53 protein-coding genes and 1 tRNA gene (1 of these 54 running past the window's edge) are annotated in these 56,777 nt (G+C 63.4%); 32 read left to right on the top strand and 22 right to left on the bottom strand.

Annotated elements, in window-relative coordinates; genetic code table 11:
* Positions 1–616, bottom strand: the 5' portion of a protein-coding gene (locus JQ616_RS34075) for a TetR/AcrR family transcriptional regulator (protein WP_349630081.1). Its footprint begins 305 nt before the window's first position; 616 of the gene's 921 nt are visible here — the first part of the coding sequence; the start codon lies at positions 614–616; the stop codon falls past the left edge of the window.
* Between JQ616_RS34075 and JQ616_RS34070 the strand changes: the two genes are divergently transcribed.
* From JQ616_RS34070 to JQ616_RS34040, 7 genes are all read left to right on the top strand, one after another.
* Positions 607–1,791 (top strand): lipid-transfer protein, encoded by a 1,185-nt coding sequence (locus JQ616_RS34070; protein WP_212022527.1) that lies wholly within the window; start codon positions 607–609, stop codon positions 1,789–1,791. The genes JQ616_RS34075 and JQ616_RS34070 overlap by 10 nt on opposite strands.
* A gap of 7 nt (positions 1,792–1,798) precedes the next feature.
* Entirely contained in the window at positions 1,799–2,230 is a 432-nt protein-coding gene (locus JQ616_RS34065) for a MaoC family dehydratase N-terminal domain-containing protein (RefSeq protein ID WP_212022525.1), read from the top strand.
* Positions 2,227–2,634 carry a MaoC family dehydratase gene (locus tag JQ616_RS34060; RefSeq protein ID WP_212022523.1) on the top strand — a complete coding sequence of 136 codons (408 nt, stop codon included), beginning with the start codon at positions 2,227–2,229 and terminating at the stop codon, positions 2,632–2,634. Before JQ616_RS34065 ends, JQ616_RS34060 begins: the two co-directional genes overlap by 4 nt.
* A 9-nt stretch (positions 2,635–2,643) precedes the next feature.
* Complete coding sequence (locus JQ616_RS34055) at positions 2,644–3,471, top strand: SDR family NAD(P)-dependent oxidoreductase (RefSeq protein WP_212022521.1); 828 nt, start codon at positions 2,644–2,646, stop codon at positions 3,469–3,471.
* Between the two features lie 12 nt (positions 3,472–3,483).
* A complete protein-coding gene (locus JQ616_RS34050; RefSeq protein ID WP_212022519.1) occupies positions 3,484–4,629 on the top strand; it encodes an acyl-CoA dehydrogenase family protein in 1,146 nt (381 codons plus the stop codon).
* Positions 4,630–4,857: 228 nt separating this feature from the next.
* On the top strand, positions 4,858–6,522 hold the full coding sequence (locus JQ616_RS34045; protein ID WP_212022517.1) for a thiamine pyrophosphate-binding protein: 1,665 nt from the start codon (positions 4,858–4,860) through the stop codon (positions 6,520–6,522).
* The gene (locus JQ616_RS34040) at positions 6,522–7,790 is read left to right on the top strand and encodes an NAD(P)/FAD-dependent oxidoreductase (RefSeq protein ID WP_212022515.1); all 1,269 of its coding nucleotides are present in this window, start codon (positions 6,522–6,524) and stop codon (positions 7,788–7,790) included. The genes JQ616_RS34045 and JQ616_RS34040 overlap by 1 nt, the downstream gene beginning before the upstream one ends.
* Before the next feature lie 11 nt (positions 7,791–7,801).
* On the opposite strand, the gene JQ616_RS39520 is transcribed toward JQ616_RS34040, so the two are convergent.
* From JQ616_RS39520 to JQ616_RS34025, 3 genes are all read right to left on the bottom strand, one after another.
* Complete coding sequence (locus tag JQ616_RS39520) at positions 7,802–8,167, bottom strand: hypothetical protein (RefSeq protein ID WP_249137627.1); 366 nt, start codon at positions 8,165–8,167, stop codon at positions 7,802–7,804.
* Between the two features lie 202 nt (positions 8,168–8,369).
* Positions 8,370–8,855 (bottom strand): GNAT family N-acetyltransferase, encoded by a 486-nt coding sequence (locus tag JQ616_RS34030; protein ID WP_249137680.1) that lies wholly within the window; start codon positions 8,853–8,855, stop codon positions 8,370–8,372.
* 733 nt (positions 8,856–9,588) lie between these two features.
* Positions 9,589–10,470: a haloalkane dehalogenase gene (locus JQ616_RS34025; RefSeq protein ID WP_212022512.1), complete on the bottom strand. Its 882-nt coding sequence runs from the start codon at positions 10,468–10,470 to the stop codon at positions 9,589–9,591.
* A 105-nt stretch (positions 10,471–10,575) separates the two neighbouring features.
* Between JQ616_RS34025 and JQ616_RS34020 the strand changes: the two genes are divergently transcribed.
* The gene (locus tag JQ616_RS34020; RefSeq protein ID WP_212022510.1) at positions 10,576–11,277 is read left to right on the top strand and encodes an enoyl-CoA hydratase/isomerase family protein; all 702 of its coding nucleotides are present in this window, start codon (positions 10,576–10,578) and stop codon (positions 11,275–11,277) included.
* A 27-nt stretch (positions 11,278–11,304) separates the two neighbouring features.
* On the opposite strand, the gene JQ616_RS34015 is transcribed toward JQ616_RS34020, so the two are convergent.
* Positions 11,305–12,282, bottom strand: coding sequence for an NADPH:quinone oxidoreductase family protein (locus JQ616_RS34015; RefSeq protein ID WP_212022508.1), 978 nt, complete (start codon positions 12,280–12,282; stop codon positions 11,305–11,307).
* Between the two features lie 375 nt (positions 12,283–12,657).
* Between JQ616_RS34015 and JQ616_RS34010 the strand changes: the two genes are divergently transcribed.
* The 8 genes from JQ616_RS34010 to JQ616_RS33975 all read left to right on the top strand — a co-directional run bounded on the left by JQ616_RS34010 (position 12,658) and on the right by JQ616_RS33975 (position 22,279).
* Positions 12,658–13,431: a motility protein A gene (locus JQ616_RS34010; protein WP_024582241.1), complete on the top strand. Its 774-nt coding sequence runs from the start codon at positions 12,658–12,660 to the stop codon at positions 13,429–13,431.
* 42 nt (positions 13,432–13,473) lie between these two features.
* On the top strand, positions 13,474–14,304 hold the full coding sequence (locus JQ616_RS34005) for an OmpA/MotB family protein (RefSeq protein WP_212022506.1): 831 nt from the start codon (positions 13,474–13,476) through the stop codon (positions 14,302–14,304).
* Positions 14,305–14,418: 114 nt separating this feature from the next.
* Positions 14,419–16,341, top strand: coding sequence for a potassium transporter Kup (locus JQ616_RS34000; RefSeq protein WP_249137626.1), 1,923 nt, complete (start codon positions 14,419–14,421; stop codon positions 16,339–16,341).
* Between the two features lie 154 nt (positions 16,342–16,495).
* Positions 16,496–18,421, top strand: coding sequence for a potassium transporter Kup (locus JQ616_RS33995; protein ID WP_212022504.1), 1,926 nt, complete (start codon positions 16,496–16,498; stop codon positions 18,419–18,421).
* Positions 18,422–18,556: 135 nt separating this feature from the next.
* A complete protein-coding gene (locus JQ616_RS33990; protein ID WP_212022502.1) occupies positions 18,557–18,886 on the top strand; it encodes a rhodanese-like domain-containing protein in 330 nt (109 codons plus the stop codon).
* An 8-nt stretch (positions 18,887–18,894) separates the two neighbouring features.
* A complete protein-coding gene (locus tag JQ616_RS33985) occupies positions 18,895–20,064 on the top strand; it encodes an aminotransferase (RefSeq protein WP_212022500.1) in 1,170 nt (389 codons plus the stop codon).
* A 6-nt stretch (positions 20,065–20,070) separates the two neighbouring features.
* Positions 20,071–21,180: a polyamine ABC transporter substrate-binding protein gene (locus JQ616_RS33980; RefSeq protein WP_212022498.1), complete on the top strand. Its 1,110-nt coding sequence runs from the start codon at positions 20,071–20,073 to the stop codon at positions 21,178–21,180.
* 106 nt (positions 21,181–21,286) lie between these two features.
* A complete protein-coding gene (locus tag JQ616_RS33975; protein ID WP_212022496.1) occupies positions 21,287–22,279 on the top strand; it encodes a pyridoxal-phosphate dependent enzyme in 993 nt (330 codons plus the stop codon).
* Between the two features lie 25 nt (positions 22,280–22,304).
* Here the strand turns inward: JQ616_RS33975 and JQ616_RS33970 are convergent, their stop codons facing one another.
* The 7 genes from JQ616_RS33970 to JQ616_RS33940 all read right to left on the bottom strand — a co-directional run bounded on the left by JQ616_RS33970 (position 22,305) and on the right by JQ616_RS33940 (position 28,077).
* Positions 22,305–23,240: a lipid A biosynthesis lauroyl acyltransferase gene (locus tag JQ616_RS33970; protein WP_212022494.1), complete on the bottom strand. Its 936-nt coding sequence runs from the start codon at positions 23,238–23,240 to the stop codon at positions 22,305–22,307.
* 21 nt (positions 23,241–23,261) lie between these two features.
* Entirely contained in the window at positions 23,262–24,539 is a 1,278-nt protein-coding gene (locus JQ616_RS33965) for a beta-ketoacyl-ACP synthase (protein ID WP_212022492.1), read from the bottom strand.
* Between the two features lie 91 nt (positions 24,540–24,630).
* Positions 24,631–25,815 carry a beta-ketoacyl-ACP synthase gene (locus JQ616_RS33960; protein ID WP_212022490.1) on the bottom strand — a complete coding sequence of 395 codons (1,185 nt, stop codon included), beginning with the start codon at positions 25,813–25,815 and terminating at the stop codon, positions 24,631–24,633.
* Positions 25,808–26,284, bottom strand: a complete 477-nt coding sequence (locus JQ616_RS33955) for a 3-hydroxyacyl-ACP dehydratase FabZ family protein (RefSeq protein WP_212022488.1) — start codon at positions 26,282–26,284, stop codon at positions 25,808–25,810. The genes JQ616_RS33960 and JQ616_RS33955 overlap by 8 nt, the downstream gene beginning before the upstream one ends.
* Before the next feature lie 9 nt (positions 26,285–26,293).
* Positions 26,294–26,593 carry an acyl carrier protein gene (locus JQ616_RS33950; RefSeq protein WP_076860781.1) on the bottom strand — a complete coding sequence of 100 codons (300 nt, stop codon included), beginning with the start codon at positions 26,591–26,593 and terminating at the stop codon, positions 26,294–26,296.
* Positions 26,594–26,774: 181 nt separating this feature from the next.
* The gene (locus JQ616_RS33945; RefSeq protein WP_212022748.1) at positions 26,775–27,107 is read right to left on the bottom strand and encodes a hypothetical protein; all 333 of its coding nucleotides are present in this window, start codon (positions 27,105–27,107) and stop codon (positions 26,775–26,777) included.
* A gap of 88 nt (positions 27,108–27,195) precedes the next feature.
* Entirely contained in the window at positions 27,196–28,077 is an 882-nt protein-coding gene (locus tag JQ616_RS33940; RefSeq protein ID WP_212022486.1) for an ion channel, read from the bottom strand.
* An 86-nt stretch (positions 28,078–28,163) separates the two neighbouring features.
* Between JQ616_RS33940 and JQ616_RS33935 the strand changes: the two genes are divergently transcribed.
* Positions 28,164–28,790 (top strand): ParB-like protein, encoded by a 627-nt coding sequence (locus JQ616_RS33935; protein WP_212022484.1) that lies wholly within the window; start codon positions 28,164–28,166, stop codon positions 28,788–28,790.
* Here JQ616_RS33935 and JQ616_RS33930 read toward each other — a convergent pair.
* The 3 genes from JQ616_RS33930 to JQ616_RS33920 form a co-directional block, all read right to left on the bottom strand.
* Entirely contained in the window at positions 28,751–29,263 is a 513-nt protein-coding gene (locus JQ616_RS33930) for an MgtC/SapB family protein (RefSeq protein WP_212022482.1), read from the bottom strand. The two genes, JQ616_RS33935 and JQ616_RS33930, sit on opposite strands and share 40 nt — an antisense overlap.
* Positions 29,264–29,271: 8 nt before the next feature.
* Positions 29,272–29,850: a peroxidase-related enzyme gene (locus tag JQ616_RS33925; protein ID WP_212022479.1), complete on the bottom strand. Its 579-nt coding sequence runs from the start codon at positions 29,848–29,850 to the stop codon at positions 29,272–29,274.
* 113 nt (positions 29,851–29,963) lie between these two features.
* Complete coding sequence (locus JQ616_RS33920; RefSeq protein WP_212022477.1) at positions 29,964–31,712, bottom strand: ATP-binding protein; 1,749 nt, start codon at positions 31,710–31,712, stop codon at positions 29,964–29,966.
* Between the two features lie 387 nt (positions 31,713–32,099).
* Between JQ616_RS33920 and JQ616_RS33915 the strand changes: the two genes are divergently transcribed.
* From JQ616_RS33915 to ggt, 9 genes are all read left to right on the top strand, one after another.
* Complete coding sequence (locus JQ616_RS33915; protein WP_433996029.1) at positions 32,100–33,992, top strand: putative bifunctional diguanylate cyclase/phosphodiesterase; 1,893 nt, start codon at positions 32,100–32,102, stop codon at positions 33,990–33,992.
* A 95-nt stretch (positions 33,993–34,087) separates the two neighbouring features.
* Positions 34,088–34,273, top strand: a complete 186-nt coding sequence (locus JQ616_RS33910; protein ID WP_212022473.1) for a hypothetical protein — start codon at positions 34,088–34,090, stop codon at positions 34,271–34,273.
* Between the two features lie 149 nt (positions 34,274–34,422).
* Positions 34,423–35,379, top strand: a complete 957-nt coding sequence (locus JQ616_RS33905; protein ID WP_212022471.1) for a catechol 2,3-dioxygenase — start codon at positions 34,423–34,425, stop codon at positions 35,377–35,379.
* A 148-nt stretch (positions 35,380–35,527) separates the two neighbouring features.
* Positions 35,528–36,007 (top strand): DUF1801 domain-containing protein, encoded by a 480-nt coding sequence (locus JQ616_RS33900; protein WP_212022747.1) that lies wholly within the window; start codon positions 35,528–35,530, stop codon positions 36,005–36,007.
* 222 nt (positions 36,008–36,229) lie between these two features.
* The gene (soxC, locus tag JQ616_RS33895; protein WP_212022469.1) at positions 36,230–37,507 is read left to right on the top strand and encodes a sulfite dehydrogenase; all 1,278 of its coding nucleotides are present in this window, start codon (positions 36,230–36,232) and stop codon (positions 37,505–37,507) included.
* 34 nt (positions 37,508–37,541) lie between these two features.
* On the top strand, positions 37,542–38,039 hold the full coding sequence (locus tag JQ616_RS33890) for a c-type cytochrome (RefSeq protein WP_249137674.1): 498 nt from the start codon (positions 37,542–37,544) through the stop codon (positions 38,037–38,039).
* A gap of 131 nt (positions 38,040–38,170) precedes the next feature.
* Positions 38,171–38,473, top strand: coding sequence for a BA14K family protein (locus JQ616_RS39515; protein ID WP_249137623.1), 303 nt, complete (start codon positions 38,171–38,173; stop codon positions 38,471–38,473).
* Positions 38,474–38,648: 175 nt separating this feature from the next.
* Entirely contained in the window at positions 38,649–40,145 is a 1,497-nt protein-coding gene (locus JQ616_RS33880; protein WP_212022746.1) for an amino acid permease, read from the top strand.
* Between the two features lie 85 nt (positions 40,146–40,230).
* Positions 40,231–41,967 carry a gamma-glutamyltransferase gene (ggt, locus tag JQ616_RS33875; RefSeq protein ID WP_212022465.1) on the top strand — a complete coding sequence of 579 codons (1,737 nt, stop codon included), beginning with the start codon at positions 40,231–40,233 and terminating at the stop codon, positions 41,965–41,967.
* Positions 41,968–42,075: 108 nt separating this feature from the next.
* On the opposite strand, the gene JQ616_RS33870 is transcribed toward ggt, so the two are convergent.
* Positions 42,076–42,504 carry a hypothetical protein gene (locus JQ616_RS33870; RefSeq protein ID WP_249137621.1) on the bottom strand — a complete coding sequence of 143 codons (429 nt, stop codon included), beginning with the start codon at positions 42,502–42,504 and terminating at the stop codon, positions 42,076–42,078.
* 474 nt (positions 42,505–42,978) lie between these two features.
* On the opposite strand from JQ616_RS33870, the gene JQ616_RS33865 reads away from it, so the two are divergent.
* The 4 genes from JQ616_RS33865 to JQ616_RS33850 all read left to right on the top strand — a co-directional run bounded on the left by JQ616_RS33865 (position 42,979) and on the right by JQ616_RS33850 (position 46,452).
* A complete protein-coding gene (locus tag JQ616_RS33865) occupies positions 42,979–45,456 on the top strand; it encodes a penicillin-binding protein 1A (protein WP_212022463.1) in 2,478 nt (825 codons plus the stop codon).
* Positions 45,457–45,644: 188 nt separating this feature from the next.
* Positions 45,645–45,836, top strand: coding sequence for a hypothetical protein (locus tag JQ616_RS33860; protein ID WP_212022461.1), 192 nt, complete (start codon positions 45,645–45,647; stop codon positions 45,834–45,836).
* Between the two features lie 217 nt (positions 45,837–46,053).
* Positions 46,054–46,127 (top strand) — tRNA-Gln (locus JQ616_RS33855).
* 46 nt (positions 46,128–46,173) lie between these two features.
* Entirely contained in the window at positions 46,174–46,452 is a 279-nt protein-coding gene (locus JQ616_RS33850) for a hypothetical protein (protein ID WP_212022459.1), read from the top strand.
* A gap of 275 nt (positions 46,453–46,727) precedes the next feature.
* Here the strand turns inward: JQ616_RS33850 and JQ616_RS33845 are convergent, their stop codons facing one another.
* The 6 genes from JQ616_RS33845 to JQ616_RS33820 all read right to left on the bottom strand — a co-directional run bounded on the left by JQ616_RS33845 (position 46,728) and on the right by JQ616_RS33820 (position 54,984).
* Complete coding sequence (locus JQ616_RS33845; RefSeq protein ID WP_212022457.1) at positions 46,728–47,648, bottom strand: toll/interleukin-1 receptor domain-containing protein; 921 nt, start codon at positions 47,646–47,648, stop codon at positions 46,728–46,730.
* Positions 47,649–47,774: 126 nt separating this feature from the next.
* The gene (locus tag JQ616_RS33840) at positions 47,775–49,718 is read right to left on the bottom strand and encodes a hypothetical protein (protein WP_212022456.1); all 1,944 of its coding nucleotides are present in this window, start codon (positions 49,716–49,718) and stop codon (positions 47,775–47,777) included.
* A gap of 1,103 nt (positions 49,719–50,821) precedes the next feature.
* Positions 50,822–51,721, bottom strand: coding sequence for a phage tail protein (locus tag JQ616_RS33835; protein WP_212022454.1), 900 nt, complete (start codon positions 51,719–51,721; stop codon positions 50,822–50,824).
* 106 nt (positions 51,722–51,827) lie between these two features.
* Positions 51,828–54,221 (bottom strand): hypothetical protein, encoded by a 2,394-nt coding sequence (locus tag JQ616_RS33830; RefSeq protein ID WP_212022452.1) that lies wholly within the window; start codon positions 54,219–54,221, stop codon positions 51,828–51,830.
* A gap of 13 nt (positions 54,222–54,234) precedes the next feature.
* A complete protein-coding gene (locus tag JQ616_RS33825; protein ID WP_212022450.1) occupies positions 54,235–54,798 on the bottom strand; it encodes a hypothetical protein in 564 nt (187 codons plus the stop codon).
* Positions 54,799–54,810: 12 nt separating this feature from the next.
* Entirely contained in the window at positions 54,811–54,984 is a 174-nt protein-coding gene (locus JQ616_RS33820; RefSeq protein WP_212022448.1) for a hypothetical protein, read from the bottom strand.
* A gap of 192 nt (positions 54,985–55,176) precedes the next feature.
* Between JQ616_RS33820 and JQ616_RS39970 the strand changes: the two genes are divergently transcribed.
* Entirely contained in the window at positions 55,177–55,857 is a 681-nt protein-coding gene (locus JQ616_RS39970) for a transposase (RefSeq protein WP_433996028.1), read from the top strand.
* Between the two features lie 6 nt (positions 55,858–55,863).
* A complete protein-coding gene (locus JQ616_RS33810) occupies positions 55,864–56,757 on the top strand; it encodes a hypothetical protein (protein WP_212022444.1) in 894 nt (297 codons plus the stop codon).
* The last annotated feature ends 20 nt before the right edge of the window (positions 56,758–56,777 follow it).

The raw sequence follows: 56,777 nt of genomic DNA, 5'->3' as shown, positions 1-56,777 counted from the left end.
CCGCGAGCTTCGGGTCGCAGGGTTTCACCGAACCGTCTTCGACGCCAGCGGCGATATAGTCGCGGAAGGCGCGGTCGATCCGCCGCTTCGCGGTCTGCACGATCTTGCGGTTGTCCTCGCTGAGATCGCGGATGTCGAAGCGGACCAGGCTCTTGCCGTAGTCCGCGGTCATCAGCTCGGCATACTGGACGATCAGCTTGCGCAGCTTGTCGAGCCCCGAGCCGCCGCCGGCCGAGGTCTCGGCGATGCAGTCGTCGACCAGCTCGTTGCCGATCGACCAGCATTCGTACAGGATCTCGTCCTTGCCGCGGAAGTAATTATAGAGCGCTGGCTTGGTGATGTTGAGCCGCCTGGCGACCTCGTTCAGCGTGGCGCCGTGATAGCCCTGTTCCAGGAACAGCGCGACGGCCGTGCGCAGCACCGCCTCGCGCTTCTCGTCGCGGGCGCGGCGCCGGCTCTCGAACGGCAGCCAGGGGGACTCGTTGCTGGAGGAGGGTGAGCTGGCGTCCATCGCGTCGGTTGCTGTCGCATTGACTCCGGAAGATCGCCCGTATATTACCCATGGGTAACAAATAGTCCAGTGGGTAATTTCCGGGAGGACACGCGATGACGTCACGCACCTATGTTGCCGGGGTCGGCATGATCCCGTTCGTCAAGCCCGGCGCCAATGCGCCGTATCATGTGATGGGCGCGGAAGCCGCCAAGCTCGCGCTTGCGGACGCAGGTCTCGATTACGGCAAGGTCCAGCAGGCCTATGTCGGCTATGTCTATGGCGACTCCACCTGTGGGCAGCGCGCGCTCTATCCGGTCGGCATGACCGGGATCCCGATCGTCAACGTCAACAACAACTGCTCGACCGGCTCGACCGCGCTGTTCCTGGCGCGGCAGGCGATCGAGTCGGGTGCGGCCGATTGCGTGATGGCGCTCGGCTTCGAGCAGATGAAGCCTGGCGCGCTGGGGGCGGTGTTCACCGACCGTCCCAGCGCGTTCGACGATTTCGACGCTGCCGCCGACAAGCTGGTCGACGCGCCCGGGGTGCCGCTCGCGCTGCGCTATTTCGGCGGCGCCGGCCTCAGCCACATGAAGAAATACGGCACGCCGCTCTCCGCCTTTGCAAAGGTGCGCGCCAAGGCGAGCCGCCACGCCAAGAACAACCCGCTGGCGCTGTTCCGCAAGGAGGTCACCGCCGACGACGTGATGAACGACCAGGTGATCTGGCCCGGCGTGATGACGCGGCTGATGGCGTGCCCGCCGACTTGCGGCGGCGCCGCCGCGATCCTGGTCTCGGAGAAGTTCGCCGAGCAACACGGCCTCAACAAGCAGGTCCGCATCGCGGCGCAGGCGATGACAACGGATACGCCCTCGACCTTCGGGGCTGATGACATGATGCAGGTGGTCGGCTACGACATGGCGCGCGATGCCGCGCGCAAGGTCTATGAAGCCGCCGGTATCGGCCCCAAGGATCTTGACGTCGTCGAGCTGCACGACTGCTTCGCCCACAACGAGCTGATCACCTATGAGGGGCTCGGCCTGTGTGGCCAGGGCGAGGCCGCGAAATTCATCGACGACGGTGATAACACCTATGGCGGCCGGATCGTCACCAATCCCTCCGGCGGGCTGTTGTCGAAGGGCCATCCGCTCGGCGCCACCGGCCTTGCGCAGTGCTACGAGCTGACGCGGCAGCTGCGCGGCACCGCCGCGGCAACCCAGGTCGAGGGTGCGCGGCTCGGGCTGCAGCACAATCTCGGCCTCGGCGGCGCTTGCGTCGTGACGCTCTACGAACGCGCCTGAGGCCGCCATGGTCGATCAATCCGCTGTCGGGCGTGAATTCACGCCGGTGACCGCGCGTGTCGAGCCGGGGCGCCTGCGCTTCTTCCTCGACACGCTCGGCGAGACCAACCCGGTCTATCGCGACGGCGAGGCGGCACCGGTGCCGCCGACCTATCTGTTCTGCCTCGAGATGATGGACGCAACGGTGCCGTTCGAATTCCTGACCGCGCTCGGCATCGATCTCGCCCGCGTGCTGCATGGCGAGCAGCGCTTCGACTATCACGCGCCCGTGGTGGTCGGCGACACCCTGACCTTCCGCCCGCGCGTTACTGGCGTGACCGACAAGAAGGGCGGGGCGATGACGCTGATCGTGGTCGACACGCCGGTCACCAACCAGAACGGCGTCCACGTCGCCGATGTCTCGCGCACCATCGTGGTGCGCAATGCGAGGCCGTCATGAGTGCTGGCGTTCCGTCGGTCGGCGACCGCATCGTCCACAAGGAATTTCCGCCGATCACCCGGCATCGCCTCGCGCTGTATTGCGGTGCCTCCGGCGATCACAATCCGATCCATGTCGACATCGACTTCGCGAAAGCTGCCGGTTTCCCCGACGTGTTCGCGCACGGCATGCTGGTCATGGGCTATCTCGGCCAGGCGCTCACGGATGCGGTGGCACCATCGAAGATCCGCTCGTTCTCGACCCGCTTTGCTGCGATTACCCAGCTTGGCGCCCAGCTGACCTGTGAGGGCACGGTGACCGAGCTGATCGAGCAGGGTGGTGAGAAGCGCGCCAAACTCGCGCTGACAACGAAGGATCAGAACGGCGAGATCAAGCTCGCCGGCGAAGCGATCATCGCGCTCTAGGGAGAGATCATGTCGAAACTGCAAGGCAAAGTCGCGCTCGTCTCAGGCTCGGGCCGCGGCATCGGGCGCGCGATTGCGTTGAAGCTCGCGAGCGAAGGCGCGCGCGTCGTGGTCAACGACCTCGATGCCGAGCCGGGCAATGCCGTCGTCGCCGAGATCAAGGCCATGGGTGGCGAGGCGATCGCGGTCAATGGCAGCGTGACGGAAGCAGGCTTTGCCGATCGATTCGTCGGCGCCGCCATTGAGCAGTTCGGTGGCCTCGACATCATCGTCAACAATGCCGGTTACACCTGGGACTCGACGATCCAGAAGATGTCGGACGAGCAGTTCCAAGCTATGCTCGACGTGCATCTGGTCGCCCCGTTCCGGATCATGCGCGCGGCGTCGGAGCCGATCCGGGTGATGGCGAAGAAGGAGGCCGAGGCAGGGCGCGAGGTGTTCCGCAAGGTGGTCAACATCTCATCGATCGCGGGGCTCTACGGCAATGCCGGTCAGGCCAGCTATTCCTCAGCCAAGGCCTCGCTGATCGGGCTGACGCGCACGATGTGCAAGGAGTGGGGGCGCTACAAGGTCAACGTCAACTGCGTCGCTTTCGGCCTGATCAACACCCGCCTGACCCAACCGATCGAGAGCCAGCAGAAGACCATCGACGTTGCGGGCCGCGACATCAAGGTCGGGGTCCAGCCGCAGATGCTGGAGGCGATGGGCCGGATGATCCCGCTCGGCCGCGGCGGTACGCCGGAGGAGGCCGCGGACGCGGTCTATCTGTTCTGCGCTCCGGAATCGAACTACATCAGTGGCCAGGTGATCGTCGCCGGCGGCGGTCTTTTGATCTAACGCGAGGATACGATGCACTACCGATCGTCCTGGATGACCGAGGAGCTCGACACCTTCCGTGATCAGTTCCGCAAATTCCTGGCCAAGGATCTGGCGCCGCACGCCGAAAAGTGGCGCGAGCAGAAGCTGGTCGACCGCTCGGCCTGGCGCGCGCTCGGCGAGATGGGCGCCCTGCTGCCGAGCGTGCCCGAGGCCTATGGCGGCCTCGGCGCCAGCTTCGCCTACGATGCCGCCGTGCTCGATGACATCGAGAGCACGGTGCCGGAGCTGACCACCGGCGTCTCCGTGCACAGCGCGATCGTCGCGCATTACATCGTCAACTACGGCTCGGAGGAGCAGAAAAAGCGCTGGCTGCCGAAGATGGCGTCGGGCGAGATGGTCGGCGCCATCGCGATGACCGAGCCCGGCACCGGCTCTGATCTGCAGGCCGTCAAGACCACCGCGAAGAAGCAGGGCAATTCCTACGTCATCAACGGCCAGAAGACCTTCATCACCAACGGCCAGGCGGCCGACCTCGTCATCGTGGTGGCGCGCACCGGAGCTGCGGGCGCCAAGGGCATTTCGTTGATCGTCGTCGAAACAGCGGGCGCCGAGGGCTACCGGCGCGGGCGCAACCTCGACAAGATCGGTCTCCATGCATCGGACACGTCGGAACTGTTCTTCGACAATGTCACGGTGCCGCCGGAAAATCTGCTCGGCAATGAGGAGGGCAATGGCTTCGTGCAGCTGATGCAGCAACTGCCGCAGGAGCGGCTGTCGCTCGCGATCGGCGCCGTCGCCTCGATGGAGCGCGCGGTGAAGATCACCGCAGACTACACCAAGCAGCGCACCGCGTTCGGCAAGCCGCTCATCGAGTTCCAGAACACCGCCTTCAAGCTGGCCGAGCGCAAGACCGAGGCGATGATCGCCCGCGTGTTCGTCGACTGGTGCGTCGAGCGCCTGGTCGCCGGCGACCTCGACACTGTGACGGCGTCAATGGCGAAATGGTGGTGCTCGCAGAAGCAGGTCGAGACCGCCGACGAGTGCCTGCAGCTGCACGGCGGCTACGGCTACATGCAGGAATACCCGATCTCGCGGATGTTCATCGATTCCCGGATCCAGAAGATCTACGGCGGCACCAACGAGATCATGAAGGTCTTGATCGCGCGCTCGCTGTAGGGCAAAGCGCGCAACCCCTGCACCGTCATGCCACGTGGCGGCGCCGGGGGCGGCCCTGCGCAAATCGACGGCAATCGCGCGCTGCCCTTTCCCTGCCGCATGGCTCAATGCGGCGTCCGCATCCCGCGGCGACTTCGGCCTTGCGCCATATTTCCGACTATCATACCCCCGTGGGACCACGATCCGCGCGAAGCCAAGACGCGCGCCAAATGCCCGCAGGGAGCCCTCATGACCAAAAGCAATGCCCGCACCGGAGGCCAGATCCTGATCGACCAGCTGGTCGCGCAGGGGGTGGAGCGCGTCACCTGCGTGCCGGGCGAGAGCTATCTGGCGGCGCTTGATGCCCTGCATGACAGCCCGATCGACGTCGTGATCTGCCGCGCCGAGGGCGGTGCGGCGATGATGGCGGAGGCCTATGGCAAGCTCACCGGGCGTCCCGGCGTCTGCTTCGTCACCCGTGGCCCGGGTTCGACCAACGCCGCCCATGGCGTGCACATCGCGATGCAGGATTCGACCCCGATGATCCTGTTCGTCGGCCAGGTCGACACCGGTATGCGCGAGCGCGAGGCGTTCCAGGAGCTCGACTACAAGGCGGTGTTCGGCACCATGGCGAAATGGGCGGTCGAGATCGATCGCCCGGATCGCATTCCGGAACTGGTCGCGCGCGCGTTCCGCGTCGCGCTGCAAGGCCGGCCTGGTCCGGTGGTGATCTCGCTGCCGGAAAACATGCTGACGGAAACCGCCGCGGTCGCCGACGCGCCGAAGGTCGAGCCGGCGGTGAGCTGGCCGGCGCCGGCCGATCTCGATCGCCTCGGCGCGATGCTCGCCGGCGCCAAGGCGCCGCTGGTGGTGCTCGGCGGCTCGGCCTGGACCGCCGAGGCGGCCAAGGGCATCGCGCGCTTTGCCGAGCGGTTCGACCTGCCGGTCGCCACTTCATTCCGCCGCGCCTCGCTGTTCGACGCCGACCACTCGCACTATGCCGGCGATCTCGGCATCGGCCCGAGCGCGAAGCTGAAAGATCGCTTCACCGGCGCCGATGTGATCCTCCTGATCGGCGGCCGCATGTCGGAGATGCCGTCGTCGTCCTACACGCTGCTCGACATCCCCACGCCGAGCCAGCAGCTGATCCACGTCCATCCCGGCTCGGAGGAGCTCGGCCGCGTCTACCAGCCGGCGCTGGCGATCCAGGCGACGCCTGCCGCCTTCGCCGCTGCGGTCGAGGCCATGAAGCCCGCGGCCGCGCCCGCCTGGAAGGGCGAGGCGGCCAAGGCGCACGCCGATTATCTTGCATGGACCGACAAGCCGCGTGAGCTGCCCGGCAGCTTCCAATATGGCGAGGTGGTGACTTGGCTGCGCGACCGGCTGCCCAAGGATGCGATCGTCTGCAACGGCGCCGGCAACTACGCCGGCTGGATCCATCGCCATCATCGCTTCCACTCGTTCGCTGCGCAGCTGGCGCCGACCTCGGGCTCGATGGGCTATGGCGTGCCGGCGGCCGTGATGGCCAAGCGGCATCATCCTGACCGTGTCGTCGTCGCCTTCGCCGGCGACGGCTGCTTCCTGATGAACGGGCAGGAGTTCGCCACGGCCGTGCAGTATGACGCGCCGCTGATCGTCGTCGTCATCGACAACGCGCAATATGGCACCATCCGCATGCATCAGGAGCGCGATTATCCCGGCCGCGTGGTCGGCACCCAGCTCAAGAACCCGGACTTCGCGCTTTACGCCAAGGCGTTTGGCGGCCATGGCGAGCGGGTCGAGCGCACCGAGGACTTCGCGCCCGCCTTCGAGCGCGCGCTGGCCTCCGGCAAGCCCGCGATCCTGCACTGTCTGGTCGATCAGCGCGCGTTGTCGGTCGGCAAGGACTTTGTGCCCGAGACAGCGAAGCGCTGATGAACGGAACGAGCCGTCACGTCGCGATCATCGGCGCCGGCGCGGTCGGCGTGATCAGCGCCATCGAGGCCCTGCGCGAGGGGCATCGCGTCACGTTGATCGATCCGGGCGAGCCCGGCGGCACCCAGGCCGCAAGCTATGGCAACGCCGGCTGGCTGTCGTCGCATTCGGTGATTCCACCGGCGGAGCCGGGCACCTGGAAGAAGGTACCGGGCTATCTGATGGATCCGCTCGGGCCGCTCGCGATCCGCTGGTCGTATCTGCCGAAGGCCTTGCCGTGGCTGATCAAGTATCTGCTGTCGAGCTGGACCGAGCCGCAGGTCGAGGCCACCGCGCGGGCGATGCGCGATCTGCTGAAGGACGCGCCGCTGCTGCACAGGCAGCTCGCCGAGGAAGCCGGGGTGCCTGAGCTGATCGAGCGGCGCGGGGTGATGCATGTGTTTCCCTCGCGCGCGCCGTTCGACCGCGATCTCGGCTGGCGCATCCGCAAGCGCGTCGGGATCGAATGGCTCGAGCTCGATGAGGACGAGATGCGCCAGCGCGAGCCCGATCTGCATCCGCGCTACAAATTCGGCGTCGTGGTGGAGGAGGCCGGCCGCTGCCGCGATCCCGGCGCGTATGTCGCAGCGCTGGCCGCGCACGCCATCGCGAGCGGCGCCGAGCGCATCACAGCCAAGGCCACAGGCCTCAAGCTTGCGGGTGACAGGCTCGTCGCCGTGGTCACCGAGACCGGCGAGATCGCCTGCGACGCCGCGGTTGTCGCCGCCGGCGCACGCTCCAAGCAGCTGACCGCGTCGATCGGCGATTCCCTGCCGCTCGAAACCGAGCGCGGCTATCACGTCATGATCGAGAACCCGGAATCCGGCCCGCGCGATTCGATGATGGCCTCGGATGCCAAGATGGTGGTCAACTGGACCGACAAGGGCCTGCGCGCCGCCGGCACCGTGGAGATCGCAGGCCTCGACGCCGAGCCGAACTGGAAGCGCGCCGAGATCCTGCGCGAGCACCTGTTCAGCATGTTCCCGAAACTGCCCAGGGATATTCCACCGTCGCGGATCAAGACCTGGTTCGGCCATCGCCCGAGCATGCCCGACGGGCGGCCCTGCATCGGCCACAGCCGCGCCTCGCGCGACGTGGTCTATGCCTTCGGCCACGGCCATGTCGGCCTGGTCGGCTCGGCCCGCACCGGCCGGCTGGTCGCGCAGCTGCTGAGCGGCAAGGCACCGGAGATTCCGCTGCAGCCGTTTTCGCCGGCGCGCTTCCTCTAGGAAAACGAGCCTCAGCTGTCGCCGGCCCAGGTCGTGATCGCGGCCGGCGCGATCACGCGTCTCGGCATATGCGGATTGATCGTGCCGGCGCTGACGTCCTCCGTCTGGTCGAGCAGGGTGCGCGCGAAAGCCTTGGCATCCTGCTCGGTCGTGAAGGTACGGGTCTGGCGCGCGAAGCGGTGGTGTCCGGCGTCAGGGTTTCGCACGGCGAACGAGACGTACCAGATGGCCTTGTCCGTCTTCATCGCACGGCTCTTGCGGCGGCGGTCCGCCTGCGCGATCGGGACGTCGCGCCCGATGTTCGATATGCAAAAAGTGCCAAGATGAAGAATCCTGAAATACAGCAGACGACGGCTAATTGGCTCCTCGATGGACAAGGAATGCTACAGGATCGGCGCGCATACCGATACTAGCGGTATAATACCTCTCAACCGATGGGTGAATGACAATGCGCCGCTGCGACGATGGTTCCTACGACCCGATGCCGCGGTTTCCCAGTGACTTGCGTCATGTCTCGGGCGGCGCAGGCGGGCCGCAACGGCCTTGTCCCGCCTTCGGACGATCTCTCGCATGGCGGTGTCATGCGCATTGAGATATCCACGCATCTCGTGCCAGTCGATAAAGAGCTTGCCGACGCAATGGGTTATCTTCCGGGATGCGGGGATGGTCAAAATCCTCTGCGCTGTCGTGGCGCATCCCAAGCTTGGCCATCAGGCGTCTGGATCGAGCGTTTCGAATGCTCGCATGCGCCACGACCTCTGCAAGCCGAACCTCTTCGAAGCCAAACTGAAGAGCCGCTCGCGCAGCTTCCACAGCAAACCCCTGTCCCCAGAACTGCCTGGCCAGCCGCCAGCCGACTTCGACAGCTGGCGTGAAGCGGGCGGCAAAGCCGACGTGCAAAAGTCCGACAGCCCCGATGAATTTGCCGGATGCTCTCGAATCAACGGCCCACATGCAGAACCCATGGGAGGATTGATGGATGATCTGGTAGTCGATCCAGGCGTCGGATGCATCCCGCGTTGCGAGCGGGCGGAGATATTCCATCACGTCGGCATCTTCAGACATTTCCGCAAAGGGCAATCTGTCTGAATCCATCCATGGTCGGAGGAGGAGCCTTGGTGTCAACAGCTGCATCCGGCTCCGCCTCGGCTCAGGGATTACGGGTCAATGAAGCCTTCGATCATACGTCGCACAGTCCCGACTGCGCGATACTACGAATAATTCCAGGTGGGTAGGGTGGGTAGAGCGAAACGAAACCCATCATTGGTGCTGCGAGCAGAAATCGATGGGTTTCGCTGCGCTCTACCCATCCTACGATTCAATCATTCCGTTCGGCTTTTCAGAATTTAACTTGACGCCAGACCCAACTCAGATGTTTAATGCGTCGGTCTCACCCGATACGAGGGGCGGATCGCGATCGTCACGAACGCGGTGTGGGATGCGGTGGACGCCGATTGCGCAGTCGACGAATGCGCATGACGCGGACGGTGAAGTCGTGTGGTCCTGACGCCCTAGTGGTAGGTGTCTTTTCGCATTGCGCGATGCGCGTTGTGAAGACGGTGACAACAAAGCCCAGTCTCGCCGGGGAGAGCACGAAGTAAGCTGTAAGCCATCGCGCAGGGAAAGCCGGATTGCTCCGGTTACACCTGTGGTTCGACCCCCGAGCTTTCTACCCATTGCTCGGGACCCATGGGTGCGATCGGCACCCGGCTTTCCCTGCGCCCTCTGTACGAGGAGGGCGGAACGACAAGCAAAGCTCGGGCAAATCATGTTGCGAGAACGCGAATGCATTTGCGCGTCAACGCGCCGGACCGAACGTCTTCATCGCCTCGACGACGATGATCTTGCCGGCTTCCTGCACGAAATGCCCGGCGTCCGGCAGTTCGAGCGGCAGCCGACAGTTTCGGATCACCTGTCGCAGCAGGTTCATCACCGGCGGTCCGAGCACCGGGTCCTTCATGCCAACCGCCATGAAGCTTTGTCCGGTCCATTGCTGCGACCAGAAATCCCGCGCGCGCCGCGAAAGCGCCGCGCCGCCGGCGTCCGGCCGGTCCGGCACCAGATTGGGAAAGCGGCGTACGCCGGCCTTGTGCCGCGCGTCCGGATAGGGTGCGGCGTAGGCGGCGGCTTCCCTGTCTGCGAGACCGGGGACCGCGCGCTGCATCAACGCCGCGATGTCCATGTCCGGGCTGCGATTGGAGAAAGCCCGCCACGCAAGAAAGCCGTCGCCGAGCGGCGCGTCTCCGGTGCCGAGCATCGTATTCATCACCAGCAGTCGATCGAAGCGATCTGCCATGTCCATGGGTATCGTCAGTCCGATCAGTCCTCCCCAATCCTGGCACACCAACATGACGCGGCGCAGGTCGAGCGTCTCGATCAGCGACATGACCGAAGATCGGTGGAAGTCGAACGTGTAGGCGTCTTCGTCGACGGGTTTGTCGGAACGGCCGAAGCCGAACAAGTCCGGCGCTACGACGCGGTAGCCCGCGGCGAGAAGCGCCTGGATCATGTTTCGATAGAGGTAGGCCCAGGTCGGCTGGCCATGCAGGCAAAGCGCCACTGGCGCGACCTTCAGTCCCTCGTCGAGATAGTGCATGCGCAACGCACCGATCTCAACATAGTGGGGCGCGAACGCAAATCCGGGCAATTCGGCGAAGCGCGGGTCCGGTGTTCGGAGCATCTGCATGGCTCTCCCTTTCGATTCGTCGTTCGGTCGCGCAAGTACGCCGGGCGCGCTTTCCCGTGGTAGTCTACCATAGGGCACGATGGCCCAAGCGGAGATGAAATGACTGTCGTCACATCAAGGATCGACGAAACGCTGCTCGTGACTATCGATCGGCCGCCCGTCAACGCGCTCGATCTCGATGCCATTGCGTCGCTCGAACAGTCGTTTGCCGCGGCGGCCGCTGACGCCCCAGCGAACGGCGTGGTGCTCTCCGGCGGCGGTCAGGTGTTTTCGGCGGGGGTCGATACGCGTGCGTTTGCGAGCTACGCCCGCGAGCAGCGCCATGCCATGGTGCGCGCGATCACGCGGATGCTGGCGCGCTTGCTGTCGATCCCTGTCCCGGTCGTGGCGGCGGTCAATGGCCATGCGCTCGGCGGCGGCTTCGTGCTCATGCTGGGATGTGACTATCGCCTCGCGGTCGACAGCGCGGCCGCAAAGCTCGGCATGACCGAGGCGCAGGCCGGCATCCCGTTCCCGGCGGGCCCGCTCGAAGTGATGCGCCATGAGCTTTCGCCGGAACTGTTGCGCCGCCTGACGCTGACGAGCGCCGTGCTTGGTACGCGCGAATGCCTCGATCAGCGGATCATCGATGCGATTTGCGCGGGTGCGGATCTGCAAAGCAAATCGATCGCCGCGGCAAGGAGCCTCGCCGCTCAGCCGGGATTTCGCGCGGTGAAGCGGCAAATCCGCGGCCAGCTTGCCGCGCGCCTCGAGGAGTTGGCCTCGACCGGGCAGGATGCGTTTCTCGCGTCGTTCGGCTGACCGGACGCAATGCCTGCCCTGGTTCGTTTAACCGATGCGCACCACCATCTTGCCGAGCGCGGCACGGGTCTGCATCGTCGTGAACGCCGCGCGGAAATCGTCAAACGCGAACACCTTGCCGACCACCGGCGTCAAACGGCCGTCGTTCAGCCACGCCGACAATTGCGTCATCACGCGCGCCTGCGCCTCCGGTTCGCGGCGCGCGATCTGGGCGGCGTCGACGCCGATCAGAATGCCGCCCTTCAGGAGCGGCAGGTTGAACGGCAGAGCGGGGATCTGGCCGGCGGCAAAGCCGACCACGACATGGCGGCCGTTCCAGGCGATCGAGCGGAATGCCTGCAGCGAGACCTCGCCGCCGACCGGATCGAAGATCACGTCGGGGCCGTGGCCGCCGGTCGCCTCCTTCAGTGCGTCGCGCCAATCGGGCCTTGTGTAGTCGACCACGGCGTCGGCACCGAAGCTGGCGGCGAAGCTGCGCTTCTCCTCAGTCGAGGCCGCGGCGATGACGCGCGCGCCGAGCAGCTTGCCGACCTGGATGGCGGCAATGCCGGTGCCGCCGGCGGCGCCGAGCACCAAGAGCCGCTCGCCGGCCTTGAGCGCGCCGCGTTCGCCAAGCGCGTACAGCGCGGTGAGGTAGTTGGTGCGGAAGGCGGCTGCGGCCTCCATCGACAGGCCGTCGGGCATGATCTCGACCGCGGCAGGCGGCACCACGATCTGCTCGGCCAGCGCGCCCGAGCGCGCCGCGCCCATCACCCGCATCCCCGGGGTGATGCCGGTGACGTCGCTTGCGACCGCATCGACCACGCCGGCGAATTCGGCACCGGGCGTAAAGGGCAGGGCATCCTTGGTCTGGTAGCGGCCCTCGACCTTCAGCCCGTCGACGAAGCCGATGCTCGCGGCATGGACCCGGACGCGGATCTGTCCCGGGCCGGGCTCGGGGGTGGCGATCTGCTTCAGCCCGATCTGATCGATGGGCGCATATTGTTCGACGACGACCGCCTTCATCCTGTCCTGCTCGCTGGTTCGTTTCCTCGAGAGCCTTTTCGGTTCCGATTGAATCGGAACGGGGCTCTCAATTCTTGTGTTGACGCGTTTTCTTCGCGCGAACCAGTACCCACTTCGCTCGAAAACGCTCTGGCCGAACCTATCTCATGTCCGTTGTTCTACGGGGAGACCTTTTGCGCATGCCGCGCCGGCGTTCGATGCGGAAAGCCAATATCTTCAACGACATCGCGAAAATGCCGGCGTTTACCCGTTGTTATCCCTACCAAATTCGGTAACGCGTCCTTAATGGCGTTAACGTTAGGGTTTTTCCACGCGGCCCGCACTGGGCTGCGCGCCGTCCAGGACGGGCAGGTTGCGTACGCGTTGGAGTCTCCGATGGATATCATGACTGGCGCCGGGCTGTTGGCTGGCATCATCGTCATCGCAGTAATGATGTTCATGGGCGGCGACCTGCACATGTTCATCTCCGAACATGCCATGATCATCATCTTCGGCGGCTCGATCGCGGCGACCATGATCCGCTTTCCGCTCGGCGTGATGCTGCACGGGCTGCCGCTCGGCGCCAAGTTTGCCTTCACCATGAGCCGGCTGTCGGCGCGCGACCTGGTCGACGAGCTCGCCCGTATCGCCGAGATCGCCCGCAAGCAGGGCCCGGTCGGCCTGGAAAAGGTCGAGACCGACGAGCCGTTCCTTGCCAAGGGCATCCGCTACGTCGCCGACGGCTACGACCTCGAATTCATCCGCGACAACCTGGAGCGCGATCGCGACAATTTCCTGATGCACCTCGATGAGGGCAGCAAGATCTACCGCGCGATCGGCGACTGCGCGCCGGCGTTCGGCATGATCGGCACGCTGATCGGCATGGTGCAGATGTTCGCCAACATGACCGACCCGTCGAAGCTCGGCCCGTTCATGGCGACCGCGCTGCTCGCGACGCTGTACGGCGCGCTGGTCGCCAACCTGTTTTGTCTGCCGATCGCAGACAAGCTGCACGGCAAGCTGCTCGACGAGGAGACCAACCGCACGCTGATCATCGACGGCATCCTGATGATCCGCGACTCCAAGAGCCCCGCGCTGGTGCGCGAGATGCTGCTGGCCTATTTGCCGGAGAAGCATCGCCACGAGGAAGGCGAGCCGGTTCCGGCCTGATCGGCCGGCGCTCTCGGGAAACGCAGCCGGAAGAACGCGACAATGGCCAAGAAAAAGCGCGGCGACGCTCACGGTGGAGGTCACGGCTGGTTCGTGACCTTCGCCGACCTGATGGGCCTCATGATGAGCTTCTTCGTGATGCTCGTCGCGTTCTCCACCATGGACAACAACAAGCTGAAGATCGTCGCCGGCTCGATGCGCGACGCCTTCGGCGTGCAGACCAATGTGCGCTATTCAGGGATCGTCGAGTCCGACGGCCTGCCGACCCGGCCGAAGCTGAAGAATGTCGAGCACATCTCGCCCGAAGAGTCCTCCGCCAATCCGACGCCGGACGAAAAGGAGCGCAGCCAGATCAACGGCGCGCGGCTGAAGATCGACCGCGAATTCGCGCTCGCCTCCGCTTCGCTGCGCCAGGCGCTGCAGGACATGCCGGAGCTGACCGAGATCTCCAAGAATATCATGTTCGAGGAGACCAAGGAGGGGCTCAACCTCGAGATCGTCGATCAGGACGGTCGCTCGATGTTCGCCGACGGCTCCAGGGAGCCGTATGAGCGCACCCGCCGCCTGATCCAGAAGCTCGCAGCTCCCCTGAAGGCGACGCCGCTGAGGGTCGCGATCGTGGGACATACAGCCGCAGGCTTCGTGCCGGCGCGCAGCGATTACGACGCTTTCGACCTCTCCGCCGACCGCGCCAATGCGGTGCGACAGATTCTCGAGCGGGAAGGATTGCCGCCGTCGCATATTTTCGCGGTTTCCGGCAAGGCGGACGGCCAGCCGCTGTTTCCCGACGACCCGACGCTGCCTGCCAACCGTCGCGTGACCATCACGTTGATGCGGGAAAATCCGCCGCTGCCGCCGGATTTGAAGCCGTAACCGCAAAAATACCATGCTACCGTCGCGCTGGCGTGTTGATTGGTTGACAGGTCGGGCGGAAGCGTCGATAGCCGCGCGGATCAAAATCAACCGATCGGGCGTTCCAACTTCGCCATGGCTGCCAGCGTCACATCCAGCGAAGCCCAGGAGGCCCAAGGCACGGCCCAAGGTGCGGGGCATGGCACCTCCAGTTTCTGGGCCCTGACGCTAGGCAGCATCGGGGTGGTGTTCGGCGATATCGGAACGTCGCCGCTCTACGCCTTCCGCGAGGCGGTCGGCGGTGCCGCGCACGGTCAGCCCGTCACGCGCATCATGGTGCTGGGCGTGCTCAGCCTGATCCTGTGGGCGCTGTTCACCGTCGTCACCGCCAAATACGTCCTGCTGCTGCTGCGCGCCGACAACAATGGCGAGGGCGGCACGCTGTCGCTGATGGCGCTCGGCCAGCGGGCGCTCGGACGGCGCAGCTGGCCGCTGCTCGCACTCGGCGTCGTCGGCGCCTCGATGTTCATCGGCGATTCCATGATCACGCCGGCGATCTCGGTGCTGTCGGCGGTCGAAGGCCTCAAGCTCGCCACGCCGCATCTCGAGCACTATGTGGTGCCGCTGACGATCCTGATCCTCGTCGTGCTGTTCTCGGTCCAGCGCTCCGGCACCGCGCGTGTCGCCTCGGCCTTCGGGCCGGTCATGGTGGTGTGGTTCGCCTCGCTCGCGGTGATGGGGCTGGTCCACATCATGGATGATCCGTCGGTGCTGGCGGCGATCAATCCGTATTACGCGATCCAGTTCATGCTGACCCACGGCACCGTCGGCCTGGTAACCCTGGGCGCGGTGTTCCTCGCGGTGACCGGCGGCGAGGCGCTGTACGCCGATCTCGGGCATTTCGGCCGCAAGCCGATCCAGTCCGGCTGGCTGTTCTTCGTGCTGCCCTCGCTGCTGCTGAACTATTTCGGGCAGGGCGCGCTGGTGCTGTCCGATCCGGCCGCGATCGAGAACTCGTTCTACCGCATGGTGCCGGACGTGCTGCTGCTGCCGCTGATCGGGCTCGCCACCGCCGCGACCGTGATCGCGAGCCAGGCAGTCATCACCGGCGCCTATTCGCTGATCAGCCAGGCGGTGCAGCTCGGCCTCCTGCCGCGCTTCGAGGTCCGCTACACCTCGGAGACCCATGCCGGGCAGATCTATCTGCCGCGGGTCAACCGGCTGCTGTTGATCGGCGTGCTGCTGCTGGTGCTGCTGTTCCGTACCTCGAGCGGGCTCGCCTCGGCCTACGGCATCGCCGTCTCCACCACCATGGTCGCCGACGGCATCATGGGCTTCATCGTGATCTGGAAGCTGTGGAACTGGCGGGTGGCGTCGGCGGCGGCGCTGATCCTGCCGTTCGTGATCGTCGACATGACCTTCTTCAGCGCCAATCTCCTGAAGCTGTTCGAAGGCGCCTGGGTGCCGCTATTGTTCGGCGTCGTGATGGCGACGATGATCTGGACCTGGCGCCGTGGCGCCGCGATCCTGGTCGCCAAGACGCGCCGCATCGAGGTGCCGCTGCGCGACCTGATCCACAGCCTGGAAAAACGGCCGCCGCACATCGTCAAGGGCACCGCGGTATTCCTGACCAGCGACCCGAGCTTCGTGCCGACCGCGCTGCTGCACAATCTCAAGCACAACAAGGTGCTGCACGAGCACAACGTGATCCTGACCATCGAGACCGCACCGACGCCGCGCGTCGATCTGTCCGAACGCGTCAGCATGGAGAAGGTCAGCGACAAGTTCACCGCGGTGCGGCTGCGCTTCGGCTACATGGAATCGCCGAACGTGCCGAAGGCGCTCGCGGTGGCCCGCAAGCTCGGCTGGCAGTTCGACATCATGTCGACCTCGTTCTTCGTGTCGCGCCGCTCGCTGAAGCCGTCGGCCCAGTCCGGGATGCCGCAGTGGCAGGACCATCTGTTCATCGCGATGAGCCGGTCCGCCAACGACGCCACCGACTATTTCCAGATCCCGACCGGACGGGTGGTTGAAGTGGGTACTCAGGTAACTATCTGAGCCAACAGCGAATTTCGGCGTTGAAAAGCCGTGATCTATGCGTGATACGCATAGTGGAGGCCTGAATCCGTGCTAACCTATGCATTCCTGCCGGGAGTATAGGCCTGCAACCCGGCATTGTGCAGTGCGGCAGAAGACAGAGGCTCAGCTTCCCATGTCATCCGAGAGTGCGATCACCGCGGCGGAAACGCCCGCGGCAAACGGCCATGGCGAGGCGCATTCAACCGCCACCTTCAAGGCGCTGATGCTCGGCAGCATCGGCGTCGTCTATGGCGACATCGGCACCAGCCCGCTCTACGCGCTGCGCGAGGCCGTCGTCGCGGCTGCCGGCGGCGAGGGCGGTGTCACGACGCATGCGGTGCTCGGCGTGCTCAGCCTGATCCTGTGGGCGCTGATCGTCGTCGTCACGCTCAAATACGTCGTGATCCTGCTCCGTGCCGATAACAATGGCGAAGGCGGGACACTGGCGCTGATGGCGCTGGCGCAGCGCGCCGCGACCAAGGGTGCCGCCGCGATCGTGCTGCTCGGCATCATCAGCGGCGCGCTGTTCTACGGCGATGCCGTGATCACGCCGGCGCTGTCGGTGCTGTCGGCGATCGAAGGCATCAAGCTCGTCACCTCGACCTTCGATCCCTATGTCGTGCCGCTCACGGTGGTGATCCTGGTCGTGCTGTTCGCGGTACAATCGCGCGGTACAGCGCGCGTCGCGGCCTTCTTCGGGCCGGTGATGTGCGTCTGGTTCACGGTGATTGCGGTCGCCGCGCTACCGCAGATCGCGCGGCATCCCGAGGTGCTGTACGCGCTCAATCCGATCCTTGCGGTGTCGTTCATGCTGCATCACGGCGTGATCGGCTTCATCACGCTCGGTGCCGTGTTCCTCGCCGTGACCGGCGCGGAGGCGCTCTATGCCGATCTCGGCCATTTCGGCAAGCGCCCGATCCAGACTGCGTGGCTGTTCATCGTGCTGCCGTCACTGGCGCTGAACTATCTCGGGCAGGGCGCGCTCCTGATCGGCGATCCCAAGGGCATTGAGAACCCGTTCTTCCTGATGTTCCCAGACTGGGCGCTGATCCCGATGGTTGCGCTGGCGACCATGGCGACCGTGATCGCGAGCCAGGCCGTCATCACCGGCGCCTATTCGCTGACCCGGCAGGCGATCCAGCTCGGCCTGCTGCCGCGGTTTGAGATCCGCCACACCTCGGAAGCGCATTCCGGGCAGATCTACATGCCGCGCATCAACCGGTTCCTGTTCATCGCCGTGATCGTGCTGGTCCTGATGTTCCGCTCATCCAGCGCGCTGGCGTCGGCCTACGGTATCTCGGTGACCGGCACCATGGTGGTGACGGCGATGATGGGCTTCGTGGTGATCTGGAAGGTCTGGCGCTGGTCGCCGATCGCCGCTGCCGCGCTGGTCGCCCCGTTCCTATTTCTCGACATCACGTTCCTCGCCGCCAATCTGCTCAAGGTGTTCGAGGGCGGCTGGGTGCCGCTGGCGCTTGGCGGCGCCATGATCGTGGTGATGTACACTTGGCGGCGCGGCAGCCGGCTATTGTTCGAGAAGTCGCGCAAGCTGGAATTCCCGCTCGCCGATCTCGTCGCGATGCTCGAGAAGCGGCCGCCGCAGCGGGTCTCCGGCACCGCCGTGTTCCTGACCAGCGATCCGGTCAGCGCGCCGACCGCGCTGATGCACAGCCTCAAGCACTACAAGGTGCTGCATGAGAAGAACGTCATCCTCACCATCGAGACCGCGCCGACGCCGCGCATTGATCCGTCCGAGCGGGTGCGGATGGAGCAGCTGACCGAGACCTTCTCCAAGGTGACGCTGAAGTTCGGCTTCATGGAGCAGCCGAACGTGCCGAAGACGCTGGCGATCGCCCGCAAGTTGGGCTGGCAGTTCGACATCATGTCGACCTCGTTCTTCCTGTCCCGCCGCGCGCTGAAGCCGGCGGCGCATTCGGGCATGCCGAGCTGGCAGGACCATCTGTTCATCGCGCTGAGCCGCTCGTCGAACGACGCCACTGACTATTTCCAGATCCCGACCGGGAGGGTGGTCGAGGTCGGCACGCAGGTCACGATCTAGGCCCACGATCTGGCGATTCTGCGCGACATCTAACCCGTTTCGGACGCTTGATTTTCTTGCCGCAAGAGGCGACTTTGCGGCCCGGAACGGCGAGCCGCGCGACGCTCGCCAAGCTGATATCGGGAGGATATTTCCGTGGCGGATCACAAGGTGGAAGATTTGTTTCCGGACGAGGTGTCGAAGGGCATAGCGGAGGGCCGCTATCTGCTGGTCGACGTTCGCGAGCCCAATGAGGTCGCCGTCGAAGCCTATCCCGATGGCGTCGTGGTGCCGCTGTCGACCTTCGATCCGGCCGCGATCCCCGATCCGAAAGGCAAGCAGGTGGTGTTCGCCTGCCGCTCCGGCAAGCGCTCGGTGACGGCCTCGCTGGCGGCACAAGCCGCGGGCCTGCCCTACGACAAGCACCTGGCGGGTGGCATCATCGGCTGGAAGGCGGCGGGACTGCCCACCAAGACCGGCGGCTGATCCCTGACATGACCTCCATGAACAAGGTCTTCGCGGACCTTCCCGTCACCATCTTCGAGGCGATGTCGCAGGCTGCGCGCGACAACAACGCCATCAATCTCGGACAGGGCTTTCCCGACGATCCCGGACCGGAGGACATCCGCCGCGCCGCCGCGGACGCGTCCATCAACGGCTACAACCAGTATCCGTCGATGATGGGCATTCCGGAACTCCGTCAGGCGATCGCAACGCATTACGGCCATTGGCACGGGCTCAAGCTCGATCCGATGACCGAGGTGATGGTCACCTCAGGCGGCACCGAGGCGCTGACGTCCTCGATCCTGTCTGTGGTCGAGCCCGGCGACGAGGTGGTGTGCTTCCAGCCGGTCTATGATTCCTATCTGCCGATCATCCGTCAGGCCGGCGGCATTCCGCGGCTGTTGCGGCTCGAACCGCCGGAGTGGCGGCTGAACGAGGAGATGCTGCGCAGCGTCTTCAACCACAAGACCAAGGCGGTGCTGTTCAACAATCCGCTCAACCCCGCGGCGGTGGTCTATCCGCGCGAGGACCTCGAACTGCTGGCGCGGTTCTGCCAGGAGTTCGACACGGTCGCGATCTGCGACGAGGTCTGGGAACACGTCACGTTCGACGGGCGGGAGCATATCCCGCTGATCACGATCCCGGGGATGCGCGATCGCACCATCAAGGTCGGTAGCGCCGGCAAGATCTTCTCGCTGACCGGATGGAAGATCGGATTCGTCTGCGCCGCGCCGCCGCTGCTGCGCGTGGCGGCGAAAGTGCACCAGTTCCTGACCTTCACGACCGCGCCCAATCTGCAGGCCGCGGTTGCGTACGGCCTCGGCAAGCCGGACGATTATTTCTTCGACATGCGCAAGGACATGGCGCGCAGTCGCGACCGCCTCACCAAGGGGCTCGAGAGCATCGGCTTTCCGGTGCTCAAGTCGCAGGGCACCTACTTCCTCACCGTCGACTTGTCGCCGCTCGGTCTCAACGAGACCGATGCGGAGTTCTGCTGGCGAATTGTGCAGGATTACAAGGTCGCGGCTATTCCAGTGTCGGCGTTTTACGAGCAGGATGCGGTGACGTCGGTCGTGCGTTTCTGTTTCGCCAAGAAAGACTCGACACTCGACACCGCGCTGGAGCGGCTGTCGGACGCGGTGCATCGTCGCAAGAGGTAGACCAGAATGCAGAAGCAGGGCCGTCGTCTCGTCAGCCTCGTCGGTACGATCGCCATGGTTCTGTTGTTCGCTGCTTCCGCCGGCGCGCAGGAGCGCACGGTCAACTTCTACAACTGGTCGAACTACATGGCGCCGGGAGTCCTCGAGGACTTCACCAAGGAAACCGGCATCAAGGTGGTCTACGATACGTTCGACGCCAATGAGACGCTGGAGACGCGGCTGCTCGCCGGCAAGTCGGGCTACGACGTCGTGGTGCCGACCGGCTATTTCCTGCAGCGCCAGATCACCGCGAAGGTGTTTCTGAAGCTCGACAAGTCGAAGCTGCCGAACCTCGCCAACGCCTGGCCGGTCGTGACCGGCCAGCTCGCGACCTACGATCCCGGCAACAATTACGGCGCCAACTATATGTGGGGCACCACCGGCATCGGTTACAACGTCAAGATGGCGGAGAAGATACTGGGGCCCGATGCGAAGATCGACAGCTGGGACATGGTGTTCAAGCCGGAGAACCTCGCCAAGTTCAAGGATTGCGGCATCCACATGTTGGATTCCGCCGACGACATCCTGCCGGCGGCGCTGAGCTATCTCGGCTTCGATCCGAACTCGACCAAGCAGGCCGACCTGGAGAAGGCCGCCGATCTCGTCATCAAGATCCGGCCCTATGTGCGAAAATTCCACTCGTCCGAATATCTCAGCGCGCTGGCTTCGGGCGAAATCTGCTTCGTGGTCGGATGGTCGGGCGACATCATGCAGGCGCGCAGCCGGGCGGCGGAAGCCAAGAGCGGCGTCGAGATCGGTTACACGGTCCCGAAGGAGGGCGCGCAGATGTTCTTCGACAATCTCGCGATTCCTGCCGACGCAAAGAATGTCGCCGAGGCCTATGAGCTGATCAACTACCTCTACCGTCCCGACGTCGCGGCGAAGAATTCGAACTTCCTGTCCTATGCCAACGGCAATTTGGCGAGCCAGAAGCTGATCGATCCGAAGATCTTCAACGACAAGAATATCTATCCCGACGAGGCGATGCAGAAGAAGTTGTTCGTGATCACGGCGCGCGACCCGGCGACGCAGCGGATCATCAATCGCCTGTGGACGCGCGTGAAGACGGGGCGCTAGGGCTGCGTGCGGGCACGATGCTGTTGCCTATGATGAGCTGAGATACTTCAGGCGTTCACAAGATAAATCGAGCGGTGACAACAGCTGATTGGACACCTGTGCAGGCGTGTCCGATAGCCTCTGGTACTCGTTTGCGATTGCCGCAGAGGCCAGGATGCCCCCTCAGCCGATTCATTTGATCCGTGACGATCTCGAATTTATTGCGGGCCGGGCGTTGCAGACACCCATACGATCTTGCGCCGCTTTGGACGCAGTGACTGGGCGAACAATCTTTATCAAAGACGAGACCGTTCAGTATGGCGGTTCGTTCAAGTTTCGAGGAGCAATCCTTGGGACGCGAAACGCCGAGCGAGGAGTTGTCGCCGCTGGGGCAGGAAACTTTCCGATTGCGGTCGGCCTGGCCGCTCAGGCGCTGGACAAGCCCGCCTGTTTGATCATGCCCGCGGACGTCGCAGCCTTCAAAAGGGAGCAGGCCCGAAAAACCGGAGCTGAGATAAAGATCGTCGAGCGGTCGGAGTTGGTCGATTGCGCTCGAATGGAGGCCCATCGACGCGGTTGGCGTAACCTGCACGCTTTCGAAGACGTCGAGATGATTGCTGGAAGCTTCACGGTGGGTTCGGAGATCGCAGCTGCCATTCAGGCAAGTGGCCCAGCCTCTGACGCCGTGATTGTTGCCTGTGGCGGCGGCGGGCTGGCCGCTGGCGTTGCCCTTGCTTTGCGCTCCTGGTCCATCTCGGCTGCAATCTATGTTGCAGAACCGCAGACCCACCAACGCTACGCGCGTGCCCGCGAGATTGGCGTTCCGATCCGGATCGATCCTCCTGGAGATACGCTATGCGATGCCTTGCGCTCCCGCCAGATCGGGGTGCGGGCCTTCGAAATTCTGCAATGGTCGAATGTTCAGGTGTGCGCCGTGAGCGATGAACTTGTGCAATACGCTGCCCGGTTGCTGCTTGAGACCTGCAGCATCCGGGCCGAGCCGAGCGGCGCCTTGGCGATGGCGGCGGTCTTGGGAGGCGTCGTCGACCGCGAGCAATCGCGTGTATGGGTCATCGCTTGCGGAGGGAACGTACCGTCGCCCGATCGCGAAGGTCTCTGATGCCAATGGCTGATGTAACGGACCGTTACCGCCAGCGCCGGTGCAGCCAGAGCCATTGATCCGGATATTCGCGGACCCAGCCCTCGACGATGTCGGTGATCGCCTGCGTCGTGCCCTGGATGTCGACCTGACCGGACGCGTCGAACACCGGTTTCACTTCCTCGGTAACCTCGCCGCGGAAACGGCCATCGGGCAGGCGGATGATCCGCGTGCCGTGGATCGGACATTCGATCTGCCGGCGCAGGCGCGCCAGCAGCGGGTTCGCGGTGGTCTTGCGGCCGAAGAAGGTGACGGGAACGCCGTTGGTCAAATACTGGTCGACCAGCATCGCGACGTGCTGGCCGTTCTTCAGCGCCTGCGCCAGCTTGAGCGGCGCGTCGCGGCCGGCCGGGACCAGCGTGCCGAGGTTGACGGCGCGGATGCGTTCGATGGCGCGGTCGGCTGCCTCGATGTTCGGCCGCCGGAACAGGATCGTGGCGTCGAGGCCATGTGCGGCGGCAGCAATTGGCGAGAGCTCCCAATTGCCGAGATGCGCGGCGAAGAACAGCGCCGGCTTGCCGTCGTCACGCAATTGGTCGAACAGCTGCTTGCTGCGCGCCGAGAATTCGACGCGGCCCGGTTTGTCGGGATTCTGGGGATCATGGTCCCAGATGCGGTCGATATGCGCGAACTCGGCGCCGATCCGTCCGAGGTTGTGCCAGACGCCGGTCAGGATCTCCTCGATTTCCTGCGGTGACTTCTCCGGGAAGGCCGCCGTGAGGTTCTCGCGGCCGATCCGATCCTCGCGCAACCGGCGGCCGATGAAATGCGCGGCGTGGCCGAAGAATCGTGCGGTCTTCTCCGGATCGAAATAGCGCGTGGTGCGCAGCAGCCCGGTCGTCAACGCGCCAATGGCGACGTTGGCCACGGGCTTTGCAGCATCACGCAGCTGCGCCCTGGTGCGAAGGATCAGGCGTTTCATCTGACGAGGCGGGGCGGCGAGTTAGGCCGGCTCGCGCGTCAGGATCAGCGAGGCGTTCTGCCCGCCGAACCCGAACGAGTTCGACATCACGGCGGTCACCTTGGCTTCGCGCGCCTTGTTGCCGACCACGTCGAACGGGATCGCGGGGTCGGGCACCTCGTAGTTGATCGTCGGCGGAATCCGCTGATGCTCGAGCGTGAGCAGCGAGAAGATCGCCTCGACCGCGCCGGCGGCCGAGATGGTGTGGCCGACCATCGATTTGTTCGACGACACCGGAATGTTCTTGGTGTGCTCGCCGAACACGGCCGCGGTCGCCAGATACTCCATCTTGTCGTTTTCCGGCGTCGAGGTGCCGTGCGCGTTGATGTGATCGATCTGCTCGGGCTCCATGCCGGCGTCCGCAAGCGTCTTGCGCACGCAGCCGATCGCCGGCTTGCCGTCGGGGGCCGAGCGGGTGCGATGGAAGGAGTCGGTCAGCTCGCCGCAGCCGGCGACGACGCCGAGGATCCGCGCACCGCGCGCGATCGCGGCGTCGTAGCTCTCCAGCACCAGCGCGCCGGCGCCTTCGGCCATCACGAAGCCGTCGCGGTTCTTCGAGAACGGCTTGGAGGCGGCCTGCGGCGGATCGTTTTGGGTGGACAGCGCCGACAGCAGCGAGAACCGCACCATGGCTTCGGGATTGACCGAGCCGTCGGTGGCGATGCACAGCGTTGCATCGGTTTCGCCGCGGCGGATCGCCTCGACGCCGAGCTGGATCGCGGTCGCGCCGGACGCGCATGCCGTCGACAGCGAAATCGGCGACCCCTTGGTGCCGAAGGTCTCGGCGAGGCTGAGCGCGACCGAGCCGAAGGTGAAGCGCCGGTGGAAATGCGAAAACTTGCCGCCGCTGCAGGTCGCCAGATATTCGATGATGCCGAAGTCCTTGGCCGGAACGTCACGCGCGACCTCGAGCCGCTGCGGCCATTCGGTCTCGATCGGTGCGACCGCCAGGAATAGCGGGCCGGGGAAGTCGCCCTTGCTGCCGATGCCGGACTGCTCCAGCGCCTCTTCGGCTGCGATCTCCGCCAGGCGTTGCGACAGGCTGGTCGAGGAGAACGGGTCGACGGTGACGAAATCGACGGCGCCGGCCATCGTCGTCTTCATGCTGTCGAGCGGGAAGCGCGTCACGGTCTTGATGCCGGACTCGCCTGCGGTGAGGCGCTTCCAATTGTCGGTCTTGCCGCCGCCGAGCGACGTCACGATTCCCATGCCGGTCACGACAACGATCGGTCGGCCGAATTTATCGCGTGGTGCTGTCATGGTGTCCCCGTCGGTGCTTGCGCCGGACTTGAGAGCTCGATGAGATTCACCGCGCTCCAGCTATTTGTTATAGCATGATCTTCATCATGCTCTAACTGACGGCCTCGACCAGCGCCATGCCTTCGCCCTGCCAGTGGCCGACCCCCAACACGACAATCTGGGTTGGCGCCTTGGTCTTTTCAACCTCCAGCCCGGTCGGGTCGTTGGCCGGATAAAGCGCGCCGCGCGAGATCGACAATGCGGCCAGTGCGAGCCCGAGCGGGAACTGGGCCTCCATGGTGTGCCCAAAGGTCGTCCCGGTGGCGCGCACGGCAACGCCCGGATGCTGGCCGAGGAATTCGCGCTCCTCGGTGGTCGCAGGCTCCGCGCCGGTTGCACCTGTGATCAGCATGGCATTGGCGTCGCTGACGCCGAGCTGCGGCCACATCGCCTGCAGCGACTTCGTCACGGCGCCGGGTTGCTTGCGCTTGGCCAGATCGGCGACCACCTTGGTCAGCTTGGCATACGGCTTGGCGCCGCGCGCCTCGGCGTGTTCGCGCGATTCCATCACCAGGAAGGCGCCGGCAGAGCCGATGGCGAAGCCCGGCTGATTCCTGCGCGCCCAGACCGGCGCGTATTGATCCTTGAGGGCGAAGTCGCCGAATGAATAGAGCATCAGGAGGTCGCCGCGATCGCCATTGTGGGCCGCGCCGACCAGCGCGATGTCGCTCTGTCCGGCTCCGATCCGTGCGACCGCGATCCGCGCAGCATCGATGCTCGCAGCTTCCTCGCCCATGAAGGTACGCGACGTCCCGCACACGCCGTGAACAATCGCGATGTTGCCGGCGAGCAGATTGGAGAGCTGTGCCAGGAACAGCGTCGGACGCAGCTCGTTCATCAGCTTCTCGTTGAGCAGGGCAGGCGGCAGCTTGCCCTGCGCATCGGCGTTCATGATCGCCAGGTCGACATTGAGGTCACGCTCGCCGCCACCGGCTGCGATGATCATGTCCATCCGCGACAGGATTTCCTGATTGCCTTTGACGCCGGCGGAATCGAGCGCCAGCCCGGCAGCATAGGTGCCGATCCGCTGCCACGTCTCCATCTGACGCTGATCGCCCTTCTTTGGGATCTGCGCGTCGAAGCTCACGGGGGCGATCGGATGGATCACGTAGGGCGCGAGACGCTTGTCGTCGGCATTGACGCGCTTTTCGCCCAGCGCCTGCCAATGCGTATCCAGCCCCTCGCCGAGCGAGGAGAGCAGGCCTACGCCGGTGATCCAGACTTCCTTCTCAGCCATTACTCATTGCCTGCAGCGGAAACCCGATCTTGACGGCCATCGCATCCATGTGCACGCGCAAGTCCGGGCTGGGGAAGGGAATGTGACGGAAGGTCAGCTCGGCATTGCATTTGAGCTCCTTGCCGACGCGGACCTTCGCCGAGGTCACAGTGAAGCCTGACCCTTCGTGTTCGATCTTGGCTTCGATCGTCAGTGTCGAGCCGGGGCTGACGAAGCCGCGCATCTTGGCTTCCTTGACCATCGCGAGGAAGGGCATGCGCTCGAACTTGGTCAGACCGAGGATCAGCCAGCCCGAGCTCTGGGCCATCGCTTCGGTGAGCAGCACGCCGGGCATGATCGGATAACCCGGGAAGTGCCCGGTGAACACCGAATGGCTGTCCGGCGGGACATCCGCCTCGACGACAATGGTCTTTGCGTCGAGGTTGAGGTCGACGATCCGATCGATCAGCTGAAAGGTTTCGAGCTGCATGATGGGCGATTACGAGCCCGTGCCCGTGCCCGCGTTCTTGGCCGCAACCAATTCGTCGATGCGGTCGGCGAGATTCTGCAGCACGAAATACTGCTCCGTGGTGGCCTTGCCGTCGTTGACCTCCTGGGTCCACTTCTCGAGCGGCATCTTGATGCCGAACGCCTTGTCGATGGCGAAGGCAATGTCGAGGAAGTCCAGGCTGTCGATCCCCAGATCGTCGATCGCGTGGCTCTCCGGCTTGATCGTATCGCGCGGGATGTCGCAGGTCTCCGCGATAATGTTGGCGATCTGCTCGAATGTGGAGGACATCATTAAGCCTTTGATATATTGAAGGTAATTCCGGGTCGGCTTGGAGGAGGCGGGCGCGGTGCCCCGGAAATCCCTATTGCTGCTGCCGGAGTCGTGTGCCCGTATATCGGAGCAGGGCCGTTAGTTCAATGGAGCTTGGCTGGGCTGGCGAGGACGGTTTTTGGGCACGGTTCCGGCCCGCCTAGGTGCGCGGCATCACCGTAATCTTCGCGCAATCCCGGCGCCCCATCAGCACGCAATCCTGGGTCTTGCGCAAATCGGCGATGCTCATGGCGAGCCAGATGCCGATCGCGGTGAGTGCCACGGTAAAGGCGAACGCGGCGATGTTGGCGAGCATGCGCTGGCGGAAATCGTCCGGCTCTTCGCGCGGCTTCTCGTAACGGGAGAGATCGTTGGCGACGGAAGCGGGGCGGGTCGGCTGCTCGCGCTTGCCGGGTGGCTGCGCCGAGGTACGCGGCCGGAATTTGAGCACCACGTGCTCGTCATCCGAGGAAATTGGCCGCTGCGTCTTCACTGTTGTCAGTCCGGTCGCGTCGCCACTCTTGTTTAGCACGTTCGCCGCGCTTCACACCTAAAATCTTGATGCGCGCAGAGGTGGTATTTCATCCTTCGAGCGTCTCGTGGAACCGACTGTAGTCGATCCGCAGACGGCCGTCGTCGGTCGTGTGCAGGATCTCGGCATAGCGATGGCCGATGCGGATGTCGGAATGCTCGTAGGATTTTCGCGCATGCACAGTTTGCGCTGCAACGTCGTCGTAGCCCGAGACGATCAGGCCGAGACCGGCATTGACGGCTTCGAGGCCAGCGGCGTCGAGGCCGTGGAGCGGGCTGTCCTGGTCGATCACATGAAACAAGGTCCAGCTCAGTGCCAGCGCCGGGCTTTCGCTGCGCACGAGCGGCAGTTCGTAGAACCGGCGATAGGCCATGCCTTCCTTGCTGACGCCGTTCTTGAACAGCCACAACCGCGCGGTGGCATTGGCGATGATGTTGTGCCGTTCGTTAGCAAGACGAACCATCAGCGTCAGCTGACCCTCATGGTCCGAGATCACCGGACTGTCGGCGAACAGCAGGCGCGCACGCGGCCGCGAGAAGCGGGCGAAGATCAGGCCGGTCATCAGCGACATCGAGAAGATGCCGGTGAACAGCTCGATGGCGGCGATGAAGTGCCCATAATGTGTCTGCGGGTGCATGTCGCCGTAGCCGGCGGTCGAAAGCGTCTCGATGCTGAAATAGAGGTAGTCGATATATTGGCCGTCGGGCACGTTGGCGATCGGGTGATCGCCAAGCCAATACAACAGTGCGAAGACGGCGTTGAAGACGACGAACACCAATGCTGCACCGCCAATAAAGGCGGGCCAGGATGCCGTCATGCAGCGATGGCTGATGTCTGCCCAGAAACTGAGCTCCAACCCTTCAGTCACCACCTCGCGATTGCCGAGGCGGAACGTGCGGGCCTTCAGGCGCTCGTTTGCTCGCGAACCCATTCCGTCGAACCGGCCCTTTCGTCTGCCTGTGACATCATGTCATAATGGAACCCATTCCGGAGTGCCGGTCAACGAGAGTGCAAATCATGGCCCACACGCGCGAGCCTTACGTCAAACCGGTCCCGATCATGTCGCTACGGCCGACCCAGATGACGGTCGGCATGCATGAGGTGAAGGAGAAGCGGAAGCGCTGGCGCGAGCACAGCTCGGACAAGAAGCGCGCCGAGCTGCTGGGCAAGCACATGATCCCGGTCGTGCATGGTCCCGACGATCGCTACTACGTGGTCGATCATCATCACATGGCGCGTGCGCTGCACGAGGAGGGCGTCAAGGACATCCTGGTCACGGTGATCGGCGATCTCACGATGGTCGAGCGTGACGTGTTCTGGGGCGTGATGGACAACAAGCGCTGGGTCTATCCCTACAATTCCAAGGGCGATCGTTGCCACTTCAAGGACATTCCGAAGTCGATCAAGGATCTCAAGGACGATCCGTTCCGCAGCCTTGCCGGCGAGATGCGCCGGGCCGGCGGCTTCGCCAAGGACACCACGCCGTTCAGCGAATTCCTGTGGGCCGATTTCCTGCGTCGCCACATCCCGCGCAAGACGGTGGAGAACAATTTCGCCAAGGCGCTGGAGAAGGGGCTGGCGCTGGGTCGCAGCGGGGCAGCGGTCTATCTGCCCGGCTGGTGCGGGCCAGCATCCGACGACTGACGGGGCGTTCCCTCCGGTCTGGCTGGATCTTCCTTACCGCCGAGCACCTGGTGCAGCCACCGCTCGGTGCGCTTGCCGAAGGTCAGCAGCAGGAATGCCAGCACGAGCGCGGTAAGGACGATCGGCCAGTGGCCGGCGCCACAGAGGATCCCGACGCATGCGGCGAAGAATGCGCATGCGGCGCTGGTCAGGCCGTGGACGTGGAAACCGTCGCCCCGCCGGACGATCACACCGGCGCCGAGAAAGCCGATCCCGGTCAGCACGCCCTGGATCACGCGGCTGACCGCATCGGTGAATTTGCCGGGATCGACCCCATGCAAGGCCAGCAGCACGACGGTGGCGGTCGAGAGGCTGACGAGGCCGAGCGTCTTCAGGCCGATCGGCTTGCCGCGCAGGTCGCGGTCGAGCCCGATCGCGCTGCCGGCCAGGGTGGCCGCGCCGAGCCGCAGGATGATCTCGCTCCAGTCTGTCAAGGCGTCCTCTATTTCGGCTGCCGACCGAGCATGTAGAACTCGGCGTTCGGTCGCATGCCGGTGACGTTGGCGAGCCGGTTCGAGAGCGCGAAGAACGCCGCCACCGCGGCGATGTCCCAGACGTCGTCGTCGCTGAAGCCGTGGGCGGCGAGCGCGGCGAAGTCGGCTTCCGCGACCTCCTCGGCTGCGCGGCTCACCTTCATGGCGAAGTCGAGCATGGCGCGCTGCCGCGGCGTGATGTCGGCCTTGCGGTAGTTGATCGCGATCTGGTCGGCGATCTCCGGATTCTTGGCGCGGATGCGCAGGATCGCACCATGCGCGATCACGCAATACTGGCACTGATTGGCGGCGCTGGTCGCCACCACGATCATCTCACGCTCGGCCTTGGAGAGGCCGGAGTCCTTCTCCATCAGCGCATCGTGATAGGCAAAGAACGCGCGAAATTCGTCGGGCCGATAGGCCAAAGTGAGGAAGACGTTCGGCACGAAGCCGGATTTCTCCTGCACCGTCAGGATGCGGCTGCGGATATCCTCGGGGAGCTGGTCGAGAGCGGGCGTCGGGAAGCGTTTTGCGGTCGGCTGCGTCATGAGATGGTTCCGGCATGCCGCAAGGACGCGGCGTTAGGCGAAACCATAGTGGATGACGGCTTGGGTGCAAGGTGCTTGGGCGCAAGGCGCATCGGCGCCTTGGCGCGATGATGCTAGCGCAGCGGCTTCTTCAGCAGCGAGAAGCGATCCGGATCGAGGCCCAGTGACGGCTGCAGCATCGGCGCCTCGGCCGGCGCCATCGTGCGTGCTGGTGCGGACGGATTGAGGCTTGGGTCGTTCGGCGCGTTGTCGCGATGCGAAGTGGCGCCGCGCCAGCGCTCCAGCACCGCGCTGACGAAATGCATGTCATGGCCGGCGGTGACCGACGGCACGGTGGCGATGGTGGCCTCGCCGCGCGGCAACTGGTGCGGCGGCACCTCCTTGAAGCGCAGCCGCGTCGGCAGCGCCACACCTTCGCCGAACGCCAGCACTTCGCGGGTGCCGAGCGAGGGCACGAACGACAGCAGATTGGCCGCCGCGTCCGACACCGCGGAGCGCAGCAGCGCCTGGTCGCGGTCGTTGGCAAGCCGCATCGTGAACAGCGTGTTGCACTGGGAGATGATGGTGGCGTCGAGCTCGGCCGGACGCTGGGTGATCAGCCCGAGATAGACGCCGTATTTGCGGCCTTCCTTGGCGATGCGCGACACCGCCTTGCGGGTCGGACCGAAGCCGATATTGCGGTCGGCGGAGGCGTAACGATGCGCTTCCTCGCAGACGAACAGCATCGGCGAGACGCCGTCGCTCCACAGCCCGAAATCGAACGCCATGCGGCACAACACCGACACCACGGAATCGACGACTTCGGCGGGGAAGCCGGCGAGCTGCATGATGGTCATCGGCTTGCCGTTGGCGGGCAGGCGGAACAGATAGCTGATCACCTCGGCCATGGTATCGCCGCCGACATTGGCATTGTCGAACATGAAGGCGTAGCGCGGATCGTTGCGCACCGCGTCGATGCGCGAGATCAGCTTGTGATAGATGATGCGGGAGGAGCGGTTCTCCAGCTTGCCCATGCGCTCGTCGATCAGCGAGATCAGGTCGACCAGGCGATAGGGCACCGGCGTATCGACGGTGTAGCCGACCTGCTTGGGGTCGATGCGCTTCAACCCGAGACCGACCCGGTCGGAATTCTGGTACTGCGTGTAGATGCCCTTCGCCATCGGGATCACTTCGGCGAGGATGTCGAGCTCTTCGGGCACGCCGGGGCGGCCGCCGAACAGCACGTCGACGATCTCTTCGAAGTTGAACAGCCAGAACGGCAGCTTGAGGTTTCGCGGGTTGAGCACCTGTGCGCGCTCGCCGAAGCAACGGCCATATTCGTTGTGGACGTCGAGCAGGAAGATGCGCAGGTTCGGTCGCGACTTCAGGATCTCGTTGAGCAGCAGCGAGACGCCGGTGGATTTGCCGACGCCGGTCGAGCCGAGCACCGCGAAGTGCTTGGAGAGCATTTCCTCGACGTCGACATAGGCGATGACCGACCGGTCCTGCTGCAGCGTGCCGACATTGATCTGGTCGGAGCCGCTCGGCGCGTAGACGGTGCGCAGCTCCTGGTTGGTGATCAGGTCGGTGCTGTCGCCAATGGTCGGATAATGGGTGACGCCGCGCTGGAATTTCGGGCGATCGCCGCCCAGGATTTCGCCGAGCAGGTCGACCGAGGCGGTTGCCATGTACTCGTCGGACGGCGGCAGGTTCTCGCACGACACCTCGGTGATCATGGCGACGATGACCGAGCTCGCGCAACGGATGCTGACGAACCGGCCGACAGTCGCGCGCATTTCCGAGAGTTGCATCTGGCCGCCCGCCAGCAGCCCAACCCGGGCCTGCGAGCCGCGCACGGAGATCACACGTCCAAAGGATGTCACAGTTCCAGCCTGGCTCGTTCGCGAAATCTAAATGTCCGGACCAATATGCCTGCCCGGGATTGGAAAAACCGTTAAGTCGCAGAAGTTTCGGTTCGGCTAAATCTACTCCTTCCCGGTGACGATTTGTTTCTGTCGTGTCGCGATATCGCGCTGGTTCGGCGAGGGAGCGTAGCGTTCCGGCACAGCGGCGATTATTTCGCAGCTTTTCCGTTAATGCGGCATTCACCATCTCGGAGAAGTGCGCCGGTAGCTCCGTAGGTTTACGGGCGTCCCGGCATGGTTAGTCGTCCGCAGTCGTCTGGTATCGTGTAACCGATTGCTAACTGCGGTTTGTAACGACCTTTCCATTTGTGCTGCGTAACGATGCCGCGTCCGGGAGAGATCAGCGTGCGCATCGAACACCGCAATTCATCACCAGGAAATGCCGACGCCGGCTCGACCAAGGGCCTGGCGTTCTGTGCCGGCATGCTGGTCGGCAGCCTGCTCGGAAGCGTGACCGCACAATGGAGCGAGCGCGAAGGCCTGCTGATGGCGGCGTTCGCGATCATGGCCGTGATCGTCTTCTTGTTGCTCAAGCGCCATGAAATCTCCGATGCGAGGCTGGTCACCGAACGTCGCAATCTGACGACCGCCGTCGACAACATTCCGCAGGGGCTCGTGCTCTACGATGCCTCGGCGCGCATCATCACCTGCAACCGTCCCTATATCGAGATGTTCGGGCTTTCGCCCGATGTCGCAAAGCCGGGCTGCACCATGCAGCGGCTGATCGAGCACCGGAAGGAGACCGGCTCGTTCGATGGCGACGTCGACGCGTTCTGCGATGCCATCATCCGCAACGTGAAGCTCGGCAAGGCGACGCGTCAGCTGACCGAGGCACCGGGCGGGCGCGCGATCGAGATCGTCAACAAGCCGCTGCCGGAAGGCGGATGGGTTGCGACGATCGAGGACGTCACGGAGCGGACGCGCACCGAGAACAGGATCGCCTACATGGCGCATTATGATGCGCTTACCGACCTGCCCAACCGCGTGCTGTTCCGCCAACGCCTCGATCAGGCGCTGAAAGCCATCGGCACGGATGAGCAACTCGCGGTCATGTACATCGACATCGACGAGTTCAAGAGCGTCAACGACGCACTCGGCCATCAGATCGGCGACGAACTGCTGCGGGCCGTGGCCGATCGCCTGCGTTCCTGTCTCGGGGACACCGACGTCGCAGCGCGGCTTGGCGGCGACGAGTTTGCCGTAATCCAGACCGCGGTCCGCGATCAGACCCAGACCATGCAGCTGTTGGCCGCGATCTACCAGGCGATCCGCCAGCCGGTCGATTGCAGCGGGCATCTCATCACCACCGACGCCAGCATCGGCATTGCGGTTGCGCCGGCCGACGGCCTCGAGCTCGATCAATTGCTGCGCAACGCCGATCTCGCGCTCTATGGCGCCAAGAGCGACGGCCGCCGCACCTACCGCTTCTTCGAGGCCGGCATGGACGCCCGCGCGAAGGCGCGGCGCAGCCTGGAGCTGGAATTGCGCCAGGCCATCGTCGACGGCAATTTCGAGCTGCATTATCAGCCGCTGCTTCATCTCGAGGACGGCCGGGTCAGCTGCTGCGAGGCGCTGCTGCGCTGGCGCCATCCCGAACGCGGCACCATCTCGCCTGCGGATTTCATCCCGGTCGCCGAGGACACCGGCCTGATCAACGATCTCGGGCACTGGGTGCTGAACACCGCATGCCGCGAAGCCGTGAAGTGGCCGGATCATATCCATGTCGCCGTCAACGTGTCGCCGATCCAGTTCAAGAGCCAGACGCTGGCGCTGAATGTCGCCGCCGCGCTGGCGGCGTCGGGGCTCGCGCCCTCGCGGCTCGAGCTCGAGATCACCGAAGCCGTGCTGATCCGCGACGACGAGGCCGCTCTCGATATCCTGCACCAGCTGCGCGATCTCGGCGTCCGCATCGCGCTCGACGATTTCGGCACCGGCTATTCGTCGCTGAGCTATCTGCAGCGCTTCCCGTTCGACAAGATCAAGATCGATCGCGCCTTCATCAAGGATCTCGCCGGGACCGGCGCATCGTCCACCATCGTCCAGGCCGTCGTGAACATCGCCGCCGCGAGCGACATGACGACGACGGCGGAGGGCGTCGAGACCGAGCAGCAGCGCAATCTGCTGCGCATCCTCGGTTGCACCGAGATGCAGGGCTATCTGTTCAGCCGGCCGGTGCCGGATGTCGAAATCCGCACGCTGCTGTCGTCGCATCGCGAGCAGGCCGTCTCGGTCGCCTGACCACCGGCCTCGATCATGTTCACTCTGTGATTCCGGCCACGGAATGCCGCGTGGACGCCGGTCATCTTGTTGGTACGCAACAAGAGGGCTCCGCCATGTATTATCTTGTGAATGTGCTTCTCGTCCTGGCGATCGCGTTCTTCTTCGTCCTGCCGATGACCGATCGGCGGACAGCGCGGATGAAGCTCTGCATGGTGTGCGTGCTCGCCGTTGCGTTGACGGTGTCGGCGACCGCGTTCCGGCCGCATGGACCGGCGCCGGTGCTGGCGTCGAAGGGCTAGCTGCTCACGCCGCAGAGTGCCGCGATGCCGGAGCCAACAATTTGTTGACGAGACCTAATCCTTTGTACACTAGTACAAATGGAGGCGCCGCCGTCCGCCCGGGCAAAAAAAAGGGCCGATCCGGTGCCGTCGTGCAAGGAGGCCGTCCCATGCAGCCGGAACCGATCCTCGATCTCGCTCATCTCGGCCACATGGAGCTGTTGACGCCGAAGCCGGACGAGAGCCTCAAGTTCTTCGTCGACGTCATGGGCATGACCGTCAGCGGCCAAAAGGGCGAGTCGGTCTATCTGCGCGGCTGGGACGACTACGAGCGCTATTCGCTGAAGCTGACCGCGTCGAAGACCTCGGGCATGGAGCACATGGCGCTGCGGGCGCGCAGTCCGCAGGCGCTCGAGCGCCGCGTCGCCGCGCTGAAGGGCTCGGGCTTCGACATCGGCTGGGTCGACGGCGATATGGGGCAGGGACCGGCCTTCCGCTGCCGCGATCCCGACGGCCATGTCATCGAGCTCTATTACGAGACCGAGTGGTACGAGGCGCCGGCCGGGCTGAAGCCGGCGTTGAAGAACCAGGCGCAGCGCTTTCCGGCGCGCGGCGTCAATGTCCGCCGGCTCGACCATCTCAACTGCCTGGCGGTCGACATCAAGGCCAACCGCCTGTTCTTCGAGAACTACCTGGGCTGCCGCACCACCGAGCAGATCGTGCTCAACGACGGCACGGAAGCGGCGATGTGGATGACGATGTCGAACAAGAGCTACGACTTCGCCTACACGCGCGATCACTACGGCAAGTTCGGCCGGTTTCATCACGTAACCTACGCGCTCGACAGCCGTGAGGAGATCCTGCGGGCCGCGGATATTTTCCTCGAGCATGGGGTGCACATCGAGACCGGGCCGCACAAGCACGCGATCCAGCAGACCTTCTTCCTCTATGTCTATGAACCCGGCGGCAACCGCGTCGAGGTCGCCAATGCCGGCGCCCGCCTGATCCTCGCGCCTGACTGGAAGCCGATCGTGTGGACCGAGGAGGAACGCAAGAAGGGACAGGCCTGGGGTTTAAAGACGATCGAGTCGTTCCACACCCACGGCACGCCGCCGGTGGCCGGCTAGGCTTTGGCCGCAGCGCGCAAGATCGCGCGCGTCGATACGCCGCCGCGAATGCCCGCTGTCGATGACGACAACATGAGCGCTTGGTCGATATGATCCGTTCGAGCGGCTGATGTTGCGCGCGATGCGCGAACCGATGGGAGCGGGTAGGATGGCTGGCAAGACGCCCAAGACACCCAAGACGTCGGCGAAGCCTGCGAAGAAGAGCGCGGCGAAGCGCAATACCGTAAAGCCGCGCCTGCTCGCGGGCGGCAATCCGCAGGTCGCGAAAGGGTACGGTGAGGCGCCCGTGCAGGCCTATATCGCGGCGATGCCGGGTTGGAAGCGCGACGTCGGACGCAAGCTTGACGCGCTTATCGTGCGCACCATTCCCGGCGTGCACAAGGCCGTGAAGTGGAACTCGCCGCTCTACGGCATGGAGGGACAGGGCTGGTTTCTCGGCATCCATGTCTTCACGCGCTACGTCAAAGTGGCGTTCTTTCGCGGCGCGTCGCTGCATCCGGTGCCGCCCGGCAAGTCCAAGCAGCAGCACACGCGCTATCTCGACATTCACGAGAACGACGAACTCGACGAAGCGCAGTTCGCCGCCTGGGTGAAGCAGGCCAGCGAATTGCCCGGCGAACTGATGTGAGCGGCTGCGCAGGTCAGGACCGGCGCGCAACCGCCACGACGCGGCGTCGATGCAGCCCTGCGTTTGGGATCATTGCCTCGCCTCGGGCGTTTGGTGCTAGGCTGCGCCAAAGCACGATGAATCGTCACCGCGCTTTGGATTGTTGTCCTGGCATGATCTTTTCGGAAAACCGCGCTTCGCACTTTTCCGGATCATGCTCTGGTAACGTCAGAGGAAACGTCGATGAGCGAACACACGACGGACAAGCGCGTGCGAGAGGCGTCTCGCAGGCGATTCCTTCAGGCGGGTGCGGCACTGGCCGGCAGCTCCGCGATATCTGGAGTTGCCGGTTCTCCCGCGCTTGCCGAACCCGGGAATAATCTTCCGCCCAATGTGCCGGAATGGATGAAAACGCCCGGTGACCCGATGGGCAGCCAGCCCTACGGCACGCCGTCAATCCACGAGAAGGGCGTCGTCAAGAACATCTCGAAGACGCTCCCGCAATACATCTCCGCCTCGGGCCGCACGCCGTTGCAGGAGCTCGACGGCATCATCACGCCGAACGGGTTGTTCTACGAGCGCCACCATGGCGGCGTGCCGACCATCGATCCGGCCGAGCACCGGCTGATGCTGCACGGCATGGTCGATCGCCCGCTGGTGTTCACGATGGAAGACATCCGTCGTTTCCCGTCGCAGTCACGCATCCACTTCCTCGAGTGCTCCGGCAATCCGGTCTACACCAAGCCCTATGGCAAGACCGCCTCCGACCTTGTTGGCCTCCTGAGCTGCGCGGAATGGACCGGCGTGCCGCTCAAGACGGTGCTGGACGAAGCGGGCGTGCAGGCCGGCGCCAAATGGATCGTTGCCGAGGGCGCCGATGCGGCCGCGCTGACGCGCTCGATCCCGATCGAGAAATGCCTCGACGACGCCATGCTGGTCTACAGCCAGAACGGCGAGCGGCTGCGTCCGCAACAAGGCTATCCGCTGCGCCTGTTGTTGCCGGGCTTCGAGGGCAACATGAACGTGAAGTGGCTGCGCCGGCTCAAGGTGGTCGCCGAGCCGGCCTATTCGCGCGAGGAGACCTCGAAATACACCGACCCGATGCCCGACGGCACGTCGCGCGAATTCACCTTCTACATGGAAGCCAAGTCGATCATCACGCGGCCGTCCGGCGGGCAGAAGCTGACCACGCAAGGCTTTCACGAGATCACCGGGATCGCCTGGAGCGGTCACGGCAAGATCAAGAGCGTCGAGGTCTCGCTCGATGAAGGCAAGAGCTGGCAGCAGGCCGAATTGCAGGAGCCGGTGCTGACACGGGCGCTGACGCGCTTCCGCTTGCCCTGGCACTGGGACGGCAGTCCCGCCGTCATCCAGAGCCGCGCCATCGATGAGACCGGTTACGTGCAGCCGACGCTGGCGGAATTGGTCGCGGTGCGTGGTCTCAACTCGTTCTACCATAACAACGCGATCTGGCCCTGGCGCATCGATGCAAATGGCGAGGTGACCAATGCCCAGGCGTGATCTGAAGGTCGCGGCGCTGGCAAGCGCGATCGCAATGCTCAGCGCTGCCACGCAGGCCGAGGAGCGCTACGCTATCGGCCGGGCGGCGACGCCAGCGGAGATCGCGGGCTGGAACATCGATATCGGCCGCGACGGCTCCAACCTTCCGCCGGGCAGCGGCAGCGTCGAGCGCGGTCGCACGGTGTTCAGCGAGCAATGCGCCGTATGCCATGGCGACAACGGGCAGGGTGGTGTCGGCGATCGCCTCGTCGGCGGGCAAGGCACGCTGGCGAACCCGAAGCCGATCCGCACCGTCGGCAGCTACTGGCCCTACGCCCCGACATTGTTCGACTACATCCGCCGCGCGATGCCGCAGAACGCGCCGCAGTCGTTGAGCAATGAGGACGTCTACGCCGTGTCCGCCTACATCCTCAGCCTGAACGGCATCGTGCCGGCCAATGCCGTGCTCGACGCCAAGTCGCTGGCCGCCGTCAAGATGCCGAACCGCGATGGGTTCGTCTCCGACCCGCGGCCTGACGTGCATAACCGCTGAAGCCAGGACCGCTTGGCTCGCGGCTTCGTGACATCGTGGCCCCTGTGCCCGGAGGACTGACGCCCCCATCTCCGTTTGGGGCGGCTCGGCCGTCTTTCAGCATGCGTTCATTGATCGATAGGAGAGGCCGTATGACCAGGTCGTGGGCGATCGCAGTCGCCGTGCTGTTCGCGGGAATGACGTTCACGCCGGTCGCAGCCCAGATGTCGGAGCCGGCCCTTTTCGACGCGCAGAATCCGGGGCGTAGCGCGATCAACGGCGGTGCCCTGACGCCGTGGGGTGAGGCCCAGCAGGCGGCGCGTAGCGGCAACCCGGCGAACGCCTATGGTGCCATGCCGCCGGCGCCGTCCGCCTCGTGCGCACGTTACCGTTCATTCGATCCGGCGTCCGGCACCTACCTTGGCCGCGACGGCCGCCGCCATTCCTGCCAGTAAGCGCCGCTCCACGCTTGGCCGTTGTTCTCGGCCGTCGTTCTTGGCGGTGGAGTTCTTGGCGGTGGATAAGGGCGCCGGCAATTGCCCGGCGCTCGAACGACCGGACGCTCGTCACGCTATAGTCCGCCGATCGCATCGGGCCGAGCGGCGGAGGGCATCAGGCGTGACGGACACCCTGAGCGGTTTCTGGGATCGAAAGTCGACCGCCGAGCTGTTGCGGGAGGCGGCGCGGGCCGATGGCGACGCCGAGGCGCCGGTCTTCAAGCGGTCGCTGTCGGCGTTGCAGCTGGTCACGCTCGGCATCGGCGGCATCATCGGTGCCGGCATCTTCGTGCTGACCGGCCATGCGGCGGCTGCGAATGCCGGTCCCGCCGTCACGCTCTCCTTCCTGCTCGGCGCCGTCGCCTGCGCCTTCGCCGGCCTGTGCTACGCCGAGATGGCCTCGACCGTGCCGATCTGCGGCAGCGCCTACACCTACGCTTACGCCACCCTCGGCGAACTGATCGCCTGGATCATCGGCTGGGACCTGATCCTCGAATATGCGGTCGGCGCGATCGCGGTCTCGGTCGGATGGTCCGGCTATTTCGTCAGCTTCATGCGCGATTTCGGCATCAACCTGCCGCAGCAATTCACCTCGGCGCCGCTCGCCTACGATGCCAACAGCGGCGTGTGGTCGTCGACCGGCGCGGTCATCAACATCCCGGCGATGGCGATCATCGCCTTCGTCACCACGCTGCTCGTGGTCGGCATTCGCGAATCCGCGCGCTTCACCGGTTTCGTCGTCGTGGTGAAGCTCGTCGTCATCGCATTGTTTCTCGCCACCGCGGCGTCCTCGGTGACGCCAGCGAACTGGGTGACGGCGAGCAATCCGCAGGGCGCGCTGATCCCGCCGAATGCGGGTCCTGGCGTGTTCGGCTGGTCCGGCGTGATCCGCGGCGCGGCGGTGGTGTTCTTCGCCTATATCGGCTTCGACGCGGTCTCGACCGCGGCACAGGAGGCGAGGGTGCCGGAGCGCGACATGCCGATCGGCATTCTCGGCTCGCTGGTGATTTGCGCCGCGCTCTATGTCGCGGTCGGCTTCGTGCTGACCGGCATCGTGCCGTATGACCGGCTCGGCGTGCCGGATCCAATCGCGGTCGGCATCGATGCGATTGGCATCGGCTGGCTCGGTCCCTTCATCAAGCTCGGCATTCTGTTCGGATTGACCTCGGTGATCCTCATCATGCTGCTGGCGCAGCCGCGGATCTTTCGCGCCATGGCGCATGACGGGCTGCTGCCGGGCATCGCTGCCAAGATCCATCCGCGATTTCGGACGCCTTATGTCTCGACCATCTTCTCCGGCACGATTGCCGCCGTTCTCGGCGGGCTGCTGCCGATCGGGCTGGTCGGCGAACTGGTTTCGATCGGCACACTGTTCGCATTCACGGTGGTCTCGATCGGCACGCTGGCGTTGCGCGTCCGCGATCCGGAACTGGCACGCCCGTTCAGGGCGCCGGCGATCTGGCTGGTGGCCCCGGCTGCTGCTGGAACTTCGCTGTTCCTGATGTTCGGCCTGCCGCTCGACACCTGGATCAGGCTCGCGGCGTGGCTCGCGATCGGGCTTGTGATCTATGCGGCCTATGGCAGACGTCACAGCCGGCTGCGAGGGCGCGGCGAGGGCCGCGCGCTATAGTCCGCGCGGGTGCGGCCTGCTAGGCTTGCGCCTTGAGATAGCACCGTAGCGCCGCGACAGTCGGCGCAGGTCCAGGGAGGCTTCCATGCAAAATCCAACGGTACGCGCGCGATCGATGGTCGCCGCGATGGTCTCGATCGGCATGATGTCGGTTGCGCCTTGTCACGCAGCATCCGTCGCGCCGGTCGCTGCCGAGAACGGCATGGTGGTCGCAGCCCAGCATCTCGCGACCCAGGTCGGCGTCGATGTGCTGAAGCGAGGTGGCAACGCCATCGATGCGGCGGTCGCCGTCGGTTACGCGCTTGCGGTCGCCTATCCCGCCGCGGGCAATCTCGGTGGCGGCGGGTTCATGACCATCCAGCTTGCCGACGGCCGCAAGACCTTCCTGGATTTCCGCGAGACCGCCCCGAAGGGCGCCACCGCCAACATGTATCTCGACAAGGACGGCAACGTCGTTCCCGGCCTGTCGACCAAGGGGCATCTCGCGGTCGGCGTGCCGGGCTCGGTGGCCGGAATGGAATATGCGCGCGAGAAATACGGCACGATGAAGCGCGCGGACGTGATCGCACCGGCGCTGCAGCTCGCCGAGGACGGGTTCGTGCTGGACCAGGGCGACGTCAGCATGCTGGAGACTTCGACCAAGGATTTCCAGGACGATCCGCCCTCGGCCGCGATCTTCCTCAACAATGGCAAGCCGTTCCAGGTCGGCGAGCGGCTGACGCAGCACGAACTCGCCGAGACGCTGCGCGAGATCAGCAAGCGCGGCACCGATGGTTTCTACAAGGGCTGGGTGGGGGCTGCGATCGTCGCCTCGAGCCAGGCCGGCAAGGGCCTGCTCACGCAGGAGGATCTCGACAATTACAAAGTGCGCGAGCTCGCGCCGGTCGAATGCGACTATCGCGGCTACCACGTGGTCTCGGCGCCGCCGCCCAGCTCGGGCGGCGTTGTGATCTGCGAGATCCTGAACATCCTCGAGGGCTATCCGCTGAAGGAGCTCGGCTACCATTCCGCGCAAGCGGTGCACTACCAGATCGAGGCGATGCGCCATGCCTATGTCGATCGCAACAGCTATCTCGGCGACCCCGACTTCGTGAAGAATCCGCTCGAGCGCCTGCTCGACAAGACCTACGCGGCGAAGATCCGCGCCGCGATCGACCCGGCCAAGGCCGGCGTATCGAGGGACATCAAACCCGGCGTTCCGCCGCATGAGGGCAGCAACACCACGCACTATTCGATCGCCGACAAGGACGGCAACGCGGTGTCGGTCACCTACACGCTGAACGACTGGTTCGGCGCCAAGGTGACCGCGGCCAAGACCGGCGTGCTGCTCAACGACGAGATGGACGACTTCACGGCCAAGGTCGGCGTGCCGAACCTCTATGGCCTGGTGCAGGGGGAGGCCAATTCGATCGCCCCGGGCAAGCGCCCGCTGTCCTCGATGAGCCCGACCATCGTGACCAGGGACGGCAAGCCGGTGATGGTGGTGGGGACCCCGGGCGGCAGCCGCATCATCACGGCCGTGCTGCTGACGATGATCAATGCGATCGACTACGGCATGAACGCGCAGGAAGCCGTCGACATGCCGCGCTTCCATCAGCAATGGCTGCCGGAGGCGACCAATCTTGAGGACTTCACGCTGTCGCCGGACACCCGGAAGATCCTGGAAGGCATGGGCCACAAATTCGGTCCGCCGCAGCCGGCCAATCACCTCGCGGTCATCATCGTCGGCGCACCGTCGCTGGACGGCAAGCCGGTCGGCAACAATCGCTTCTATGGCGCCAACGATCCGCGCCGCAATTCGGGACTTGCTAGCGGCTACTGATTGGCGTTGTGCGATCGAGGAGCGTAGCCCGCATGAGCGAAGCGATATGCGGGTCCCCGGATGTCGCTACGCTCACTCGGGCTACAAATGGCTATGAGCCGTCCCGCGTCAGGCGACGGCGGTCGACCGGCCGTCGTCGTGCCCGTTCGTCAGCAGCAGGCGCCGACGGATCGCGTCTTCGACCAGGGCCAGCGATTGCTTGGCCTCACGCGCCTCGGCCTCGGCGGCCTGGGCTCGGAACTCGGCCGCATCGAGCTGTTCCTGCTGGGACTCGATGCGCCGCCGGGCCTCCTCGAGCGCGCGCGACGCGTCCCTCAGCTTGCGCTCGGTCGCGGCGATGATTTCGAGCTGCGCCTGTTCGGCGGCCTCGGCGCGGGCTTCGCCGGCGCGGGCCCTGTCCTCGATGCTGCGGAACAAATCCGCCGCCTGATAGACGAGGTCCAGGGCTTCGGTACCCATCGCCGATGTGGGAGGCCTCGGAAATCCAAGGACGTTCGGGTCGGCCGCGAAGGGCCGTTTAAATCCGCGCAGTGCCATTCGAAATCAGCCCGTCGCGAGTCACGTGTGTGGCAACAACTTGCGGTAGTTATAGTTAATGGATCGTTAATCCGGCGGGCCCGCAGGCACTGTCCACCGGTTTCTGATATCGCAGCATTCGAAACGGCAACCGGGTAGTGAGAGCGACGACCCGGCCTGCGCTTTTCTTTCGCAGCTCGCTCTGTGCGCAAGCGCAGCGCTGGAGGGGGGATGGATTCGGCAAGGTCCGCACGAATCGAGGTGCGAGCGGGCCACAGATCGATCGGGCCACGCGGGGCATCGGCCGGGCCGGAGCGGCCGGTGATTTGGCGCCCGCGCGCGAGCCGGGCTCTATGGCATAAGTTTGACGCCTGGGCCGCTTTAATTCTCTGCCGTTGAATTGCAGGTCCCTGGTACGACCGATATACCGGGCAGCCTAAGTGGCACGCAGCGCGCTCAGAACGAACGACGCATCCGCCACGGAAAATCTGGTCGATGAAATTTCTGTTGCGGTTCTTCGGGTTCCTGTTCACCGCAGGAACCATCCTGTTCCTGGCTGGTCTGGCCGCGGTGGCAGGGCTATTCTGGCATTTCTCCAAGGATCTGCCCGACTATTCGCAGCTCCAGAACTACGAGCCGCCGGTGATGACCCGCGTCCACGCGGCGGACGGTTCGCTGCTCGGCGAATTCGCCAAGGAACGCCGGCTCTATCTGCCGATCCAGGCGGTGCCGAAGCTCGTGATCAACGCCTTCCTCGCCGCCGAGGACAAGAATTTCTACGAGCACGGCGGCATCGACTATACCGGCATGGCGCGTGCCGGCGTGTCCTACATCCAGAACTTCGGTTCCAACCGTCGTCCGCAGGGCGCCTCCACGATCACCCAGCAGGTTGCCAAGAACTTCCTGTTGACCAACGAGGTGTCGTTCAGCCGCAAGATCAAGGAAGCCCTGCTGGCGATGCGAATCGAGCGGGCCTATTCGAAGGACAAGATCCTCGAGCTCTATCTCAACGAAATCTATCTCGGCCTCGGCGCCTACGGCATCGCGGCGGCCTCGCTGGTCTACTTCGACAAGTCCGTCAATGAACTGACGGTCGCCGAAGCGGCCTATCTGGCCGCGTTGCCGAAAATGCCGGCCAGCTTGCATCCGGTGCGCAACCATGCGCGCGCCATCGAGCGCCGCAACTACGTGATCGACCGCTTGCAGGAGAACGGCTGGATCACCGCGGCCGATGCCGACAAGGCGCGCAAGGACCCGCTGATCGTCACCAACCGCAGCAACGGCGCGCATACCTTCGCCGGCGAATATTTCTCGGAAGAGGTCCGCCGCGACATCTTCGAACGCTACGGTGAGAAGAAGCTGTATGAAGGCGGCTTGTCGGTGCGCACCACCCTCGACCCCAAGGTCCAGGTGATGGCGCGTAAGGCGATGGTGGCGGGGCTCGTGAACTATGACGAGCAGCAGGGCTATCGTGGCGCGATCCAGAAGCTCGATTTGTCCGCCGACTGGGGCGTGCCGCTCGCCGAAATCAAGTCGCTCTCCGACATCTCGCCGTGGCGAATGGCTGTTGTGCTCGAGAGCAACGACCAGTCGGCGCGGATCGGCTTCCAGCCCGGCCGCGAGCTCGGCGGCGCCATCAGCAAGCAGCGCGAGACCGGCATCATCACGATGGACGGCGTGCGCTGGGCCAGGAGCAAGGGCAAGACGCCGACGGCGGTCTCGCAGGTGTTGCAGCCCGGCGACGTGATCTATGCCGACCCGCTATTCAACAAGGATGGCAAGGCCGTCGAGGGCCAGTATCGGCTGCGCCAGATCCCCGAACTGTCGGGCGCGATGGTGGCGATGGATCCGCACACCGGCCGCGTGCTCGCGATGGTCGGTGGCTTCTCGTTCGACCAGAGCCAGTTCAACCGCGCGACGCAGGCCTACCGGCAGCCCGGCTCGACCTTCAAGCCGATCGTGTATTCGACGGCGCTCGATAATGGCTACACCGGGTCGACCGTCATGATCGACGCGCCGATCGAGATCGACCAGGGGCAGGGCAATGTCTGGCGCCCTGAGAACTTCTCGACCGGCAAGTACCAGGGCCAGGTTACGCTGCGCAATGCGCTGCGGCTGTCGCTCAACACCGTGACGGTGCGGCTGGCGCAGGAAATCGGCATGCCGCTGATCGGCGAGTATGCCAAGCGCTTCGGCGTCTATGACGAGCTGCCGAACTATCTCGCTTATGCGCTCGGCGCCGGCGAAACCACGGTGATGCGGATGGCCACGGCCTATTCGATGATCGCCAATGGCGGCATCCGCGTGAAGCCGACCTTGATCGACCGCATCCAGGATCGCTACGGCCACACCATCTTCAGGCATGACCAGCGCGAATGCCGCGGCTGCGACGCGCCGGAGGGCTGGAAGAACCAGCCGGAGCCGCAGCTGGTCGACCGCCGCGAGCGGGTGCTCGACGCGATGACCGCCTACCAGATCACCTCGCTGATGGAGGGCGTGATCCAGGCCGGTACCGGCACCGCGCTGAAGGAGGTCGGCAAGCCGCTCGCCGGCAAGACCGGCACCTCGAACGAGGCCAAGGATCTCTGGTTCGTCGGCTTCTCGCCGGACCTCGTGGTCGGTCTCTATGTCGGCTACGACAAGCCGCGCTCGCTCGGCCGCAACGCGCAGGCCGGCCACACCGCGGCGCCGATCGCGCGCGACTTCATGAAGCTCGCGCTGGCCGACAAGCCCGCCACCCCGTTCAAGCAGCCGGTCGGCATCCGCTTGGTGCTGGTCGATGCCAAGACCGGCCTGCGCGCCGCGCCGGGGCAGAAGGGCGTGGTGCTCGAAGCCTTCAAGCCGGGCCAGGCACCGCCGTACTATGATCCCGGGATGGTCGCCGGCACTGACGTGATCGACGGCACCCAGCAGGGCATCTCGCCGGATGCGGATCGGGCCGTGATGCGGTCGGGGACCGGCGGGCTGTACTGACGTCCGCCGGCAGCGCACCGCAAACGGCATCCGTTCAGTCCCTTGCACCGCCCGTGCGGCGGTGCGGCGCTTTGTCAGGGCGGCCTGGTTGAACACGCCGCTTGCGGCGTCGACCTAATGAGAGGGACCGGAATCGCGGGGACGAAGACCTCGGTCGCTATTGGCGCGCGTTCAGTTGTGGATTGCCGATGATCAAGGCGCTGAAGGTCGTCGTTCACGTCGTCTGGGCGGTGTCCACGATCGCTTTGGGAACGCTGATTGGCGCGAGCTACGGGTGGGCGCATCACGGCTGGATCGGCGCGATCGCGCTCGGCACCGTGGGATTCAGCGTCGGGGCATTCCTCGCCGTCGATCCTTTGATAGTTCTTGAATTCCTTTGAGGCCTTTGATGCCATGACCGGCGGAAGCTGCCGTCCTTCGATCGTCGGTGCCGGTATGGCCGTGATTTTCACGCTTATTCGCCGCCAACAATGCTTGCCAAGCGTGGGACCAAGCGGGTAGAAGGTCGCACTCGCGCGGGCGCTGATTTGGCAGGCGAACCCGCTGCACCGAGATGTCCAGTCATCCAGCTAAGCTGTTGATACCACGGGCAATTCTTGGGGAATGGTGTAACGGTAGCACAACAGACTCTGACTCTGTTTGTCTTGGTTCGAATCCAGGTTCCCCAGCCAGTTTATCGGAAAGCCCATTTCCATCGTGAAATCAGGAGCTTACCGAATGACCAAAAATCCCAACCCACCTAGCTCAACCACCCCGGTTTCAGCGCCCTCCAAGCAGCAGTTGGCCGACCTCGCGGCGTTGCTCGGCTTGATGCAGACGGCCTCGAAGCTCAGCCAGGAACTCGACGTCATGGCGAATCAAGTCGGTGGCTCGCTGGAGAAGTTAGCCGAACGGTTCGGGGTGCCTTTCTTCGAGGTCCATCAAGCCTATGTCGAGGAGGCACAGGCCCCCGCTAAGCCCAAGGCCGCCAAGAGGCCGCGCACCAAGCGCTCATAGTCACCACCAAATCGCCGCCGAGAGGCCGCGAAGGGCACACCGGCCTCGTGGTTCTGCCGCGAGGTTTCCCCTATCAGGCATAGTACGAACGGTGCGTTGACTGTTAGTTGCACCGGAACGATTGCTGATTGCATCGTTGTTTGACCGAAGCAATCGACAAGCCCTCGGTAGGGCTCGTGCGCATTACTCCCGCGTTCGATTTGCTCCTGAGAACTCGCATGGAAGCTGGCCCGAACGAGCGGCGGCGGGCACGGATCAATACCAGAGAAAGCGCTTCAGTCGCTTCTGGCATTCCTTAGGGTTGGCAGCTTTAGCACTCGCGATGTGATTTCGTCGCACAGGGCCTTGATATCTCCATCCGTCTGCCCTCGACACTGGATAGAATGGATTTGACCGAAGCCGAGCGGCAGTTTGACGTTCTCAAATCGAACAGGAACGAGAACGCGTCGGTCTCGACCGATTGCCGCTTCATCAAGTACCCAATTTGATTTGGTGGAGCTAGCCGTCCAAAGTACGACTACGGCTTTGACCTCGGCTAGCTTCCTCTCGATTATTTCAGCGAATGTATCGCCTCCCTTTAGGGCCGCATCCCACCATGTGTTCCACCGTAGCTTACCTAGCTGAACACATATCTTCTCAGCGAGAGGGGCATCGGCCCGAGCATAGCTTACAAATATATCATGATAATCAGCAGCGTTCTTGATCTCCCGGACAAGACGTTGAACTTCCGCACTATCCGGATTTCCGTCCCACTTGGACAGATTGATCATGCCTTTCCCAAAGCCATACGACGGATTGGCCTCATCATCAAAGGTGACAGAGATCAATCCGTTATCTCGCTCAATGGAAGTAGCGCCGTCCAATGTAAAAGCATCATTCACGTTGAACTCGTCCCATATCAACACTAGCGGACAGGGAACCCTAAAAACGGTGAGAAACTCGGCTATATCGCCGAACGGAAGGTCTCCAGTCCGGTCCACGCATGGTATCTGTAAGGCGTTCAACAGGGCCAGCAGTGCCGCATGTTGTCTCGTCGTTCGCTCCCGGAGTTCTGCACTATCATACACCAAAGCCTGGGCATCCCAGTCGACGTATCGCCCTGACTTATGATTCGGCGATGCTGGATGCCAAACCACGACTGGCTTTTTGTAGGAGCCCAGACCGTCAAAGACCGTTTTGCGGGAGTCGAACTCCATGAGGACCTCCAGTAACGCGATATCGTCGCCAAACTCTTTTCGATGGATCGATCTTTTGTCAACGATGCGGAGGGACCACGCTAACGGCGATGGCAACTTCGCTTGCCTCGCTTAATCCAAAAACTCCTATGCTGCTTCGTGCTTCACCAGGTAGCTCTTGGCTCCTCTACCGCGCCCTGTGACTGTGTATTCAACGCTGATGGCACACAGTGCCTTGGTCGTGGAGTGCTCCTTATTCCCTAGCGCTTCCTTGAGCTTCTTGAGCGCCGTATCAGAGAGCGATAGCTCCCGCTTGATGGCGGTCAGCGGCGTGCTGCCGGGCAATCGGCTGCCCATAAACGATACCAGCGCTTCATGTGACGAGCCCTTGCGGGGACTCCTGACCTTCGGACCGTCCATCTCGAAGGGCCAGTCAGCAACCTTTAGACCGGGCATGTCCGCCAGGATGCTGGCGAGGATAGCGTCGCCATCAGCGTCTCGTGGCAAAACGATGTAGACACTTGCCTCTGGGCAGCGGCCTTCCTCATCGACGACGCGCCGCAGTCGGATGCGGTTGATGGCTTGAATGACCATCACGGCAAGCTGCCGCTGCCTCATTACGCGCCGAACGTCGGCATGGTCCTTCCAAGTAGGCGTCTTGAGCCACTCGTCAGTCTGAGGACCTTGGACCGCGAAGAAGGTGTTAGTCGCCCATATCTGGTCTCGATAAGGCAACCCAAAGATCACCGCTGTATCGAAGTCCGCCCAATCGTTCCGTCCGTCTACGGCATTCCAGTGGCCAACCGCGAAGCGCTCGAAGCCCATGCCGTCACCTTTGGCAATGTGGGTGTTGGCGTTGTGAGTGCAGAGGAAGACAGAACTGGAGACCGGCAAGCGTTGCTCAAGATCGTTGGCCAATCGTGCAAACCGTGCCTTGAAGCTCTTAATCATCGCTCGCTTGCCCACGGCTGCACAACGCGCAACGTGGAGGGTAGCGTTGCTGTAGTCGCGCACATGACTTGGTGTGGGCTCTAGGCGCGCTTTGTCCTCAAACAGGTCCCATAGGAAGTCTGCACGGGCAGTCGCATCCAGCACAACGGGGCCGGGGGCTCCCCAAGGCACCGAAAGAGAGGACGAGTTGAAGGAGTGCTCATCGCCGCTCTTGGCGTAGTAAGACCACTGGTCAAAGAGAGCCTGACAGGCCTCTAAGGTTCGATCCACCTTGTGGCTGATACGGCCACGCACTTCAGCGTCCGTCATGTGGGCACCCAAACGGTCATACTCAATTCGCTTCATCTCGTTTCGGAGAGAAGCGAAGTTCACGAGATTGCTGTCTGGAGTGTTGATCCCTCCCGGCATGAAAACTGAAGCCGCGCCTTGGTTCTCGTAGGCACCCAGCGCGCGCTTCAGCAGGTTAAGTGCGACGCATTCGGTGAAGAATTGCCGATCAAGGTCTGTCGTGATGTACCGTTGCACTTCTGCAATGTCGTTTGCAGTCACCTTCACGTCTTCCACGACATTGGCTAGGGCCTCGTCAATGATCGTTAGGAGGCGTTCTCCGCCCCTCCAGCGCCTTAAGCGCTCAAACGCCGCTCCTTGGCTGCTGTTGAGGCTGGCTGAAGCATTCACACACGCCTGATGGGTAATCACCAGCGTATCGTGCTGTTGGAGCACGTCGGTTGATTTGGGAGCGCGCGAATGGTGAGCTATCGCGACCTCTCGCCCAGCATGGGCATTGATTTCGGTCACTAGCTTGTCAGCTTCGTCAATGAGACGTGTCACGATGATGCTGCCCACGGGGAAGGCGCTCGTCAGGTTAAGCTCCGCCTGCATTGCCGCGAATAGACATGCTCCTCTAGTCTTCCCTGAGCCTGTAGGAGGCTGGAGGATGCGCCAGGGGGCCTGCACGCAGTTGGCGGTGTCGCTGATGGCTTCGTTAAAAGTCTTGGCCATGATGGCCCAGAGCTTCTCTAGGGGTGCTGAGGAGCACAGACCAAGATTGCTGGTCCAGTGAGCCTTCATCCGTGCAGAGAACTCTTGCGGCGGCACGAGCGCATAGCGATGCCCGTGCAGACCGATGGGGGTTTGCATGATTTACCTTTGGGATTGTGATTGAGGATGCCGTGTTGGTGTCAGAACACCTTAGAGGGGTGTGACCACGGCTTTGGAAATGCACCCCCGAAAGCCCCTAAGAGGGAGAGTAAAAATAGCTTCTTAGGAGGTTTCAGGGGTGTGTTTATTGATCGAAGAAGAGGATGGCTTCAGGAGCCTCTGAGGACTCCATAGAGGCGTTTGAGCCTCCAGTGCTACCCAGCCGGCCACCAGCACCCAAAACGCACCAGTGAGTCCCGCTGACTCGCTGTGGGCATTCCTGATGACACCCGTAGTCATCATCCTTGGGGTGCCTCAAGCGGAGCTTGGAAGTGAGTCTTTCAAGCAATATCAGGAACGACACCACTGGTGCTCCTACCGTCTTTGGTTGTGCTTGTGTCCAAGCTCGCCTTGAGGTCTTGTGCGCCTCCGCAAGAAGCAAGGGGGGCTTATGAGGGGCTTGAGTATCGCGCTGGCACTTATGCTGGCTGGCTGCATGGCACAGGAAGATGCTGGTGTCAGAGCGGCGAAGATGGAAGCGCAAGACGACGCTTCATGTAGGCAGCTATCGACGGGCAAGGGCGCTGACGCCTACACGCAATGCCGGAAGAACCTGTTGTACTATCGTCAGCAAGCCAACCTCGAAGAACAGCAGAAGCGGGCTAGGGTCTCTGAGGCTCTAGAGGGCATGAGCCGGTCAATGCAAAGCATCAACGCCAATCAGCCTCAGAACGTGAATGTTACCGTGACGTGCATGTACGGTCCTGGGCGTTGCTGACGGCTGATAGAGGCACCGGCATTGCTTATGTCGGCTTATGGAGATCAATGTCTTTTGGATTGGCGGCAAGCAGTTGAAACAAGGCACGGTCGCCCATGTATTTCGCTGCCGGTCGGGTCTTCTCTCGTCCTGCGAGCAAGGTCCTGTCGGATTGGTCGCGAACCTGCCAATCCCAGCCCCGTCTGCCTCTGTCTTTTAGGACTACTTCCAACATCGTCAGATAGATTGCCCTCAGTTGCTGGTGAGCGTATCCGTACCAATACGGAGGCGACCTGACCCATGTTGAGCCAAGCCGCCCTGGTGACCGCTAAGGTCCCTTCGCTGACTATTGAACCCTAATGCAAGTCAGCATGGTTGCCGACAGCGGGCGGGTCTCACTGTCGCCAGTGTTGGCCTGAGACGTGACGCTGAAGGCGTGTGAGTGATTGGCACTCTCAGTTGCGGTCGTGCCGCTGAAGGAGTGGGTGTGCTCCATGTTGCCGCTGACGTTGATAGTGCCATCGTCGCCGTTGTTCATCTGGATACCAACGATGACGGCAGAGTTAACGCTGGTTTGGATGCTGCCGTAGATGCGAGAGTTCGGCAGATGCGCTGAGAAGGCACCGCCAGTGCTCGTTCCGTTGGTCGTGCCACTGAAGGAGTGACTGTGCGCAGCGCTCTCAGCGCCGGTCGAACCGTTGACGACGTGCGTGTGTGGCTTGACGGCATCCGCCTGTAGAGTGCCTACAGCACCAGCAGCGCTCCCGCTGCGGTGTCGGCGGTAACGGTCTTGGAGATTGGGGACGTTGAACGTGGTGCTGCCGTCACCGGCTCCCCAGGTAGTACCGATGGCTTGGAATAGGGCCGCATAGGCCGTGCGGGACAGGGCTTGACCGTCACAGACAACGCTTCCAACTGGCGGAGTGGTCCCAGCGAAGTCGAAGACCTCACCGATGGCCTTGGAGCCTATGAGAGTGCCAGAGCAAGCAATGGTACCTGCGGCCGAACGATAGAAGCCAAGCGTCGGCTCACTGGTGAAGGTGAAGGCAGGAGCGGCGGCTGTGCCATCGTCAATCGACTGGTGGCCGCCTTTAACAGTCGTGAGGGGACCCGTAGCGCCTGGGAAGGTCTGCTTCAGGGTTAGCTTGATGCCCCTCATATGGTCGTCGCCGTTGACCACACCGTCCGTTGGAGCCGGATTGGTCGAGTCGAGTGAGGTAATGTAGGAAAAGGTCTCTAAGGCCATAGTATCCGAGTTGGATTTCTTCTGTTCTTGATTGCCAGCGCGGCTTCCGAGAGCATTGTTGCGCTGGTTAGTGCTTGAGTAGAGGCGAGGGGCGCGCGCTGATGCGCTACCGTCTCGCCGGCTTGGTGTTCCACAGTCCCTTGATTACTTCGTCGGGGAGATGCTTGAGGATGGTCACCCCGTACTGAGGGAACTCCCCCATCATCTGACCGCGGACTTGCCGAACGACTTCAGGCGTGTCGGAGCCCCAGAGAGCGCCGAGATACTTATGGAAGGCACCACGCTCCTTGACGCTCCCCATCGCGTCAGAGATGCGGCGATAGATATCCTCCTCAGCCTTGAGCCTTCGCACGGTGCCGGCATGGTAAGCCTGCTCGTTGCGGATAGGCTTCTGTCCGGCCTTGGCGTCCTTCAAGATGTTGTCCGCTGCTTCGGGGGCGTCCAGATGCCAGTACGGGCTTTCAGGCAGCGTGAAAGGCTCAGCACCCGTGGGCGTGTTGTCCATGACCGGAGCGGTTGGTGCCTCAGTGCTGTCAGCTTCAGGCACGTTGCGGAGCTTCTTCAGCGCGTTGGCTGCACTGATAAGTTCACTGGCGCGCTTGCCCATGGCAGGGTTGCGTACAGCGTCCAATCCTCCAACGTCGTGAATGAGCGGTGAAGCATCAGCCTCAGCTTCTGCTTGCTGCTGCCCGACGATCTTTCTACGAGCGGAAGCCATCAGCAAAGCGGCCTTGACCTGCTCGTTAAGTGCGTTGGCGTCCAGCGCTGGTGCTTCAGGAGTGGGATTGGCATCCTGGGCCAGTTGGCGAAGCAGAGGCATCGCGTCTTTAGCGGTCTGCTGTTGCTTCTGGCGCTGAAGCTTCTCCACAATCCTTCCGATGCCGGGCTCGATCACGTCAGGCTTGAAGGGCTGAGGAACTTCAAGGGTTGGCCCCCAAGGCTGCGATGGTGTCAGGCTGTTCTGCGGCGTGACCTTCGGCCCGCTGGGGTTCTGGTTGAGCACAGTTGGGACACGAACGCTGCCGCTGGTGTCACCGAACTTCTCCGCAAAGGTCTTGGCGGGGGAGGCGAGGCCAAGCGCCTTATCCATGGCCTTGAGGCCTTTGTAGGCCGCAACAGCACCAGCAAGGCCCTCAAGCGCTCCTGGGATGTGCGCCGTAACTGCATCTAAGCCAACGCCCCCGCTGCCTATGGCACCGGCTCCAGCTAGAGCACCAAGCTTCCCGACCTCCTTGGCGAAGGGCCACACGAGCTTCTTAGCGGTCTGGTGAGTGCCGCCAACGAATGTCCCGCTGTTCTGATCAAAGTTGCCTATGTCAGTGAGCTTGCTGAGCGCCGTCGATTGCCTCACCAGCGAGGAAAGGCCGTCATTGCCCTCAGCATCGACCGCAGCGAGGTCACGCTTACTGAGCACTTCACCGCGCCTAGCCGCCTCAAGGGCGTTTGCGGCTTCCGTGGAGGGGTTGGTCAGACGTTGGGTGGCTTCACCAAGCTCCCGGTGCACGTCAGCCACAGCCCGTGACGTAGCGTCGTAAGCCTTGCTTGGGTTGGAGAGGGAGTCCGTGCCACCCGCCGCTTCGATGATGCGGTTAGCGGCCATGGCCGTGTGCTCATCGGCACTCTGGCTTCGCAGCCGCGCGGAGCTTAGGGCTTCCTTCGCTCCTCTAGGCGCGGAGAATAGACCACCACCGAGAGCACCAAGCGCGAGAGCGCCCTTGACCTCTTGACTGTCGAACGGCTGCTCAGTGCCCTGCTTTACAAAGCCTTGAGACACTAGGTCCTGAGCAGCGCTGGTGCCACCTTCGACCGCAGCAGCCTTGACGACGTTTCCAGCGGCCTGAGCCACACCCTTGATGCCGGTAGGGGTCACCTTGCCGGGATTGACGATAGAATTCGAGCCGATCTTGTTGAGAGCAGCTTGCGCAGCGACGGACTTGAACGCTGTGAGCTTATCCTCACCGGTAGGTTCAGCACCTTCGTTGCCTGTACGGGCAGCAGCACGCTTCTCGGCCTCACTGCCCAGCGTTCGGGCTCCGTAGGTCGCTGCGTTGGCGATGTATTGTCCGATTGGTCCGAGCCGTTTGGTCAGGACTTGACCAGCAACGTCGAGAGCAAGTCCGGGAGCCTGTTCGACCATGGCGCGAGGAGCCTGCGACCAATCCAAGCCGAGAGTGTGGTTGTCCGCTCCATCGGCTGGATACATGAACACCTGGGAAGCTGACTGGTACTTTGGGTTGGACTTCGCTGCGTTGCTGTCGAGGACAGCCTTGCCGACGCTGGGACTGAGATAGTCCTTGATGGTCTTGCCAACACCAGACACCACGTCAGCGGTGCCCTGCGAGAGAGCACCGAGCATTGACGTGTCGGTCGTGGTCTTGCCAGTGGTTTGGGCAATGTTCTGTGCGTGCCAATTCTGCACGCCTGTCAACGCTGTCTGCTCATCAGGAGCTTCAACGACCATATGGCGGCCGTCGGGTATTTGGATTGTAAAGGTTGGCATTCGTTTCTTGTTCTTATTGGTTGGGCCGGGGGAGGTACGGTGAAAGTTTCCCAGCGGGCTTGCCTTCGATCATTTCGAGGGCGAAGCGGATGGCCGCTGGCGTTTCCTTCATCGTCACTCGATGGCGGGTGGCTACCCAGCAGAATTGCCGAGCGAGGTAGCGAATGTCATCTGCGAGCCACCCGGCTTCGAGCACCGCAGACAAGCGGTCGATATCGAGCATGTTTCGGCACGCAGCGAGGACCGGCTTGTATTCGGGAGGCACCTTGGGCTTGGTGGCGTGAGTTACCGCAATCGCTGCTCGTGCGGCCATTACCTCTTCATTGGCCTTCCATCGCGCCTCATCGGCCGCTCGCTCTTCAGGGCTGTAGTAGCGCCGCTCAGAGGCATCCTGGATGGCTATTCGATACTTGAGGTCGCCTTTGCCCTTATAAATTCGAGCTTCGGCTTCAATCCCGCTTGCAGACCATCCCTGTCGGATAGCTGTGCCAAGCGTGGAGCGCTCTTGGAGCGTTCGGCACACAGATCGTAGGAACTCAAATTCCTTTCGTCTGCCTGCCGCAATAGGTGCAGTCATGTCTCGTTTGATTCAGATTAGTGGTGGTGGTGTTTGCGCTGAGCCTCCTTGCGCGCGCTGCTTCAGGAAGCGACGGGCGAAGAAGTCGTGGTAGAGCGCCGAGTTAACAATGGCGATGAGGTCTCGCGGCTTCATCGCGTAGAAGGGCTTCTTGAAGTGCTGAAGGGCGAATTGAGCTAGATCCATCTCGGACCAGCCAGCCTCCAAGACGCCCGTGAGTTTTTGAAGCTCGCTGGGGCTTTCACAGGCCGTGTAGAAGGCTCCGAAGGCTTTACCGGTATCGATAGCTGCTCCTCAGTGGGACCATCGCGAAGAGGGGCCGAAGGACCCATCCGCCAAAAACCACGTCTTCTCGCATCGGTGGGCTCGGGAACGGCCATGCCTCTGAGCCCACTAGCAAAAGTTGCGTTTCAAGCGATTTTTGTATATACGAGACAAATCACTTGCGGAGGTCTCGTGCGGGAAGACGAATGTCGGGCGGTTCTGGAGGGGCTTAGGTGGCCGAACGGCCCCGTGTGCCCTCATTGTGAGGCTTCAGGTCCCTCCATCGCTTCGCTTGGTGGCACGTCCCATCGCCCTGGTCTTTATCTCTGCTCCGAATGCCGGAAGCAATTCACCGTCACGATTGGCACCCCGCTGGAGGGCTCTAAGCTCTCGCTGGCTGCATGGCTCCAAGCGGCGCACATGCTCAACACATTGCCTGAAGCTGTGACAGTGAGGGAGATTGAGCAGGCTTTGGGCGTGACCTACAAAACGGCTTGGCACATGGTGCAGAAGCTCTTGGCGGCCGTTGAGGACTATCGAGGTCCGTTGCCCTTGTTCGGTGCAAATGTCAGGGCGCGTGTTGAGCCGCTGCTTCCAAAGACGAGGAATAGCCGCGCGCAGTGGGAGCGGAGGCAGGCCAGAAAGCGCGCTGGCACGTACAAGGCCCCACGGGTACCTGTAGCGGTTGGGGCGCTATCAGGACTGCGGTTCGATCCGCCCGCGACCACGGCTCATGTAGAGCGTACGGAGCGTTTCTTGCGATGGGCTTTGAGCCGCAGTCAGTCAGGTCAATGAGCGCGAATGAAGCAGTCGGAGATGTTGAATCGATTGGTTGAAAACGCGCTCGGCTTTTTGGCGCGCGCCATCGAGACTTTGGAGACCGCGCCTAAGTTTTCTGTGATCGACTTTTACGCAGCAGTCGAATTGTTCTTGAAAGCGCGCCTGCTGCGAGAGCACTGGAGTCTTGTTGCCACAAAGAATCCAGATTGGCCGAAATTTGTCGCAGGCGATTTTGTGTCAGTCGGTTTCGAGGAGGCATGTGATAGGCTGGACAAGGTCGTTCAGAGCCCTGTCCCTCCCAAAGCGCGAAGTAAATTTAACTCCGTGCGGCTCCATCGAAACAGAATGGTCCATTTCTTCCACGCTGGCGAAGACGAACACCATCGGGTTGTCGAAGATATAGCTATCGAGCAGCTAAGCGCTTGGTACGAACTTCACCAGCTTTTGCGGCAACAGTGGCGAGATGTGTTCGAGCCTTGGCAAGACGATATTGCCGCAATCGAAAAGCAATTGGAACGCCACAAGAAGTATTTCGTCGCGAAGTTCGACGCACTGAAGCCAGAGCTTGATAAGATCGCTGCTAACGGTCAAGCCGTCTGCAACTGCACTTGGTGCAAGTTCGAAGCAGCAGTCATGTCTGACGGAGGCGTATCAGGTCTCAAGGAGGGGAATTGCCGCGTCTGTGGTATGGCGAACAAGTGGCTTTCAATGGAATGCCCAAGCTGCGGCGAAGAAGCCTTTGTCTATGACGGGGCCGACTTCTCGTGTGAGTGCGGACACTCCCTTGATGAGCAGGGCCTAGCAAAGGCCCTTGATGAGACCTTCGTCACCAAAGACGACTATTTTGACAATCCTTACTGTCATTCGGCTTGCAATATTGACCCCCTAAGCCGGGGGATCGGCGTCCAAAATTGACCCCCTACAGATAGGTCTGT

Origin of the sequence: Bradyrhizobium tropiciagri (assembly GCF_018130545.1) — a bacterium.
Taxonomy (GTDB): Bacteria; Pseudomonadota; Alphaproteobacteria; order Rhizobiales; family Xanthobacteraceae; genus Bradyrhizobium; species Bradyrhizobium tropiciagri_A.
This window is presented reverse-complemented; position numbering and strand designations above follow the sequence as displayed.

Excerpts from the sequence above, each read along its gene's own strand:
- JQ616_RS33925 (WP_212022479.1), bottom strand. The coding sequence starts at position 29,850 with ATGACGCAGCCGACCGCAAAACGCTTCCCGACGCCCGCTCTCGACCAG.
- JQ616_RS34030 (WP_249137680.1), bottom strand. The coding sequence starts at position 8,855 with ATGTCTGAAGATGCCGACGTGATGGAATATCTCCGCCCGCTCGCAACG.
- JQ616_RS33860 (WP_212022461.1), top strand. The coding sequence starts at position 45,645 with ATGATCAAGGCGCTGAAGGTCGTCGTTCACGTCGTCTGGGCGGTGTCC.
- JQ616_RS33810 (WP_212022444.1), top strand. The coding sequence starts at position 55,864 with ATGAAGCAGTCGGAGATGTTGAATCGATTGGTTGAAAACGCGCTCGGC.
- JQ616_RS33900 (WP_212022747.1), top strand. The coding sequence starts at position 35,528 with ATGGCTGGCAAGACGCCCAAGACACCCAAGACGTCGGCGAAGCCTGCG.
- JQ616_RS34020 (WP_212022510.1), top strand. The coding sequence starts at position 10,576 with ATGACTGTCGTCACATCAAGGATCGACGAAACGCTGCTCGTGACTATC.
- JQ616_RS33950 (WP_076860781.1), bottom strand. The coding sequence starts at position 26,593 with ATGTCCTCCACATTCGAGCAGATCGCCAACATTATCGCGGAGACCTGC.
- JQ616_RS33850 (WP_212022459.1), top strand. The coding sequence starts at position 46,174 with ATGACCAAAAATCCCAACCCACCTAGCTCAACCACCCCGGTTTCAGCG.
- JQ616_RS33910 (WP_212022473.1), top strand. The coding sequence starts at position 34,088 with ATGTATTATCTTGTGAATGTGCTTCTCGTCCTGGCGATCGCGTTCTTC.
- JQ616_RS33905 (WP_212022471.1), top strand. The coding sequence starts at position 34,423 with ATGCAGCCGGAACCGATCCTCGATCTCGCTCATCTCGGCCACATGGAG.
- JQ616_RS34015 (WP_212022508.1), bottom strand. The coding sequence starts at position 12,282 with ATGAAGGCGGTCGTCGTCGAACAATATGCGCCCATCGATCAGATCGGG.
- JQ616_RS39970 (WP_433996028.1), top strand. The coding sequence starts at position 55,177 with ATGCCTCTGAGCCCACTAGCAAAAGTTGCGTTTCAAGCGATTTTTGTA.
- JQ616_RS33845 (WP_212022457.1), bottom strand. The coding sequence starts at position 47,648 with ATGGAGTTCGACTCCCGCAAAACGGTCTTTGACGGTCTGGGCTCCTAC.
- JQ616_RS34065 (WP_212022525.1), top strand. The coding sequence starts at position 1,799 with ATGGTCGATCAATCCGCTGTCGGGCGTGAATTCACGCCGGTGACCGCG.
- JQ616_RS34055 (WP_212022521.1), top strand. The coding sequence starts at position 2,644 with ATGTCGAAACTGCAAGGCAAAGTCGCGCTCGTCTCAGGCTCGGGCCGC.
- JQ616_RS34000 (WP_249137626.1), top strand. The coding sequence starts at position 14,419 with ATGGCTGCCAGCGTCACATCCAGCGAAGCCCAGGAGGCCCAAGGCACG.
- JQ616_RS34025 (WP_212022512.1), bottom strand. The coding sequence starts at position 10,470 with ATGCTCCGAACACCGGACCCGCGCTTCGCCGAATTGCCCGGATTTGCG.
- JQ616_RS39515 (WP_249137623.1), top strand. The coding sequence starts at position 38,171 with ATGACCAGGTCGTGGGCGATCGCAGTCGCCGTGCTGTTCGCGGGAATG.
- JQ616_RS33980 (WP_212022498.1), top strand. The coding sequence starts at position 20,071 with ATGCAGAAGCAGGGCCGTCGTCTCGTCAGCCTCGTCGGTACGATCGCC.
- JQ616_RS33825 (WP_212022450.1), bottom strand. The coding sequence starts at position 54,798 with ATGACTGCACCTATTGCGGCAGGCAGACGAAAGGAATTTGAGTTCCTA.
- JQ616_RS33840 (WP_212022456.1), bottom strand. The coding sequence starts at position 49,718 with ATGCAAACCCCCATCGGTCTGCACGGGCATCGCTATGCGCTCGTGCCG.
- JQ616_RS33955 (WP_212022488.1), bottom strand. The coding sequence starts at position 26,284 with ATGCAGCTCGAAACCTTTCAGCTGATCGATCGGATCGTCGACCTCAAC.
- JQ616_RS34050 (WP_212022519.1), top strand. The coding sequence starts at position 3,484 with ATGCACTACCGATCGTCCTGGATGACCGAGGAGCTCGACACCTTCCGT.
- JQ616_RS33940 (WP_212022486.1), bottom strand. The coding sequence starts at position 28,077 with ATGGGTTCGCGAGCAAACGAGCGCCTGAAGGCCCGCACGTTCCGCCTC.
- JQ616_RS33970 (WP_212022494.1), bottom strand. The coding sequence starts at position 23,240 with ATGAAACGCCTGATCCTTCGCACCAGGGCGCAGCTGCGTGATGCTGCA.
- JQ616_RS33995 (WP_212022504.1), top strand. The coding sequence starts at position 16,496 with ATGTCATCCGAGAGTGCGATCACCGCGGCGGAAACGCCCGCGGCAAAC.
- JQ616_RS33870 (WP_249137621.1), bottom strand. The coding sequence starts at position 42,504 with ATGGCACTGCGCGGATTTAAACGGCCCTTCGCGGCCGACCCGAACGTC.
- ggt (WP_212022465.1), top strand. The coding sequence starts at position 40,231 with ATGCAAAATCCAACGGTACGCGCGCGATCGATGGTCGCCGCGATGGTC.
- JQ616_RS33830 (WP_212022452.1), bottom strand. The coding sequence starts at position 54,221 with ATGCCAACCTTTACAATCCAAATACCCGACGGCCGCCATATGGTCGTT.
- JQ616_RS34005 (WP_212022506.1), top strand. The coding sequence starts at position 13,474 with ATGGCCAAGAAAAAGCGCGGCGACGCTCACGGTGGAGGTCACGGCTGG.
- soxC (WP_212022469.1), top strand. The coding sequence starts at position 36,230 with ATGAGCGAACACACGACGGACAAGCGCGTGCGAGAGGCGTCTCGCAGG.
- JQ616_RS34045 (WP_212022517.1), top strand. The coding sequence starts at position 4,858 with ATGACCAAAAGCAATGCCCGCACCGGAGGCCAGATCCTGATCGACCAG.
- JQ616_RS34040 (WP_212022515.1), top strand. The coding sequence starts at position 6,522 with ATGAACGGAACGAGCCGTCACGTCGCGATCATCGGCGCCGGCGCGGTC.
- JQ616_RS34070 (WP_212022527.1), top strand. The coding sequence starts at position 607 with ATGACGTCACGCACCTATGTTGCCGGGGTCGGCATGATCCCGTTCGTC.
- JQ616_RS34010 (WP_024582241.1), top strand. The coding sequence starts at position 12,658 with ATGGATATCATGACTGGCGCCGGGCTGTTGGCTGGCATCATCGTCATC.
- JQ616_RS33865 (WP_212022463.1), top strand. The coding sequence starts at position 42,979 with ATGAAATTTCTGTTGCGGTTCTTCGGGTTCCTGTTCACCGCAGGAACC.
- JQ616_RS33890 (WP_249137674.1), top strand. The coding sequence starts at position 37,542 with ATGCTCAGCGCTGCCACGCAGGCCGAGGAGCGCTACGCTATCGGCCGG.
- JQ616_RS33965 (WP_212022492.1), bottom strand. The coding sequence starts at position 24,539 with ATGACAGCACCACGCGATAAATTCGGCCGACCGATCGTTGTCGTGACC.
- JQ616_RS33820 (WP_212022448.1), bottom strand. The coding sequence starts at position 54,984 with ATGGATCTAGCTCAATTCGCCCTTCAGCACTTCAAGAAGCCCTTCTAC.
- JQ616_RS33835 (WP_212022454.1), bottom strand. The coding sequence starts at position 51,721 with ATGGCCTTAGAGACCTTTTCCTACATTACCTCACTCGACTCGACCAAT.
- JQ616_RS34060 (WP_212022523.1), top strand. The coding sequence starts at position 2,227 with ATGAGTGCTGGCGTTCCGTCGGTCGGCGACCGCATCGTCCACAAGGAA.
- JQ616_RS33935 (WP_212022484.1), top strand. The coding sequence starts at position 28,164 with ATGGCCCACACGCGCGAGCCTTACGTCAAACCGGTCCCGATCATGTCG.
- JQ616_RS33985 (WP_212022500.1), top strand. The coding sequence starts at position 18,895 with ATGACCTCCATGAACAAGGTCTTCGCGGACCTTCCCGTCACCATCTTC.
- JQ616_RS33960 (WP_212022490.1), bottom strand. The coding sequence starts at position 25,815 with ATGGCTGAGAAGGAAGTCTGGATCACCGGCGTAGGCCTGCTCTCCTCG.